The organism is Nostoc sp. DedQUE09 (assembly GCF_034530915.1).
Taxonomy (GTDB): domain Bacteria; phylum Cyanobacteriota; class Cyanobacteriia; order Cyanobacteriales; family Nostocaceae; genus Nostoc.
On sequence record NZ_JAVRCE010000007.1, the window covers coordinates 35604 to 91459 of the forward strand.

66 protein-coding genes and 5 pseudogenes (1 of these 71 only partly in view) are annotated in these 55856 nt (G+C 43.3%); 41 read left to right on the forward strand and 30 right to left on the reverse strand.

All coding sequences use genetic code 11. The features are described 5' to 3' along the window. The 3 genes from RMY27_RS06595 to RMY27_RS06605 all read right to left on the reverse strand — a co-directional run. The coding region (locus RMY27_RS06595) for a bacteriocin (RefSeq protein ID WP_322661547.1) at positions 1–320 on the reverse strand (320 nt) is incomplete at its 3' end. A 164-nt stretch (positions 321–484) separates the two neighbouring features. Further along, the gene (locus tag RMY27_RS06600; protein WP_322661549.1) at positions 485–736 is read right to left on the reverse strand and encodes a hypothetical protein; all 252 of its coding nucleotides are present in this window, start codon (positions 734–736) and stop codon (positions 485–487) included. A 111-nt stretch (positions 737–847) separates the two neighbouring features. Beyond that, complete coding sequence (locus RMY27_RS06605; protein WP_322661551.1) at positions 848–1078, reverse strand: hypothetical protein; 231 nt, start codon at positions 1076–1078, stop codon at positions 848–850. 924 nt (positions 1079–2002) lie between these two features. Here RMY27_RS06605 and RMY27_RS06610 point away from each other — a divergent pair. From RMY27_RS06610 to RMY27_RS06630, 5 genes and pseudogenes are all read left to right on the forward strand, one after another. Then, positions 2003–2185: a hypothetical protein gene (locus RMY27_RS06610; RefSeq protein WP_322661553.1), complete on the forward strand. Its 183-nt coding sequence runs from the start codon at positions 2003–2005 to the stop codon at positions 2183–2185. A 127-nt stretch (positions 2186–2312) separates the two neighbouring features. Further along, complete coding sequence (locus tag RMY27_RS06615) at positions 2313–2672, forward strand: hypothetical protein (protein ID WP_322661555.1); 360 nt, start codon at positions 2313–2315, stop codon at positions 2670–2672. Next, positions 2654–2821, forward strand: a pseudogene (locus tag RMY27_RS06620) (IS1 family transposase); the annotation flags it as partial. The gene RMY27_RS06615 and the pseudogene RMY27_RS06620, both read left to right, overlap by 19 nt. A gap of 193 nt (positions 2822–3014) precedes the next feature. Next, positions 3015–4127, forward strand: a complete 1113-nt coding sequence (locus RMY27_RS06625; RefSeq protein WP_322661775.1) for an IS630 family transposase — start codon at positions 3015–3017, stop codon at positions 4125–4127. 27 nt (positions 4128–4154) lie between these two features. Continuing rightward, positions 4155–4481 (forward strand): EAL domain-containing protein, encoded by a 327-nt coding sequence (locus RMY27_RS06630; protein WP_322661556.1) that lies wholly within the window; start codon positions 4155–4157, stop codon positions 4479–4481. Between the two features lie 716 nt (positions 4482–5197). Here the strand turns inward: RMY27_RS06630 and RMY27_RS06635 are convergent. Next, positions 5198–5341, reverse strand: a complete 144-nt coding sequence (locus RMY27_RS06635; RefSeq protein ID WP_322661558.1) for a hypothetical protein — start codon at positions 5339–5341, stop codon at positions 5198–5200. A gap of 245 nt (positions 5342–5586) precedes the next feature. On the opposite strand from RMY27_RS06635, the gene RMY27_RS06640 reads away from it, so the two are divergent. The 3 genes from RMY27_RS06640 to RMY27_RS06650 all read left to right on the forward strand — a co-directional run bounded on the left by RMY27_RS06640 (position 5587) and on the right by RMY27_RS06650 (position 10817). Continuing rightward, positions 5587–8634, forward strand: a complete 3048-nt coding sequence (locus RMY27_RS06640; protein WP_322661560.1) for an ATP-binding protein — start codon at positions 5587–5589, stop codon at positions 8632–8634. 444 nt (positions 8635–9078) lie between these two features. After that, a protein-coding gene (locus tag RMY27_RS06645; RefSeq protein ID WP_322661777.1) for an ISAzo13 family transposase occupies positions 9079–10301 on the forward strand; the annotation gives its coding sequence in 2 pieces (ribosomal slippage) (positions 9079–9559 and positions 9559–10301; 1224 coding nt in all). Between the two features lie 183 nt (positions 10302–10484). After that, a complete protein-coding gene (locus RMY27_RS06650) occupies positions 10485–10817 on the forward strand; it encodes a response regulator (protein ID WP_322661562.1) in 333 nt (110 codons plus the stop codon). A gap of 122 nt (positions 10818–10939) precedes the next feature. Here the strand turns inward: RMY27_RS06650 and RMY27_RS06655 are convergent, their stop codons facing one another. Then, positions 10940–11215, reverse strand: coding sequence for a hypothetical protein (locus RMY27_RS06655; protein ID WP_322661564.1), 276 nt, complete (start codon positions 11213–11215; stop codon positions 10940–10942). 543 nt (positions 11216–11758) lie between these two features. Between RMY27_RS06655 and RMY27_RS06660 the strand changes: the two genes are divergently transcribed. From RMY27_RS06660 to RMY27_RS06680, 5 genes and pseudogenes are all read left to right on the forward strand, one after another. Continuing rightward, positions 11759–12268, forward strand: coding sequence for a GNAT family N-acetyltransferase (locus RMY27_RS06660; protein WP_322661566.1), 510 nt, complete (start codon positions 11759–11761; stop codon positions 12266–12268). 448 nt (positions 12269–12716) lie between these two features. Next, positions 12717–12977 carry a hypothetical protein gene (locus tag RMY27_RS06665; protein WP_322661568.1) on the forward strand — a complete coding sequence of 87 codons (261 nt, stop codon included), beginning with the start codon at positions 12717–12719 and terminating at the stop codon, positions 12975–12977. 404 nt (positions 12978–13381) lie between these two features. Beyond that, positions 13382–13483, forward strand: a pseudogene (locus tag RMY27_RS06670) (hypothetical protein); the annotation flags it as partial. 204 nt (positions 13484–13687) lie between these two features. Next, entirely contained in the window at positions 13688–13951 is a 264-nt protein-coding gene (locus RMY27_RS06675) for a hypothetical protein (RefSeq protein WP_322661570.1), read from the forward strand. A gap of 332 nt (positions 13952–14283) precedes the next feature. Continuing rightward, on the forward strand, positions 14284–15033 hold the full coding sequence (locus RMY27_RS06680; protein ID WP_322661572.1) for an S-layer homology domain-containing protein: 750 nt from the start codon (positions 14284–14286) through the stop codon (positions 15031–15033). A 96-nt stretch (positions 15034–15129) separates the two neighbouring features. Here RMY27_RS06680 and RMY27_RS06685 read toward each other — a convergent pair whose 3' ends face one another. After that, the gene (locus RMY27_RS06685; RefSeq protein ID WP_322661574.1) at positions 15130–15285 is read right to left on the reverse strand and encodes a hypothetical protein; all 156 of its coding nucleotides are present in this window, start codon (positions 15283–15285) and stop codon (positions 15130–15132) included. Positions 15286–15333: 48 nt separating this feature from the next. On the opposite strand from RMY27_RS06685, the gene RMY27_RS06690 reads away from it, so the two are divergent. Next, complete coding sequence (locus RMY27_RS06690) at positions 15334–15501, forward strand: IS1 family transposase (protein ID WP_416212314.1); 168 nt, start codon at positions 15334–15336, stop codon at positions 15499–15501. Between the two features lie 166 nt (positions 15502–15667). Here RMY27_RS06690 and RMY27_RS06695 read toward each other — a convergent pair whose 3' ends face one another. From RMY27_RS06695 to RMY27_RS06765, 15 genes are all read right to left on the reverse strand, one after another. Continuing rightward, positions 15668–15931, reverse strand: a complete 264-nt coding sequence (locus tag RMY27_RS06695) for a hypothetical protein (RefSeq protein ID WP_322661428.1) — start codon at positions 15929–15931, stop codon at positions 15668–15670. 109 nt (positions 15932–16040) lie between these two features. After that, positions 16041–16385 (reverse strand): hypothetical protein, encoded by a 345-nt coding sequence (locus tag RMY27_RS06700; protein WP_322661576.1) that lies wholly within the window; start codon positions 16383–16385, stop codon positions 16041–16043. Next, positions 16363–16782, reverse strand: coding sequence for a DUF1392 family protein (locus RMY27_RS06705; RefSeq protein ID WP_322661578.1), 420 nt, complete (start codon positions 16780–16782; stop codon positions 16363–16365). Before RMY27_RS06705 ends, RMY27_RS06700 begins: the two co-directional genes overlap by 23 nt. Further along, complete coding sequence (locus RMY27_RS06710; protein ID WP_322661579.1) at positions 16779–17951, reverse strand: DNA cytosine methyltransferase; 1173 nt, start codon at positions 17949–17951, stop codon at positions 16779–16781. The genes RMY27_RS06705 and RMY27_RS06710 overlap by 4 nt, the downstream gene beginning before the upstream one ends. Beyond that, on the reverse strand, positions 17948–18340 hold the full coding sequence (locus tag RMY27_RS06715; protein ID WP_322661581.1) for an ASCH domain-containing protein: 393 nt from the start codon (positions 18338–18340) through the stop codon (positions 17948–17950). The genes RMY27_RS06710 and RMY27_RS06715 overlap by 4 nt, the downstream gene beginning before the upstream one ends. Positions 18341–18381: 41 nt before the next feature. Further along, positions 18382–19731 (reverse strand): replicative DNA helicase, encoded by a 1350-nt coding sequence (locus tag RMY27_RS06720; RefSeq protein ID WP_322661583.1) that lies wholly within the window; start codon positions 19729–19731, stop codon positions 18382–18384. Between the two features lie 2 nt (positions 19732–19733). Further along, entirely contained in the window at positions 19734–21191 is a 1458-nt protein-coding gene (locus RMY27_RS06725) for a hypothetical protein (protein ID WP_322661585.1), read from the reverse strand. Between the two features lie 109 nt (positions 21192–21300). Continuing rightward, on the reverse strand, positions 21301–22233 hold the full coding sequence (locus RMY27_RS06730; protein ID WP_322661587.1) for a phage Gp37/Gp68 family protein: 933 nt from the start codon (positions 22231–22233) through the stop codon (positions 21301–21303). 14 nt (positions 22234–22247) lie between these two features. After that, positions 22248–22949 carry a hypothetical protein gene (locus tag RMY27_RS06735; RefSeq protein WP_322661589.1) on the reverse strand — a complete coding sequence of 234 codons (702 nt, stop codon included), beginning with the start codon at positions 22947–22949 and terminating at the stop codon, positions 22248–22250. Beyond that, a complete protein-coding gene (locus RMY27_RS06740; protein WP_322661591.1) occupies positions 22946–23149 on the reverse strand; it encodes a hypothetical protein in 204 nt (67 codons plus the stop codon). Before RMY27_RS06740 ends, RMY27_RS06735 begins: the two co-directional genes overlap by 4 nt. A 284-nt stretch (positions 23150–23433) precedes the next feature. Next, a complete protein-coding gene (locus RMY27_RS06745) occupies positions 23434–24330 on the reverse strand; it encodes a hypothetical protein (protein WP_322661593.1) in 897 nt (298 codons plus the stop codon). Positions 24331–24369: 39 nt separating this feature from the next. Next, complete coding sequence (locus tag RMY27_RS06750; RefSeq protein WP_322661595.1) at positions 24370–24828, reverse strand: DUF1392 domain-containing protein; 459 nt, start codon at positions 24826–24828, stop codon at positions 24370–24372. A gap of 25 nt (positions 24829–24853) precedes the next feature. Beyond that, positions 24854–25054, reverse strand: a complete 201-nt coding sequence (locus RMY27_RS06755) for a hypothetical protein (protein WP_322661596.1) — start codon at positions 25052–25054, stop codon at positions 24854–24856. After that, positions 25047–25373 (reverse strand): hypothetical protein, encoded by a 327-nt coding sequence (locus tag RMY27_RS06760; protein WP_322661598.1) that lies wholly within the window; start codon positions 25371–25373, stop codon positions 25047–25049. The genes RMY27_RS06755 and RMY27_RS06760 overlap by 8 nt, the downstream gene beginning before the upstream one ends. 121 nt (positions 25374–25494) lie before the next feature. Continuing rightward, a complete protein-coding gene (locus RMY27_RS06765; RefSeq protein WP_322661600.1) occupies positions 25495–26442 on the reverse strand; it encodes a hypothetical protein in 948 nt (315 codons plus the stop codon). On the opposite strand from RMY27_RS06765, the gene RMY27_RS06770 reads away from it, so the two are divergent. Genes RMY27_RS06770 through RMY27_RS06780 form a run of 3 tightly spaced genes read left to right on the forward strand, consistent with a single transcriptional unit; the run spans position 26436 to position 28013 of the window. After that, positions 26436–26753, forward strand: a complete 318-nt coding sequence (locus RMY27_RS06770; RefSeq protein WP_322661602.1) for a hypothetical protein — start codon at positions 26436–26438, stop codon at positions 26751–26753. The genes RMY27_RS06765 and RMY27_RS06770 overlap by 7 nt on opposite strands. Next, positions 26716–27066 (forward strand): helix-turn-helix transcriptional regulator, encoded by a 351-nt coding sequence (locus RMY27_RS06775; protein ID WP_322661604.1) that lies wholly within the window; start codon positions 26716–26718, stop codon positions 27064–27066. The genes RMY27_RS06770 and RMY27_RS06775 overlap by 38 nt, the downstream gene beginning before the upstream one ends. 44 nt (positions 27067–27110) lie before the next feature. Then, entirely contained in the window at positions 27111–28013 is a 903-nt protein-coding gene (locus RMY27_RS06780; RefSeq protein WP_322661606.1) for a hypothetical protein, read from the forward strand. Positions 28014–28075: 62 nt separating this feature from the next. Here the strand turns inward: RMY27_RS06780 and RMY27_RS06785 are convergent, their stop codons facing one another. Continuing rightward, positions 28076–28252: a hypothetical protein gene (locus RMY27_RS06785; protein WP_322661608.1), complete on the reverse strand. Its 177-nt coding sequence runs from the start codon at positions 28250–28252 to the stop codon at positions 28076–28078. 86 nt (positions 28253–28338) lie between these two features. On the opposite strand from RMY27_RS06785, the gene RMY27_RS06790 reads away from it, so the two are divergent. The 21 genes from RMY27_RS06790 (at position 28339) to RMY27_RS06885 (ending at position 47864) form a co-directional block, all read left to right on the forward strand. Continuing rightward, complete coding sequence (locus RMY27_RS06790) at positions 28339–34629, forward strand: AAA family ATPase (RefSeq protein ID WP_322661610.1); 6291 nt, start codon at positions 28339–28341, stop codon at positions 34627–34629. Continuing rightward, positions 34626–35255: a response regulator transcription factor gene (locus RMY27_RS06795; protein ID WP_322661612.1), complete on the forward strand. Its 630-nt coding sequence runs from the start codon at positions 34626–34628 to the stop codon at positions 35253–35255. Before RMY27_RS06790 ends, RMY27_RS06795 begins: the two co-directional genes overlap by 4 nt. A gap of 178 nt (positions 35256–35433) precedes the next feature. Then, a complete protein-coding gene (locus tag RMY27_RS06800; protein ID WP_322661614.1) occupies positions 35434–36042 on the forward strand; it encodes a DsbA family protein in 609 nt (202 codons plus the stop codon). Positions 36043–36242: 200 nt separating this feature from the next. Continuing rightward, a complete protein-coding gene (locus RMY27_RS06805; RefSeq protein WP_322661616.1) occupies positions 36243–36638 on the forward strand; it encodes an AraC family transcriptional regulator in 396 nt (131 codons plus the stop codon). A gap of 9 nt (positions 36639–36647) precedes the next feature. Next, on the forward strand, positions 36648–37172 hold the full coding sequence (locus RMY27_RS06810) for a 2,4'-dihydroxyacetophenone dioxygenase family protein (protein WP_322661618.1): 525 nt from the start codon (positions 36648–36650) through the stop codon (positions 37170–37172). A 151-nt stretch (positions 37173–37323) separates the two neighbouring features. Continuing rightward, a complete protein-coding gene (locus RMY27_RS06815) occupies positions 37324–37881 on the forward strand; it encodes a DsbA family protein (RefSeq protein WP_322661620.1) in 558 nt (185 codons plus the stop codon). A 197-nt stretch (positions 37882–38078) separates the two neighbouring features. Then, positions 38079–38456, forward strand: a complete 378-nt coding sequence (locus RMY27_RS06820; RefSeq protein ID WP_322661622.1) for a hypothetical protein — start codon at positions 38079–38081, stop codon at positions 38454–38456. A 113-nt stretch (positions 38457–38569) separates the two neighbouring features. Then, the gene (locus RMY27_RS06825; RefSeq protein WP_322661624.1) at positions 38570–39736 is read left to right on the forward strand and encodes an FAD-dependent oxidoreductase; all 1167 of its coding nucleotides are present in this window, start codon (positions 38570–38572) and stop codon (positions 39734–39736) included. A 157-nt stretch (positions 39737–39893) separates the two neighbouring features. Next, entirely contained in the window at positions 39894–40028 is a 135-nt protein-coding gene (locus RMY27_RS06830; RefSeq protein WP_322661779.1) for an AraC family transcriptional regulator, read from the forward strand. Positions 40029–40128: 100 nt separating this feature from the next. Then, positions 40129–41667, forward strand: a complete 1539-nt coding sequence (locus tag RMY27_RS06835; RefSeq protein WP_322661781.1) for a GMC family oxidoreductase — start codon at positions 40129–40131, stop codon at positions 41665–41667. Positions 41668–41751: 84 nt separating this feature from the next. After that, positions 41752–41994: a BBE domain-containing protein gene (locus tag RMY27_RS06840; RefSeq protein WP_322661626.1), complete on the forward strand. Its 243-nt coding sequence runs from the start codon at positions 41752–41754 to the stop codon at positions 41992–41994. A 43-nt stretch (positions 41995–42037) separates the two neighbouring features. After that, positions 42038–42493, forward strand: coding sequence for a VOC family protein (locus RMY27_RS06845; protein WP_322661628.1), 456 nt, complete (start codon positions 42038–42040; stop codon positions 42491–42493). 89 nt (positions 42494–42582) lie between these two features. Continuing rightward, entirely contained in the window at positions 42583–43416 is an 834-nt protein-coding gene (locus tag RMY27_RS06850) for an alpha/beta hydrolase (protein WP_322661631.1), read from the forward strand. 80 nt (positions 43417–43496) lie between these two features. After that, positions 43497–44420 carry an MBL fold metallo-hydrolase gene (locus tag RMY27_RS06855; protein ID WP_322661633.1) on the forward strand — a complete coding sequence of 308 codons (924 nt, stop codon included), beginning with the start codon at positions 43497–43499 and terminating at the stop codon, positions 44418–44420. 91 nt (positions 44421–44511) lie between these two features. Continuing rightward, positions 44512–44742, forward strand: a complete 231-nt coding sequence (locus RMY27_RS06860; protein ID WP_322661635.1) for a hypothetical protein — start codon at positions 44512–44514, stop codon at positions 44740–44742. 79 nt (positions 44743–44821) lie between these two features. Further along, positions 44822–45235 (forward strand): alpha/beta fold hydrolase, encoded by a 414-nt coding sequence (locus RMY27_RS06865; RefSeq protein ID WP_322661637.1) that lies wholly within the window; start codon positions 44822–44824, stop codon positions 45233–45235. After that, entirely contained in the window at positions 45219–45554 is a 336-nt protein-coding gene (locus tag RMY27_RS06870; RefSeq protein ID WP_322661639.1) for a salicylate esterase, read from the forward strand. The genes RMY27_RS06865 and RMY27_RS06870 overlap by 17 nt, the downstream gene beginning before the upstream one ends. Before the next feature lie 47 nt (positions 45555–45601). After that, the gene (locus RMY27_RS35465; protein WP_416212315.1) at positions 45602–45742 is read left to right on the forward strand and encodes a hypothetical protein; all 141 of its coding nucleotides are present in this window, start codon (positions 45602–45604) and stop codon (positions 45740–45742) included. After that, a complete protein-coding gene (locus RMY27_RS06875) occupies positions 45694–46308 on the forward strand; it encodes an SDR family oxidoreductase (RefSeq protein ID WP_416212316.1) in 615 nt (204 codons plus the stop codon). Before RMY27_RS35465 ends, RMY27_RS06875 begins: the two co-directional genes overlap by 49 nt. 78 nt (positions 46309–46386) lie before the next feature. Continuing rightward, complete coding sequence (locus RMY27_RS06880) at positions 46387–46788, forward strand: RidA family protein (protein WP_322661642.1); 402 nt, start codon at positions 46387–46389, stop codon at positions 46786–46788. Between the two features lie 107 nt (positions 46789–46895). Beyond that, positions 46896–47864, forward strand: coding sequence for a zinc-dependent alcohol dehydrogenase family protein (locus tag RMY27_RS06885; protein ID WP_322661644.1), 969 nt, complete (start codon positions 46896–46898; stop codon positions 47862–47864). Positions 47865–47928: 64 nt separating this feature from the next. Here RMY27_RS06885 and RMY27_RS35470 read toward each other — a convergent pair whose 3' ends face one another. The 3 genes from RMY27_RS35470 to RMY27_RS06895 are packed head-to-tail and all read right to left on the reverse strand — an operon-like array spanning position 47929 to position 48575. After that, the gene (locus tag RMY27_RS35470) at positions 47929–48060 is read right to left on the reverse strand and encodes a hypothetical protein (RefSeq protein WP_416212319.1); all 132 of its coding nucleotides are present in this window, start codon (positions 48058–48060) and stop codon (positions 47929–47931) included. 27 nt (positions 48061–48087) lie between these two features. Then, positions 48088–48312, reverse strand: coding sequence for a group II intron reverse transcriptase/maturase (locus tag RMY27_RS35475; protein WP_416212317.1), 225 nt, complete (start codon positions 48310–48312; stop codon positions 48088–48090). Next, complete coding sequence (locus RMY27_RS06895) at positions 48255–48575, reverse strand: hypothetical protein (protein ID WP_322661647.1); 321 nt, start codon at positions 48573–48575, stop codon at positions 48255–48257. Before RMY27_RS06895 ends, RMY27_RS35475 begins: the two co-directional genes overlap by 58 nt. A gap of 191 nt (positions 48576–48766) precedes the next feature. Between RMY27_RS06895 and RMY27_RS06900 the strand changes: the two genes are divergently transcribed. After that, a complete protein-coding gene (locus tag RMY27_RS06900) occupies positions 48767–49858 on the forward strand; it encodes an NF041680 family putative transposase (protein ID WP_322661649.1) in 1092 nt (363 codons plus the stop codon). On the opposite strand, the pseudogene RMY27_RS06905 reads toward RMY27_RS06900, so the two are convergent. Then, positions 49815–51126: pseudogene (locus RMY27_RS06905) on the reverse strand (IS701 family transposase). The gene RMY27_RS06900 and the pseudogene RMY27_RS06905 overlap by 44 nt on opposite strands. A gap of 72 nt (positions 51127–51198) precedes the next feature. Between RMY27_RS06905 and RMY27_RS06910 the strand changes: the two are divergent. Further along, positions 51199–51468, forward strand: a complete 270-nt coding sequence (locus tag RMY27_RS06910; RefSeq protein ID WP_322661650.1) for a hypothetical protein — start codon at positions 51199–51201, stop codon at positions 51466–51468. A 246-nt stretch (positions 51469–51714) separates the two neighbouring features. Here RMY27_RS06910 and RMY27_RS06915 read toward each other — a convergent pair. From RMY27_RS06915 to RMY27_RS06925, 3 genes and pseudogenes are all read right to left on the reverse strand, one after another. Beyond that, a pseudogene (locus tag RMY27_RS06915) lies at positions 51715–53202 on the reverse strand (IS1380 family transposase). Positions 53203–53289: 87 nt separating this feature from the next. Then, positions 53290–54475: pseudogene (gene tnpC, locus RMY27_RS06920) on the reverse strand (IS66 family transposase); the annotation flags it as partial. Between the two features lie 430 nt (positions 54476–54905). Beyond that, entirely contained in the window at positions 54906–55151 is a 246-nt protein-coding gene (locus RMY27_RS06925) for a hypothetical protein (protein ID WP_322661652.1), read from the reverse strand. Between the two features lie 172 nt (positions 55152–55323). Here RMY27_RS06925 and RMY27_RS06930 point away from each other — a divergent pair, with 172 nt between their 5' ends. After that, positions 55324–55617 carry a helix-turn-helix transcriptional regulator gene (locus RMY27_RS06930; RefSeq protein ID WP_322661655.1) on the forward strand — a complete coding sequence of 98 codons (294 nt, stop codon included), beginning with the start codon at positions 55324–55326 and terminating at the stop codon, positions 55615–55617. A gap of 212 nt (positions 55618–55829) precedes the next feature. On the opposite strand, the gene RMY27_RS06935 is transcribed toward RMY27_RS06930, so the two are convergent. Then, positions 55830–55856, reverse strand: the final stretch of a protein-coding gene (locus RMY27_RS06935; RefSeq protein ID WP_322661657.1) for a hypothetical protein. Its footprint extends 195 nt past the window's final position; 27 of the gene's 222 nt are visible here — the last part of the coding sequence; its start codon lies off the right edge, out of view; it ends in the stop codon at positions 55830–55832.

Genomic DNA, 55856 nt, shown 5'->3' on the forward strand with positions numbered 1-55856 from the left:
TTACCATCACCACCAATCAAAGAATCATTACCATCATCACCAATCAAAGAATCATTACCATCATCACCAATCAAAGAATCATTACCATCACCACCAATCAAAGAATCATTACCATCACCACCAATCAAAGAATCATTACCATCATCACCAATCAAAGAATCATCAACAGAAGGAATATCTGCATCGACACTCACGAAACCATTTTGGACGCCGACGCCTATAGCTACGCCCCCGTTGACGTTGCTGGTTTCTTCGTCTGATAGTTCCTCAAAAAGTGGAGCTTGCAGATTTTGAATTTCTATCGTTTTTACTTTTTTCATATTTTTGAATCCTTTTAAACAACTTAATCAGTTAAACAAAAATTTGTCCAAGCAAATCGAGGTTGTAGGTTTGATGTGTGGGTGTGAGGTATTATGAGGATGATAAAGGATGCCGAAGAGGATATCTAATTAAAAATCATTCCCATCTCCTCCAGATATCAAATCTACAATATCTTGAAATCTGATTGACCCCCCACCAAAAAATCATTCCCATCTTGATCTCCTCCAGATATCAAATCTAAATTCACGTTTAAATCTGATTGATCCCCCACCAAATAATCATCGTCAAAACCTCCGAGGAGTGTATCTGAATCTATGATTGCTTGACCCCCTGACACTGCCGACGATTCGGAGTCTGATAGTTCCAATAGAGGAGCTTGCAGATTTTGAATTTCTATCGTTTTTACTTTTTTCATATTTTTGAATCCTTTTAAACAACTTAATCAGTTAAACAAAAATTCATCCAAGCAAATCGAGGTTGTAGGTTTGATGTGTGGATGTGAGATAATAAAGTCCGCCCCTCGCCTTTAGTCTTCTTCTACCGTGAAAAAAAGATAGGAAACTGGATTACGGCTTTCTACAAAAGTGAATTCCAACTTCGCCTCGCCCAGGTTCGCCGACACGCCCACAACATTACTTTGCAGGTTCGCCGACACGCCCCCGACTACGTTGCTGGTTTCTTCGTCTGATAGTTCCAATAGAGGAGCTTGCAGGTCTGTTACTTTGATTTTCCTTGAGAAGTATTGACTAGTCTTCATGAGCTTGCAACTGCTTTTTGACTGCATACTTAATGTATCAAGCTGGAGACAGGATAATCAAGGGTTCATACAAAATATCCTACTTATCCTACTTTTCCTACCTTTTTATAAAGCGTTACGAAACAGGAATTTATTCGCTGATGAGTGTGAATCTATGTCTGCTACGTTGTTACTGCCACCAAAAATAAAATTACAGTTTTGCAGTGTCTAGAATGCTTGCTACACAAACCTTTCAGAAAAAAGACTCTCAAAGGTGAGTGTGATTTTAGTTGTTGATCAGCTATTTAGTGTAGGTGGCACATATAAAAAAACCTCTAGAAGGCTTATTCCTAGAGGTTTTTATTTTATCCAAGTATTGCTCTGAGATTTTCAGAATTACCGATATATATCTACCTATTCTCTATCAACCGATTAATTAATTTCTGTCGAGTACCTGATAAAAGTTGCTTTCCAGTCGCAGTATGTTTTTAGAAATAAAATCGCAGTCCTATACTATTTACTGTTGCCTTCTTTTCTTTTGATCCAGTGCTTTTTGAACGGCATCTCTACAAAACTTTGCTGGATTATCCTGTTTTTGTATTTCTTCCTTCATTTCCTTTCCTTGGTAGCTCTAAAAGTAACATCAAAATCACGATGGAACAAAGAAGATTAAGCGTTCCTCACTCGTGGGAACAGCAAAGACTAATCAACCTTTATAAAGCTAAACAGAAATTAGAAGAGGTGATGTATTTGTTAGGTGAGTGAATGAGTTAAAAATTTCCTAGCGTGGCAAAACTTACTAGAGAAGAGCGAAAATCCTGTAATCTTGAGCTTGTAGCGAAATAATGGTGCAAAAACTTGGTAAGAAAAAGTTTAAAACCAGAGGCAACATCGTTTGAAGTACTCAATTGTGTTCAAAAAAAATGCCCTTTGTGTGGTGAAGCAATGTGGAATGAATACAATAATCCTCGGCATATAAGAACGCTAAATGGGGTAGTAGAACTACAGCTAAAAATTCGGCGATGTCAAAATAAGTCATGTCTGCGGTACAAAAAAGCATATCGACCAGAGCAAGAAGGGTCACTTGCCCTACCACAAAACGAATTTGGTTTGGATGTGATTTTATAAGGAGCATTACGCTATCAGGAACATAGAAGTGTTCCCCAAATACATGCTCACCTAGAATTAAAGGGTATATGTATAAGGTAAGCGTTCGGTCACGTACCTAATCGACAGATATGACGAGTTAATTTCTTTGTGGCTAAAAGACCATAAAAGGTTAAAAGCAATATTTAAAAATCAAGGACGAGTGATATTAGCCATCGATGGGATGCAGCCAGAAATTGGACATGAGGTATTATGGGTAATTCGAGATTGCTTATCAGGAGAAATAATACTAGCTAAAACCTTATTGTCATCAAGAAATGAAGATTTAGCAGCGTTATTATTAGAAGTAACTAATATTTTGGATGTACCAATTGATGGAGTTGTTAGTGATGGGCAACAATCAATTCGCAAAGCTGTTAGGTTAGCATTACCTAGAATTGCTCACGGTTTATGTCATTACCATTACCTGAAAGAAGCAATTAAACCCATATTAGTAAAACATACATGACACGAGTTGAAAATGAAAACACAAGGCTTAGACATTATCTCGTACGTCTTCACCGAAAAACTTTATGCTATTCCAAGACAGAAGAAATGATGAGATGCTCAGTTAAATTATTACTCCACTATTTAAAGTATCAAACTGTACCTACATAAATCGATTCATCCTTTCATTCAGCAACGCCAAAAAATTTTGTACTCTACTGGTCTTGCTCCCAAATGTCTTGTGCTAGAAATCACTGAAAACGTAATTATGGAAAACGGTGATCAAACTGGTGCTAACCTCTTAAGCTGTTGCGCCTACAATTTGCATATAATAGAGAGGAGTATACTTCAGGTAAAAGTTGCTATGCCTGCTAAAGGCTTTCTAAGCTTAGAACAAAAACAGCATCTACAAAAGTTCTTAAAACAAAGCGATCGCTTTGAAATGAGAGAGCGTGTTTTGATACTGTTATTGATGAATGATGGGAGAACGCAAGAAGAAATAGCAGCATTAATTGGTTGCTCCCGGAGAACAGTAGCACATTGGTGTGTGCATGGAGATCCAGATACCATAGAAAGCTTAGAAGACGGAAGGAGAAAAAGAAAATATAGAAAAGTTAATCAATTTTATATAGATAAACTATTAGAAACAGTAGAGAAAGAGCCAAGCGAATTAGGTTATGAGTTTGGCAGATGGACAGCAGAAAGATTATCAACATATTTAGAGAAAGAAACAGGACTAAAATTAAGCGGTTCTCAAGTGAGGAAAATATTAAAAAGAAAAAAGTATGCTTACCTTTGGGCAAAGTATAGTCTAGAGGACAAACAAAATACAGAGAAAAGACAAGAAATTAAAGAAAAGTTTCAAAATTATTTATCAATAGTAAGAGAAAGCCCGAAGCTTTACCAAATATGGTTTTGGGATGAAAGTGGTTTTAGTTTACGAGTTTTGAGGAGGAAAACTTGGGGTAAAAAAGGAAAAAGAAAAAAAGTCACTGGTCAACGTAGTAGAGGTCGAGTAAACATGATGGGAGGTTTAAGGCTTTTCGATAAAAAACGAGTATGTTATTTTGTTGAAAGAGGAAATGCAGAAACATTTTATGAACAGTTAAAAGAGCTACATAAATTTGTTGTGCAAGAATGGTTAGATTTAGGAAACAGTCTAGAAGACTTTCAAGAGCATGACCCGAAAGTAATCATCTTTCTAGATAATGCTAGTTACCATAAACGTAAAGATATTTGTGGCGAGATTGAAAATAATTTCCCGAATATTATTTTAGAATATCTATCCGCTTATAGTCCTGATTACAATCTAATCGAATTAGTTTGGCACTCATGTAAAGAATACATTGCACATAGACTATTTCAATCAGTGTGCGAATTAAAATCTACTTTAAATAGACTCTTGAATGATGGAGAGCTTATTATTAAGTGGGGAAGAAAGATAAAAGATAAAGGAAATGCTGTTTGTGCAAATTAAAAGCGCAACAGCTTAAAACTCAAGCGGATGGGCATTGCATTATCAATTGATGATTTTGGGAGCGGCTACTCTTCATTAAGTCGCCTTTCTAGCTTTCCGATTGATATATTGAAAATTGATCGCTCTTTTATCACCTTGATGAACGCAAGCAGCAGAAATTTAGAAGTTTGTGAAATTATCATTGCCTTGGCAAACAAACTTGGTGTTTCGCCCAGTGTTGAAGGTGTGGAGACACAACAGCAACTAGCACTTTTGAGAAAGTTGAAATGTGAATCTGCTCAAGGATATTTTTTCTCTGAACCATTGGATAGTTTAGAAGCGACAGCATTAATTGCCACCAATACTCAGTGGTAACTATTTTTTGAGCTTGATATCTTCCTAGAAGTTCGCTTTCCCCAAAATTGCGCTTGTGGAGGTCGGCAGAAGAGCTCTTGAGCAGGGGAACTCTTGAGAGGCTTATACCAAGTTCTTTTTCCTCTGCCCCTCTGCCCCACCGTCCCGCGTTATGGGTTCCTGCCATAGACCTCTGCCCCTCTGCTAACCACCAAGCATTGTTGACTTGGCAGACTACTAGTTTTGCTCAGGGCAAAAAGCATAAGATGACATCTTAAGTTGTGCTTCTTTCAATTGTAAAGGAACAAGGTACATTGAACTCTCCTCTGCACCCCTGCTCAAGAGCCTGCCTCCACCTAACATTTTTGGTTGGCAGACTACTAGGATCATCCATTCTTCGTCTGTGAGGCTGCTAGAGTATGGCATAACTTCTAAAAATTTTGCGCGCGCTCTACTTCAACATAGTAAAAGATGTCAAATGGGTTCTATAAACCTAGTAAAGTACCTAGCACTTCGTAAACTTAATGCAATCTGACTCACCTTGTTATGAGTAATACCCAGTTTGACAACTGGCTGTTCCGGCGTAAATTGACACGGATTCCAGAGGTATTTTGACTTTTGAAGAAGGCAGGAGGCAGAAGGCAGAGGGCAGAAGGAAGAACTGGATGGGGATTCAGACCCCAACCAGTTGTAAGCACCGTACAGACGGTAGGGTTTTATACCCTTGTTTCCTTCGGTCACAGGTAGAGAGAGGAGGCAGTATTCCCTTCTGCCTCCTGCCTCCTGCCCTCTGCCTTTTTCGATAAAAACAACATTAAAGCAATATCACCTGAACATGGGAGAAAAGTTTTAGCGATCGCTCTAGCGTGTGCAGGAGCCATAACCAGCAAGATGAGCAAATTCCCCTTGAGTCTACAATAAGAGAGATGCCGTCAGAATGATAATTTGATAAAATCTGAATGTAAAAATTTCTTGGCCATTGCTGCCCTACGCTTAGTTACAGTCTGCCAGTGAAAAGACATTTTCCTAACTCCTGTTCAAATGCCATGTGGATGACACCGTTTCTAACTAGAAGCACGTCACTGCGATTACGGTAACGTCCCTTTACTTTAAGAAATAGTTTCCTATGAGCGAAAACACGTCTGTTGGGAGTCTTTCTGAATCTGGTGTTTTAATAACCGATGAACTGTATCAGCGCCCTTGCAGACCGCTCAACCTGGAAGCCGAAGTTCAAATACTGAGGGCATTAGCGCAACAGCTAACCCGCCCTCCGCAAGCAATTCTTAAGTATCTGGTGTCAGCAGCAGTTGATTTGTGTCAAGCAGGAACAGCCGGGGTCAGTTTAATAGAAATCTTGCCGAATGGAGAAGAAGTATTGCGTTGGGTTGCCCTAGCAGGGGTTTATGAACCGTATGAGGGCGGCATCACCGATCGGGAATACAGTCCTTGTGGAGTCTGTTTGAGCCGAGGTTGTCCGCAACTGTATCATCACCCAGAGCGCTATTTTCCCAGCTTACAGCAAGCTGACCCTGCCATTGTCGAAGAGCTAGTGGTGCCGCTGTTGTTAGAGGGGCAAGCACTAGGCACAATTTGGATTGCATCACACTCCAGAGAGAGGCAGTTTGATAGCGAAGATATGCGGATGATGACAAGCCTTGCAGACTTTACTGCTGCGGCAATACATAGTAGTCGCCTTCGTCAAGCAGGTGTTGAGGTGCAACAGGCACTACGCCAAAGCCAAGCGCAGGTGCAGACATTGGTTACAAATATGCCAGGGATGGTGTATCGCTATAGCCCTTGTGCTGATGGTGTATCGCGCTTTATCTTTGTTAATTCAGGTTGCCTTGAATTGTTTGAAGTTGAGCCAAAAGAAGCAGTCCAGGACATAGACTCAATTTGGAGCCTGATTCATCCCGACGATCGCTTTTCGTTTCAAGCATCGGTTACGGCGGCCTCTGAAAACTTTCTCCCGTGGGACTGGCAAGGCAGAATTATTACCCCATCCGGGCAACTGAAGTGGATTCAGGGCAAGTCGAGTGCGGTACAAACAGCTGATGGAGCAGTCTGGGATGGATTGATAATTGACATTACCCAACGCAAACAGGCGGAACTGTTGCTGGTTGAGCAGAAGAAGCTGCTGGAGTTGGCTGCATCAGGACACCCACTCGATGAATGCCTTTCTTCTCTGTGTGCCTCAATGTGCAAGCTTAATCCTCGTGTTCGCGCCTGCATATTGCTGCCCAATGCTCAACGTTCGGCGTTTGAGAGCTTTATTACCCCGAACTTTGAGCTATCGTTTGGACAAGGACTCAAAGGCGCACCCATTAATGAACTGGCGATCAGCACCTGCGGCACAGCTGTGTATTGCGGTCAGCCTGTCACCTGCTCAGACATTGCCAAAGATGAGCGCTGGTCGCAAGGATGGCGAGATTTATGCGTAGCACATGGTATTCTGGCATGCCATTCTGCACCCGTGCTGGGTTTGGACGGTCAGTCTATCGGATCTCTGATGCTTTGCTTTGACGAAGCACGGATGCCGACCGATTGGGAATACCAACTAGCCGAGTTCGGTACGCATATCGCCAGTATCGTGTTCGAGCGCGATCGCTCAAACCTTGCTCTGCGAGAAAGCGAAGAACTCAAGCAACGCATTCTAGAGAGCAGCAATGACTGCATCAAAGTTTTAACATTGAACGGCGAAGTCCAATACATAAGTGAAGGTGGGCGATGCCTTTTGGAAATTGACGATCCAACGTCATTCCTAAACATGAATTGGGTGAGTTTTTGGCAAGGTGAAGACTATGAGAATGCATTAGCTGCTTTAGCGGCTGCTAAAGCCGGCAGTATGGGAGAATTTCAAGGCTACCTCCCGACTATGAAAGGCTTGCCGAAATGGTGGGATAGCATCATCTCGCCGATTCGGGATGAGTCAGGAAAAGTTGTCCAATTGGTTGCCATCTCACGAGATATCACCAAGCAAAAGCTTGCGGAAGCGGAACGCGAACGGCTGCTGCAACGAGAACAAACTGCACGAGAAGAAGCTGAAAGCGCCAACCGAATTAAAGACGAGTTCTTGGCAGTGCTATCCCATGAGTTGCGATCGCCCCTCAACCCAATTTTGGGTTGGACAAGCTTACTTCGCAATGGCAGATTGGATGCGGCAAAAACTGCTTATGCACTGGAAACCATTGAGCGCAACGCCAAACTACAAGTGCAATTAATTGAGGATTTGCTCGATATCTCTCGCATTCTAAGTGGCAAGCTGAGTTTAAATGTCATGCCCGTCGATCTAAGTGTAGTGATAAAAGCTGCCTTAGAAACCGTTCGATTAGCAGCAGAAGTTAAGTTACTGCAAATTCAGACGAAATTTTCACCACAGGTTGTGACAATTAACGCAGATGCAGGGCGGTTGCAGCAGGTATTGTGGAATCTTTTATCGAATGCAGTAAAATTTACGCCGGATGGAGGCGAGATTACAGTTGCATTAACAATAGCTGAAAATTATGCCCAAATTCAAGTAAGCGATATAGGAATTGGCATTAATCCTGACTTTCTGCCTTATATCTTTGAACATTTCCGGCAAGAAGACGGGGCAACGACCCGCAAATTTGGCGGATTGGGCTTGGGATTGGCGATCGCGCGGCAAATTGTCGAACTGCACGGAGGCACAATTCAAGTCGAGAGTTCAGGCGAAGGACAGGGAGCAACATTTATTGTCAAGTTGCCATTGCCCAGAAATAAAAATTATGGGACAACAGATGAACAGATTGCTGTGTTGCCGAGGCTTCGGGACTTACCGCTCTCAAATGTTCAGGTGCTTGTCGTTGATGATGACACAGACACTCGTGAGTTCATCCTCTTTGTTCTAGAACTGGCTGGAGCGATCGTTACCTCTGTGCCATCGGCGATTGCAGCATTAGAAGTCCTAGCCCAGTCTAAATTCGATGTACTGGTTAGTGACATTGGAATGCCAGAGATGGATGGTTATATGCTCATGCGACAAATTCGGGAAATGGAACAAGGTAAGCCAATTTCAGCAGTTGCCCTTACTGCATACGCTGGGGAAACTGATCAAGCTCAGGCTCTACTGGCTGGATTTCAAAAGCATGTTTCTAAACCAATCGAGCCAGAGATGCTTGTGCAAACGATTATAAGTTTAATCGCTTGCGGATAGCACTCCTGATAAAGCAAAACGAGAATAACTAGAGTATTTAAAAAACTCAATCTGACAAGAACCTAATTTGCTCAACTTATGGCTACAGTGACAATCGCAATGGCAGACAAACTTGACTTGACCAAAATAATTCAAAGTTTTCAACTATAAGCTGCTGATAGGAGCATACACGAAAATCTGAAAACCAACTCTATCGAAAGCGATCGCACCTATGCTTGTAGCCGCCAAAGAAGCTGTAGATAAATAGTGGCAGCGTAAAGATAGACAATGTTTAACTCCTTAACAGACTAAGGGACTTCCAAAAAATAAAACATCCCATTGAAGATAATGATAATCATTTTATCAGGGGAGAAAGCGGCAGCCGATGGCTGCCGCTTTCTCCCCCTCCTTTTTGTAGTAAATTCAGTAATAATGATTGAATTTTTAGGTGCAGCAGGGGTGTCTATAGTATTAACTTCTTCACTGAAACAACTATTGAAACAAACAGCATCTCAATTAAAAGGTGCTGCAAAACGTAAATTTATAGCGTCAACAGTCCAAGGTTTCGGTCTAGGTGGACAGAGACTGGCAGAATCGGAATTAGGATGGAATCGAGGTACTATCCGTAAAGGGATGAAAGAATTAACTAGTGGTATTACCTGCATTGACAATATGAGCGCCAAAGGGCGGTATAAAGCAGAATTACATTTACCAAATCTCTTAAAAGATATCAAAAATTTAGTAGATTCACAAAGCCAGACAGACCCAACTTTTAAAAGTCAAAGACTATATACTCGCCTCTGTGCTACTGAAGTTAGAAAGCAATTAATAGAAAAGTGTGATTATAGGGATGAAGATTTACCTACTTCAGAAACGATTCGTCTTAAACTGAACAAGTTAGGCTATAACTTGAGACGAGTAGCTAAAGTTCAACCTCAAAAAAAATTCCCCAAACCGACGCAATCTTTGAGCAACTAGATATAGTAAATCAAAATGCATCCTCTGACGAAAGTGTCTTGCGTCTGTCACTGGATGGAAAAGCTCGCGTCAAAATTGGCTCATTTGACCGAGGAGGTAAAAGCCGGGCTAAGGTCGAAGCTGATGACCATGATTATCATCCTAAAACAACCGTAACTCCTTATGGAATATTTCTTCCAGAGCTTGATGAACTTTTTTTATATTTTACCGAATCGAAAGTAACAAGCGATTTTATAGTTGATGTTTTAGAGGATTTTTGGATGAGTGAGAAACATCGTTTTTCTCACGTTAAAACATTACTTCTCAATCAAGATAATGGCCCAGATAATAGTTCTCGACGTACCCAGTTTATGAAACGTATAGTAGAGTTTGCCCACAAATACTCATTGAATATACGTTTAGCTTACTATCCTCCTTACCATAGCAAATATAATCCCATAGAAAGAACATGGGCAGTATTAGAAAATCATTGGAACGGCAGCATATTAGATGAAATAGAAACGGCTTTAAACTTTGCTGCTAGTATGACATGGAAGGGTAAACATCCAATTGTTAAGTTAGTTACTCAAACTTACGCCACCGGAGTGAAACTCACAAAAAAAGCTATGTCTGAAATTGAAAAACAAATTAAGCGTTTGACGAATTCTCAAAACGAATTTTTTCCCAATCTAGGTAATTGGTTTATTGATATTAATTTTGCCAAAACGTAAGTTATAAATAGTAATTTACAGCTTTATAGTCTTAAATAAACATAACTTCACTTTGCGAATTGCTCCCGTGAGTGTAGATTTTTCATGCTTACAAAGGGGGAAGAAAGCGGCAACCGTCGGTTGCCGCTTTCTTCCCCCTAATAATGATTATCATTATTGAGTCACTGCCCAAAGATTAATTTTTTGGGACAATTTATTCTTTGGAAGTCCCTAGAACAATCGATTCCCGATATACTTGTGAGTGATATTGGGATGGCTCAGATGGACGGCTATATGCTAATAGAGCAAATTCGTAGACGCGAAGCGGCTTGTCGTCAGACATCGCGACCACTCCAGCACGGTGGAATGATTCCAGCTATCGCGTTGACTGCCTATGCCGCAGAGATGGATCGACATCGGGCACTTCAACTCGGATTTCAAACTCATATCACAAAACCTGTGGAGCCGGAAGTGTTAGTCAGAGCGATTACAGTTTTGCTCCAACCTGGAGAGCGAAAGGTCAAAATGAGGCTTTGATTTTTTAAGCATTTGCCAGCTTCGGGTATATCTAACCACTGTTTTGAATTGCTATGCTTGGCAACAGTATTGGAATAAATGAATTTTATACTTTCGTAAACTAAGGACATCACAATAACCATCTATAACGATCGCCGCAGCCGCAGCCGCCCCCGATAGGACTCCTGCTGTAACCCCGAAAGAACCGCCAGCACCCCAAGTTCCGACCAATCCCCCAAATCCTCGCCATGCAGAGATACCCGATAGTAGCGGCAGGGCAAGCGATACCTACGGGAACACATTGCACCGTTACACACTCTGCCATAGCTATCGCCTCCGAAACTGCGCTTACCACAACCGCGCCTCCACAGCCCACGATTTTTACTTCGGGGGAGCAACACTTGCCCAGCTTTTGACAACAATTTGTTGTCAAAATATGACTGATGTTATCTAGTTAGGCTGCTTGGGACTGGCTCTGACCATCATTTTAGGATAATTTTCGCTGAATATGAGTGTATTTGTACTATTTACGGCTACGTGCTACTGCCTTAGTTGAACTAACCCTAAATAACCGGATTCTGGAGCAGGCGATCGCTGGATGAATAGCCCACTTTACCTTGAATGATCGCACAATTGTCCCTGTGTGGAGTTATTCGAGGCGATGATGGTATGCCTTGAGGGGGCAAATGTAAACCAATGATTGATGACACATCTGACTGAGTTACATCGTGGGTGCTGTTGATACTTACCCTTAACTCTTGTATGACGGCAGTTTCAATATGCTTCGTTATTTCTGCGTAAAACACAAAACAAAAGAAGAAGAATATTACATATCAAACTTCTATATAAACCAGAGGACAACACTTTAAAAGTCCTCTATTTTATTTCTTGTAATCATAAATTATGTCCTATCCCGTGTTCATATAATAAATAGTTAGACATCAATAACTTGGTGTTCGACTATGAGAGTTCTTGAAACAGAGCGTTTAGTTCTTCGTCAGTTGACACTTGAAGATAGCGGGTTCATTCTTGAGATATTGAATGACCCTCTGTGGTTGCGCTTTATTGGTGATAAAGGTGTGAGAACTCTCGATGATGCTCGTGACTATATTTTGAAGAATCCGGTCGCTATGTATGAGCGTCTCGGCTTCGGGCTGTATTTGGTTGAACTAAAGGAAAAGAGCGTGTCAATTGGAATTTGCGGTTTGATAAAAAGAGATTCCTTGGAGGATGTGGATGTTGGGTTTGCCTTTCTTCCTAAATTCCGGGGAAAAGGATACGCCTATGAATCTGCTTCTGCTGTCATCATGTATGGGAGAAGAACCTTCGGCTTAACTCGTATTGTCGCTATCACTACACCGGACAATTATGGTTCAGCAAAGCTGCTCAAAAAACTAGGACTAAGCTTTGAGCGAATGATTAAACTATCTGATGATAGTAAAAGTGTTAGTTTGTTTATTTCTGATGTCTAACAATTGCGGTGCAGTGGATTGAAGAAAGCCGCTCGTACTGAGTTCGAGTTTTTAGCAACCTCTGAGCGCAGCCGCTATGCCACGAATTTCAGTTACCGTCGTAAGCATTTCATAAGCTCATCAATGATTGCAATTGTGTGTCTGAACTATCTTCCAATTCTTGAAGAATTGGGATAGTTGATCTTTTAACGCTTCAGCAGTGTGAATAAGATTAGACTCTTAAGCTGTTTTTAGCTTCATTGCAAGGCCATCTGTCAGCCAAAAAGCTAAATGGCTAAAATTCTTCACTTTACATTTGACGATTTTGGACTAGGAGTCATACTAAAAAAAGGCTCATGATTCTAGCAATCGCTAACTATATTTCCAAGCAGCCATTTGGCTAAGGAAATAGTTGAAACTGGGTTGACATTCATTATTGATGAAAACTTATTAGTAGGGAGGTGAAGCCATGAACCAGTCTCATGAGGAAGACAAAAATAAATTCCTTGACCCTCGTGGTCGCTACTACGGACAGGTTAAACCAGAAAACTTAGTGTTTAATGCTAACTTGCAAGAATTTGCTCAAAAAGTTGGCATGATCACCAGTTTAGAAAGCAATGGTAAGCTTGAGCCAGAAGATGCTTATCAGCAAATTAAGGAACTTTGGAAACAGCTAAAGCGCAGTAAGAAGGAACTGGGGATCGGTAACGAGCCACCGACAACAACTTGAAGTTACTTTAATTCTGGGGTAATCACCTCAAACTCATTCCTCCTGAGTGAAACTATAATGTTTTCCTGATCTGAATCTACAAGAATTAAGCCAGCGTATGCTTGATCGACCATCTGAGTCTGGCTCTCGACCACAAACAACCCCAACTTTTCCAGTTACATAGAAAGGACGTAGAATCAAAACTGTGTCTCCTACTTGAGGAGGGTCTGGGGTCTGCAATAGCGCTCCTAAAGGTGTTAGCTGTGAAAAATGGACTTATACAAGTGAAAAGCTTTGTTGTATAACCTTATCTTAATCAAGGCTTAATTCCTAGCTAATGTTTTTGTTAATGCAAGTGATGGAATGCTTTAAGGCTAGAGCAGCACTCCACAAGGGGACGCACGTTAACGTTAAAAACCAAGTTCTCTGTCTATCATCAGATAACCCGCAGTAAGATAATGCCTTGCTACACCCATGAATTAGATGCCATAATCACCACAGCCACAGCACTATTTGACGGCAGTTGAGATAGAAAACCGCAGCATCAGGCTACTCAGCATTTCCTTGTCCAACCTGGATAACGCCAAACAAACCCAAGTAATTCAATTGCCACTATTTCAGAATGGAGGTGTCATTTTTTAGCGATGGCGGAGTGTGCTTGCATGTCGCGATCGAACTTTGCCCTGAAATTCAACTAAATATTATTCAACAGCCAAAACTTTTACTCTTTTATGGAACCACTATCATCTGAACTGAAGCAACCTGAATCAAGCCTAGAAACTACTATTACGTTGATTAAGCGCTTTAGTGCTGGGGCGGTAATCGGACTAGTGATTGCTGTAATGCATTGGTATTGTTACACAACCTATTTTGGGTATTCACTACCTCTAGCTAGAAGCACTGTGGGCTGTGTTTTACTATCAATTATCTGCGGATTGATGACACTCAAATGGGGCTACAAGACATTAGAAACGTTGTTAGAGAAATTGTCTTAATAAAAAGATTGCTGGCAAATTTAATGGGAGATGCCCCTTTTTTTATTACTTAAAAGCCCCTGCCTAAGACAGCGCACCTCTAGAAAATCCTCTGGTTAAGAGTAGTCTTTCACTACTCCAGGTTGCCACTGGCGGGAGACGAGATTGTAGGCTTGTACTGGAGTTGCCCCCGTCACATCTGCAACCACCTCTACATTCTTCTAGCCGAGCGGTAGATAGTCGTAACTTGAATCCCACCCACGCATCAATAGCGGAATTTCAGGTATAACTAATAACTTGAAGAAACCTGAGCAAAGAGAGAAACGTCTACAAAGGTAAGCATTCAATTTATTATGAAACCTTTGCTCAAACCAACTTTTAACTTCTTTTTGGGTTCATTAACTGCCAAAATGGGAGCAGGTGCTACTGCAATTATGTTGTTATGTGCTTTGATGATTAAATCAGTAGTTGCTCAAGTGCCAAGCTTTACCGATATTGACGATGATGTTTACGCCAGAGAGATTCAAGAGGCTGTTCAGAAAGGGCTTATTGCAGGCTTTACTTCTAATAATACCTTTCGTCCTACGTTAGAGCTAACACGGGAACAGATAATATCAATGGTAATAAACATGCTCAGTAAACTGCCCGTCAGTAGTGCGACTGTGCCACATGACCCACCACCAGCAGCAGGAAACTTATTGAAAGTGACTAGCAAGCCTTATCGGGATGTGCAGGTAACTCGTTGGAGCGCTGCAATGATTGAGTGGGCAAAATTTAACGGGATTATGCAAGGCTATTCTGATGGCACTTTTCGTCCTAGCCAAACAGTAACCCGTGCTGAGTTGATGACGGTATTGCGTAAAGCCGTTCAATATGCTGATGAGGGCGGAGGAATTTCAGCCCTTATAAACAAGCAGCAGGCAATAGCCTTCAGTGATATATCTAACCATTGGGCGAAAAAACCAATTACAGAGATGTCTGTCTACTGCGGTGTTGCAACTCCGGTCAACGAAACAGGAAATGCCTTTTCTCCTAATCTTGGGACACGGCGTAATTATGCCGCAGCAGCTACATTACGCTTGCTCAACTGTCTTAGGAAGTAAGTTCAACTCTGCATTGTTTTATGTGTCTGTCCAAAGCAGGAGTAAGCAATCCCCTTTATGCTTAGGCGAAAGCTTATCGCCCGTCACCAATGGTGATTAACAATCTCTTTCCATAGCCGTGCGATCGCTACCTTGGGGTAATGGTGCATTCATGTTTAACCAAGTTTTAATAACCATTGGTTTACAGGCATACAAATGATGGGGTTGTATTGATGCTTGGTTTATTAAGTTATAGCAGTTTGATAGCACCATTCAGTCCGCTAGTTTGGGAGCATTTCACATCTCGAACTTTCTAATTGATTGGATGGGCAAAGAGCCTATGAACGACATTTACCAGCACAGCGTCATGAGATAGTTAAACAGAAGATTCAACGAATTGAACAGAAGCACTTGAGATTAAGAACAAGAATCAAACAGCTAGCTTGGAAGACAATTTGCTTTTCTAAAACAGAGGAGATTACGGCATAGTTATAGGTTTATTCATCAACCGCTATGAGTTTGGTTTACTAGTTTAAGGACATAGCAGCCGATCTAGAACATTGCCAATTTATCTTTATGGGTGCAGTCATTAGCAATATTGCCCCTCTACAAAGAACAAATCTCTTTTATCTTACATTTTATTCTAGCCGCCTACTTAGCTGAGAACCACCCAAGCGTAGCTAATGACTCCTAAAATTGCTATACCAACAATTGCTTCTCCTTGCTCATTCAAAAGATGGTAAAAGCTATTCAAAAAGTAGTTTAATGCTGCCTGGCGACTTTTACCTAATTCAGTCATCAGCAATTTAACCCTCGCATCTACCTCTTCAATAGAGACTTCACCTTTTTGGTAAGCAACTTCTAACTCATTTAACTTGCACCAGTATTCTTTGGTATCTTCCACAAGGTTAGGAAACATAATTGAAGATATATTTAACAATGTTAACTTTCATTACGATTCTATCTTGCCAGCTAAAGCAGATGGTTCTGTCGATTTGGTGATATTTTCTCGAAGATCAAGGGTTGAGCTATATAAGTTGAGCTATATAAATAGATGCAACAAGCGTAGAGGATATTATTGTTTCCCAAGGTTTCCGTCTGCTGTAGGCTAGGGCATCGTTAGGATTAATCTTGAAGGCTTGATTATAATCAGTGATTCGTTGTAAGGATTCAGTACCAGAACTATCATAATTATCAGTTTCTACAGTAATAGCTTTGTACAAAAGTAAACTACCTACTGTCCAAGCGTAATGAATGCCCACGAAGAGGATTTTGGCACGGTAACATGAGGTACAGATTGTCGGGAGCACCTGCTCCAAGTCATAGTCAGTCACCCGTGCGATGGAATCCCTAGAGGTAAAAAACCTTGTCACCTTTTTCAGAGATGCTGGGAGACATCCATTCCACACTGTAAAACCACGTATCGTTAATCAGTTGAATTTCCTGAACAATACGAATTGGTGGGCCATCACCGTGAAACCGAAACTCAACTAACTCACCCAGGCGAAACACAGGTTTTTCTTTAATAACCGATTGCAAATTACCTGTACCAATAAGTTCACCTCCCAAAACAGTAATATTGGTATTACTAGCGTTGATTTCATATTTCCAGCCATGTTCTGACCACTCCACACCAGTGCAATAACCAAAAGCTTTGGCAGACTTTACGTACACTCGCTCTAACAAACTGACCAGTAACGGCGAGATTCGTTGACCCCAAGGTGGAGAGATGTACCAGCACTGTTCTAAGTTTTGGACAAGGTTAGTCATACAGTCACTCCGAATAATTTACTCTGTGCAGATATAAATAGTTGTGTTGCGAAACTGGGAGGGACAGAGTAGCCGATGATTGACCCCGCCGTAGCAGTCTCAGGCGGGAACTCATACCAAGACGGAAAACCTTGCAAAATGGCTGCACCTTGAATTGACAAAGACTTGACCGTACCATCAGGCAACCAAATATCAGCGAACTTACTTCGGTTGCAGCCTTTGTGATCGGTGAAGTGGGATTGCAGAATGGTATTGCAAGGTAAATGTCCAGGTTTGTATTTGGAGTGTATACGCCCCCCCACTCTTTCTATTAACAATGGTGTTGGCGCATTCCCGGCTAAAAATTTCTCTAAAGCTTGCCGTTGTTTGGGGAGTAGTTGGGAATCAGTCATCGTGGGGATGAGATGGGCGATCGTTTCGTACCAACCACAAGGTGTAGCTCCCGAAGGTAAGGCAACGTGAAAACCTCTACTTGCAATCAAAACTAACCGCCGCCGCGCCTGGGGCAACCCAAAGTCAGCCATGTTGACCACACTGTAATTGACCGAGTACCCCTGTTGTTCTAAAGCATTCAGGATGATACTGAAACTCTGACTGTTCTGATAGCGCGGCACATTCTCCAGCGTAAACACCCGTGGCTGCAACTGTCGGATGGCTTCTGCTACTGCGATCGCTGCCGTCAGATCATCAGCCGTTTCAATACCCTTACCAGCTTTGGCTGTGTGAGCTTGGCTGAAGTTGGCGCACACCGGGGAGGCGTGGAGATAGTCGGGGCGGCGGGGAAAACCTAGAAATCCTAACCGTGCTACTTCTTGAACTGTTAGCTGGATTATTCTACAGCCATACTCGCTGAAGTTGTGGTGATGGGTTTTGGCGATCGCCTGACTTAGCTCTGGTTTGCTTGGGTCGAACTCTACTGCAATGACTGGGCGAATACCAGCTTGCACCATCCCCGTTTCAATCCCGCCGCCACCAGCAAAAAGTACTACAGCGATCGGTGCATCATCTGGAAGAACTGGTTTTAATTTTGTGTTATCAAAATTTTTGCAGACATCTAAAATTTTTGGTGATGTCTTTTTGGATTTCGCTTTTTTGATAAAGGCGGTAATATCTTCCCTGGTTGCCCCAAGGTGTTGTAGTGTGCGAATTATGGGGACTGTTTTAGTCATGCAGCCACCTCCATGACCAAATCATCGGGTATTTCAAAAATTCCCAACCGCCCAATGTAAAGAATCGGCGTAATTTCTCGCGGATTCTCCAGATGCCAATGGTATTGCCCAGCCATCCCCCAGCCAGATGCAACTTGTGAGAACTTGCAATCTACTATTGTGACAATGCCAATAACTTGACCGCGACGTAGAGATATTAGTTCTGGGATTACTACTCCCATGCTTTGACAAAATTCTTTCGCCTCAAAGTATTCTTTTTTGGTACAGGTTTTTGCGGCGTGAATCAGAATGTCGCCGCGATAATGAATGGGCCAGCCTCGGTTTTCAATATCTTTAAGAGCATAAATTATTGCCCATGCCCAAGGCTGACGGACGGATAGCGCTTTCATATATCGACCTCTAAGACTTAAAAAAAGTTCATTGCATCAAATTATCTTGCCAAGTTCAAAAATTTCGAGGTCGATAAATCGCACAACATGGTCGCAGTGCCGAGCTTACCGTAAAGGCGGTTTTTCTCAACAATCAACTCGATAGTGCGGTCACTGGGGTCTTTTGTGTAGACAGCATCTCGGTAAAGCATGATTAACTGGTCACAAACCTCAAAGATTTCGCCAGAGTTGCGAAGTAAATGACGATTAGGGCGTTTATCAGCCGTTGTTTGATTGCCCCGATTGATTTGACAGCCCAAGAAAACAGGGATTTTGTGAGACTTAGCAATATCCCGAATCTGGCGGGTAATCTTGCCGACTTCAAAAGCCATGTTACCGCCGGATTCCAGAGGGATCTGCTGCAAGTAATCAATAAACACAGCCCCAATAGAACCACCAAATTCGGCAATAGCACGGCGGACCGCACTTGCAATCATTGTGGTTGTAGGGGAGGAATGCTCATAGACTTTCCAAGGCAGTTCCACCATCTGTCCTATGCCTTGTGCTATTTGCTCCCAGTAGGATTGAGTATTGGTTTGAATCATAGAAGCGTCTACGCCAGTGATTCGGGCTAGCATTCGGGCATTGAGTTGATTCTTGTCCATTTCTGGAGTTACATACAGAACTGGTTTTCCAAGTTTGGTCATGATTTCGTAAGCGTAAGAAACCATGAAGTGAGTTTTGCCCATGTGGGACTCAGCTGCTACTACAACCAAGCTGCTTGGATAAATTCCCCCGGTGATATTTTCGACGTCATACCAGCCAACTTTATCGCCTGCCATACTTCCCATCTCCAACTTTTGAAAAAGTTCAATGCCCATATCTTGTGCTGAGAAAACTTTGCAGCGTTCATCGCTTTGATTTTGAGTAACACCAAAAACTTTCGCCTCAGCAAGCGATAGTACAAGTGGTAGTTCAGTTTGCGTCTCGTAACCGAGATGGACAATTTCATTGCCCACTTTGATTAACTGTCGCCGTCGATATTTCTCCATCACCAAATCAGCCAAAGCATCGATGTTGACGGCGGATACAGTGCGGTCTACCAGAGTCGCTAACTTGTTTCTGCCACCAATGCGATTGAGCAAATTGTGGTCAGACAACCATGCGGTGACGCTTAGGAAATCTGTGGGTTGATATGTAGCATGAAGCTGGGCTGCGGCTTGATAGATATCTTTGTGGGCGCTGATGTAGAAGGCTTCAATGCTCAAACGATCGCTGACTCTAGTCATTGCTTCTGGGTCAAGCATAATTCCGCCCAAAATCGCTTCTTCAGCCTCAATGTTTTGAGGTGGCAAGTTGACTTGATTTCGGTCAGGGGCAAAAGAAACTACGTTGTCTTGATTAGAATGCATAATTAGGCTCTTAGTGCTAATTTTAACTGCGCTTCAACTTCTCGTAAATTTATGGAAGATGGTCTGGTGTTGCTCGGAACTTTTGGCTCATTTGCTTTGGCTTGAAGTTTCGCTTTTAGCTCCAGCATCTGTGGGCTGTGTTGATATTCATTGGATGGAACCCGAATGGATTGCTCAAGAGTACGGCGCTTTTGATCTTGTGCCAAAGCATCTTCGAGCGTGATGCTAGTGATATTGTTTGCTCTGTGAGCCAAAGCAGTGTGCTGTTGAGGTAGGGGCTGTTTTTCTGTTTGCAATAGTGTTTGCTGATAACGCTGCATCAGGTTCGTCCATCCCCCTTTGGTTTTCTCCCAGGTGTTCATTACTGCGATCGCATGAGTAATTTCGAGTTGTGCCGAGCATTTCGACTTAGTGGCTAATTCTTGTGCCAGGAAGTCCACGACTATCGGGTTGAAGTTCTGGTAGAGGTTATTCAGCTTTCGCTCTCCACTGTGCCAAGGTAAAACCCAGCGATTCCACTTGATTTTTTCTCTGACAACCAGTGGTACAAAATCATCAGCAAAAGCAGTCGGATCTGTGATCCACGCATCAATCAGTTCTTTCACGTTCTGTGCTGTCTTGTAGGGACAGGTTAGTTGCAGCTTATTCGATTGTTCGCGTTTCTCGAACGACCCCGCCGCAATAGTTGATCCTCTTGAGGGGTTATCGGTTTGTTGCGAAGACTCGGAATTTTTTGACAACGTTCGCGCAGCGTCTCGTAGAGAAGTGGGTTGTTGTGGGGTTGGTTCTTCTGGGGTTGGTTTTTCTAAGCTTGGTTCTTCAAGTTCAATTTCTTTCGTTGTTAAATCAAGTTCTTCTTTTTCACACATACTCTCTTGGGTGGGGGGCGCGGGTGGCGAAGCTAGGGGCGCGTCCTTGAGTGGATAGACTTCAATTGGATAATCTTTAATTGGATAATCTTTGGGTGTCCCCCCAACACTACCGGGGTGTTCCCCCAACACTACCGGGGGTGTTCCCCCAGCACTACCGGGGTGTCCCCCCAGCACTACCCCTAGTGTCCCCCCAACACCACCTAAATCTTTCTTTCCTCTAATTAAGGAAGACGGTTTTAATGGATTAGGAAACCAATCTTCCATGTCCGTAAGACTGTAATGATTTGATGTTTGTAGCCCATTATTCTCTCTGCTGGTTTTTGTGATCAAATTCCAACAGATAAGTTCATTTACTGCTGCGATCGCTTTTCGGCGTAAAGTGTCAGTTGGTGAATTTGGAAAAGACCCCCGAAAGCAGAACTCACCAATGGATTTGTAGGAAGGGAAAGCATTGTTATCACAACCGGCTCGACGGCACAAATGACAGTAAACACGATATGCCTCCATTGTTAATGGCAAATCGTCAAGCTTACTATCCATATAAATATGGCGTTTTTTTCTGTTATCGCTAAAGCTGTCGGTAGTCATCTTTTAAACCCTCCAGGAATGTTTATTTTTTTTGTTAAACTCATCGTTAGAACCCTACAAAAAACTTTTTCTTCCCCCGCCCGTGAAAAACAGTGTGGGGGATTTGCTTTTACTCTCGTACCGGAACAGGAAATTCTCTAACTTGGAGATGAAGAGGAAACTCTTCAATCTCCCCCCCTTTCTTGCCACGGGTTTTTAATCGCTGCCCGTTTAAGTAAGCATTCGCCCCCAACTGCTTTACAAACACAGGCGTTTGGGATTGTTGGCACTGTTGGACAATAGACTCAATCCATTCAATGTGGCATGGTCTAGAATTCGGGACAGACTTACCCCCTGCAACAATCCATTGGATATCTTCATTTACTAATTCCCATTCGTAGGAATCACTAATTAATTTTTGAATTGCACCTCCTTGCCTAAAATCGATTTCTTCAAGCAGTGGCTCACAAGATAAAAACCGAACTGCGGCAGGAATTTGCAAGAGAATTGGAATGCGTTTGTTCGCCATTTGTTGATTCTCAGTGGAGGTTCCTAACCACACATTTGGTAAGGGAAATGGTTGATCAATAAAATATTGTTGGAGATTAATTGATCCTCCAAATTTCTCACTAATAGCGTCCCAAAGAACATCTTTGGCTGCTTCATACCATTTGACCCGTAGTGATTGTTGACTAAAATAGTCCTTCATTCTTTCTGGTCGCTTAGTCAAAATTTGAAAAGTATGCTGAGGTGAAAGAGCAACAACAGCCATTACTTGATGAATCCATTCATCAGAGACATTGGCGTGAAACAAATCAGCCATTGAGCATACAAAAATTCTTTTCGGCTTTTTCCAACATAATGGTTTAATAAGTTGAGATTTGACAAATTCAACTGTGCCATCCCAATTACTAACAGTTTGATACTGGGGGAATTGTTGAAGTCGCGGGGATTTGGCAGCTTTCGCTGCATAACATCGCGCACAGCCAGGACTTCCAGGAACCCGTGAACAGCCAACAATTACATTCCAGGTTTCGTCACACCATTGTATATTTGTAGACATAATTACCTCTTCAATTAATAGTTTGTACTAACTTCACCACACGCTATCGCCCGAACAATATCGAATACTTGTTCTTGAGTTATGGCCTGCTCAGGATTTTTGTAAAACCCAGCGATCGCCGACTTGGGACGAATAATAATTTGCTGCCCTGTTGCGCGTTTGTCCCACACAAAGCACGAGATGGTAACGTTATCGGTAGCCCAACGAGTACCCCGTTTGTCTTTCCGAAAACAGAAGCGTGGCAGAATCAGTACAAGTGACGGCGGGTGCTGCTGTAAGAAATCAGCCCGATCATCACAGGGTTCGAGAAAGCTGGTAAGTAAAAAAGCGGCAACACCTACACGAGCTTTCTGGTAGGCATTCTTGATGATGGGTGCAGCAAATTCCGCGTATGGTGGATTAGTGCAGATCCAATCGCAATCGGGAAACTTAGCCCATGAATCGGATAGTGTTGCATCCAGATGATAATCAGCTGCTTTATGTGGATCAATATCGTTCGTCCACATTTGCTTGGTGTAAGGCCACACTCTAAGTAAAGAAGCGATCGCTCCATGCCCCGCACACGGCTCACCAATCACATTAGATAAGGGAACATGGCGCAGTAGTTCAGTTGTGAACCATGAAGGTGACTCGTAGAAGTTGAGAGGATGTCTACCAAAAGTTTCTATAGATGCACTTATAGGTGGTTGTGGTGTCAGTAGTTGTGCAACAGTCATAAACTCTCTCCCATTTGTTTTACAATCTTGGCGCTCATAGATTCAAAATCTACTTGGTAAATATTCAAATCTGCTTGCATTTCTCCACTGTTATAGCGGTCTGTTATATGCTGTTTAATTGCTGCTTTTGATAACCCATTGGGAATATCAATGTGAGCTTCTGATGTGATTTTTTCAACTAATGTAACGATGACTTTCATATCCGTTATCCTGAAAGTAAGGAGTATCTTTGTGTGGCGATTGTTACTTATTGAGTGGCAATCGCTTTTTATTTTGATTGTTAGAAATCTTGAAGTTACGACACTTTTTTGAGATGTGTATTATTTGCTAGAGTAGTCATCTTTGTAACGGATCATGTCAGAAGTTTGGTAGTTGCTTGACTACGTGAAAGAGAAGCTTTTAATGTTGTTGGTGATATTTGATGCTTTAGCAAAAAATTCCATCTTTAGATTAGCGAACGTTTCTGTGGTGGGGGCGTTCGCTTTCACTTGGTCAGCACTGGTTCCTTCTTACTAGCGAAAGCCCCCGCCTGCCTTAGCGCTGCATTAGGACTGGGATGGGCAAAGAACTCTTCTACAGCTTTGGTTAAGCCTGCCGCAACAGCCGGATCATGGCAAGCGTAAACATAGATGGGCTGCTGCACACCATTGACCAGCCGTGTCTCTTGGCGTGAGCCTAACTGAGGGTAGAATGTTCTCACCCATGTGCCCAAGTGTCCGCGATAGTGAGCGCCGCTCATGGGGACTTTTTTACCGAGTTCGCTTTCTGCAAAATTCACCACGCCCAGCCAGCGTTCTTCTGAAGGGGTGAGCAATTTTCTGTTGTGTTCTGCCAAAAGGTTCCCGGCATAGTCTTTAAATTGCTGTTCGATGTACGGGTTGAGTCTGCCACCAGTTAACTCAGCTAAAGTCTTCATTGCCAAGACAAGAGTATGCAATCGCTGTTCAACTGGGGGGAGGGCTGGTGTAGTGGGTTGTTCTTGTGGTTGAGTAGCGGGTTTTGTCCAGCCCATAATGTCTTGCATCCAGGCGCGAACACCGATACTTTCAAATGCTTCACAGGCTAATCTTGCTTGTTCACTGCATCTTTTCCCCGCTTCGTAGCCGTAATAGTGAAGTATGGCGGCAACTGCTATGTCAGGGATACCGGACTGCGACCACCCTAAAATCTCTACGGCTTCAAACCCTTTACGGATAAGCTTTTCAACCAGTTTAGACCGAGAATTGTCTACAGCAGTTTTGAGACTTCTGACTAATCCAGTAGCATCGATATTGGCGAGTCTTGCTGTAGCTCGAATACTAGCTTTACCTTGTCCATTAGAGTCAACAGTGATTTCTTGCTTTATCTGTTCAATAATTTGAGCGACTTCGATTTGTGACATAACTTTAGTTGGGTGATAATTTGTTGTTGATTAGGAGAATTAGGCATTCACGCGTACCAAACTTTTTTCACCAACCAATGAGAAACGATTCGATATAGTCCGTGATTGAGTTAAGGTTGGCGACACCAATTCAACAAGGTAAAACCAAGAATTATTCACCAGCGCAATCCCCAAAATCAGCCGTTGTTTTGTTCCCTTATCGTGAGAACAGAGCATCACTCTTTCGCCCAGAACGAAAGCAGGTTTTTGCACAGTGAGAGTTTCTAATTCTCCCGTCCCGATGATTTGGTTTTGTGTAGCGTGGAGTATTTCATTACGGCAATCAATTGAATAAATCCAGGATTCATGCTTCCATTGCATACCGCAGCAATAGCCAAATGTTCTTGTGGTTCTTAGGTAAACTCTCTCCAGTAAATTCACCTCAACGGATGCAATTGTTTGTCCCCAAGGTGGGGAAAGATACCAACTTGTTTTCAAGGCGTTAATATGGTCAATCATGCTTTTCTTTCCTGGGATTAATAACCTAAAAATCTTCGGCAATTTCCAACAAGAAGCCGCGTCCGGTATTCTGCACTTGCACCAATTCTTTATCTAACAGAGTTTGAATAACTGAATCAGAGAATTGGAACTGAAGCCGATGCAGAGGTACACAACCACCACAAAGCTGAATCGAACGCAGCAAATGATTTGCTCTACGGTCAAAGTTGTTTGTAGAATTAGCCATTGTTTGCACCCTTAGTTAATACGGTTAACTGTCGGTTGAGAATGTTTATCTGTTGTTGATAAAAGTCAATCTCTGCGGTAATTTGTGTGAACAATGCCTGTGGAGAGAGCGGTTGAATTTGATTCTCTTGCAAGTACGATATATCGTCAGAATTCTTGTTAGGCATCAGTACATAACGCCAGCCCTCATCAAATTGTTCAGCCAACTCTGTGCCAGAAGGATAGTAGTAAAGTCCTAGAATCGTGCCTTGTTCTGTACGTTGATCCAAAGCAAAGCGTGGGTATGCCCAATGTTGGGGGATTGAGATTGTCGGTTTCATAGATGAATAGGTGAATGAAGGGATTATTGAGGGAAAGGGGGAAAGGGCAAAGGGGAAGGGAATGAAGAAATTTCACCTTTCCCCTTTCCCCTTTAACCTTTTCCCAGGCGAAGCCCAAGACTTAAGCTGTGACTAACTCCGCTTTCTCCAGCAGCCGTTGCAATTTATCGCCAGTTAGCTGTTCTAACGGCTGATCTAAAAAATATTCCTCAAAAATCGATTTACCATCAGTAGACACGTCCACCATCGACAATGAGCGCACGGCATCAAGCACCGAGTTAGAATACTGCTGCTGGACTGAATAACGCCTCTTCACCCACCAGTTACTAAGCAATTCGCAATTCGCAGTTCGCAATTCGCAATTGTGAACGTAATTAGTAATTGAATTATTACAGGTGTAAGGCTTTTCACTTTTAGTTATGGCATTTAATTGCGAATTGCGACTTGCGAATTGCGAATTGTTGTAGTTCTGGCACTCGTTGAAGATATGCGCCATGATTTGGTTTTCAGTAGAAGAGGAAGGCATGGGGGCAGAGGTGCAGAGGGGCAGAGGAGAAAGCTGTTGTAAGTTTTTCCCCTCTGCACCCCTGCTCCCTTGCACAAAAGCTTTTACTGGCAGTGTGCCGTCTTTATAGTGAGTGCAGATGAAGCGATCGCAACGCATTAGAGTGTTGGCACGGAATACTTCTTTATCATTTACCATGACTACCCAGGGTTGGGTTAAATGGTTGTCGTCATTGCTGATGCTGGCTATCAGTTGATTACCAGCATAATATTCGTGATGGTCAAACGAGATTTCGACTATTCTGAGTGGTTCGGGAGCTACAACTTGGGCTTGGTCAGCGATGTAGCTGTCGAGTTCAGCTTGGGCGAGGGCTTGGTTGTCGGGGGCAGCAAGGGTGACTTTCTGAATCTTGCTTGCCTGATAATTAACAATGGCGGAAATCCAGGCATCCTTGCAGCGTTTATCGCTTACTTCGACTGTGCAGGCGATTTCGCTGTAGATTTGCTTGAGCCGCGCAATCGATTTCAGTTGCAGCTGTTGTTGGCTGTAGATTTGGTATGTCATTATATTGGTTATGCCATCTGTATGGTGGATGTTTTGCAAAAGCGATCGCTTCCAATTTGCGAGAGAGGTGCGGTCGCTTTTTGCTATCTATAAATGTAGCGACCTCGCTATATATTTGTCAAGCTTGCATATTAATTATGATGGCTGCTATATTTGAAGGAATCGCTTTAAGTAAGCGATCTAGCTATAAAAGCATTAGTGGAGGAAACTATGAGAGTAAGGAAAACAAAAAAAGACTCTCAAAAGATGATTCGTTGGCGGCTAAGAATATTAATGGCAGAGAAGAAAATCAGCAACAAAGAACTTGCTGAACTTTCGGGTATCCACCCAACGTCCATTTCAAAACTGAAAAACGCTGATGAAATTGAACAGATCAGTGGGAGAGTTTTAAACAGTTTATGTAATGGTTTAACAAAGGCGTATCAAGCCGCAGGTGATAACCGAATAATTACACCTGGAGATTTGTTTGACTACACTTTTGATCATGATGGCGACCCTACAACTGGGGATATTCAATCAAAAGGTTTACAAAAAGCCGAAAATGAGCAATTATCTAATTCTGGTAAACCAGCTAAATCTAATACTCAGGTATTATGGTTAACACCTAATAAGGAGGCATCATAAGGATTTTTGTTCCTAAGCATACTTAAGCCAGAAGAGGTGGAAGCATGAACACCCCACCCCGTAAGCGTAAACAAGCCACCTCTGCCGCATTAAGCAATCCAGAACTGCCCATCAACTCAGACATTACCCCTTCAGAAAACCCAGCTTCAACAATCATCGATATTGCTGCTGTTGAAGTACCTGAATTGACCGAGCAGGAGCAGAGTGATCGCTTGCATTTGGAGCGTAGGGTAGAACGAGCCTTCTTTGAAGCAGGGAAGGCATTGACTGAGTTACGCGATCGCAGATTATATCGTTCCACGCACAAAACTTTTGAAGATTATTGCCGCGAACGCTTTGGTTTTAGCCGCAGACAGCCCTACCATTTAATAGAAGCTGCGGTTATTTTTGATAATTTGGTGGAAAAATGTGAACGTTCCGTTCACATTTTGCCGACTAATGAGTGGCAAATCAGGCCACTGTCCAAGCTTGACCCGGACATTCAGCCCGAAGCATGGGAGCAAGCTGTAGAGTCTGCCAACGGGAAAGTACCCTCACACCGGATCGTCAAAGATGCGGTGCAGCGAATAATGGAACGTACTCAAGTACCTAACACCTATCAATTAGGCGAGGTATGCCAAATCTTAGCCAAAGATAATCCAGAACTTAGGGGCAAGGGTGGCTGCTGGGGTATCGTAAGCCAAGTGAATGACTTTAGTTGCACCCTGAGAGTTTGGGATGGCGAGTACACAATTGGGTTGCAGCACCTAAAGTCCTTCAACTACCTGCCTGCCGAATGTCAGCAGGTTAAGGAGATTAGTGATCGCATTACACGAATATATTCCGATTCGCTGGAGGAGACAGTCAAAAGTCTGTTGCAGTTATTGGGCAAGCTGAATCGACCTTATCTTACTGCTGTGGAAGAGAAATTGTTGAATCTTCTGGAGTCTGAATACGAGATAAGATAACCCCTGAACAATTTTGGCAATTTGGCATCCAATGTCTTTGGGTTGCAGTTTGAATGGATATATCACCATAACGGGACAGTGAAGAAGTTGTACGAGGGATAGGGCAAAACTTTCCGCAACTGGTGTCCCGTGCTATGCCAGTTGTAAGCGTGAGTGCTGTAGAAACGCTCTACATATTGATACAGCGCTCGTAAGTGAACGCCATCACTCTGCAACTGGCTAGAAATGAACAAAACCAAATAGGATTTCAGAAGATGAAAAATCTAGATAGCTGGATTACTGTATAGTTTGGATTATGCCAGATTATCCTCTCAAGAGTTGCTCTATGATTGTTCTACCTGGTATTGCTATCCAAAACAAAATATACGAAAGTGACAATTCTCTGGTGTATCGAGGCATCAGAGACGATGGAGTAGGGATCATCGTCAAAATGCTAAAGCTTGATTATCCCTCTCCCCAAGAACTAACTCGCTACAGACAGGAATATAAAATTACCCGCTCCCTAAATCTGGAAGGAGTTGTCAAGGCATACAGCCAGCAGGACTATCAACGCACTCTGGCAATTATCTTAGAGGATTTTGGGGGAGAGTCCCTAGAGCAATGGATGCACAAGCGCCCAGATATCTTCTGCCCCATGCCTTTATCCACTTTTCTAGATGTGGCGATCACTGTTTGCTACATTCTGGGCAGAATCCATGCAGCCAATATCATTCATAAAGATATCAACCCTGGAAACATCGTCCTCAACCTGGATACTGGCGTTGTCAAAATTATTGATTTTGGGATTGCGACCCAATTTAACCGCACGAATCCAACCTTCAAAAGTCCCCATGTGTTAGAAGGCACGCTTGCCTATCTGTCGCCAGAGCAAACCGGGCGGATGAACCGGATGCTCGACTATCGCACCGATTTCTACTCGCTGGGCGTAACCTTCTACGAACTGTTAACTGGACAGCTACCGTTCCCCACTCAAGACATCCTGGAGCTAGTTCATTGTCATATTGCCAAACCGCCGATTCCTGTGCATGAATTGAACGCCACGATTCCCAAAGCCATTTCAGGGATAATTTTGAAGTTGATGGCGAAAAATGCGGAGGATCGCTATCAAAGTGCCTGGGGCATCAAAGCGGATCTAGAACACTGCGCCGGGCAACTGGCAGAAATGGGTCAGATCAACGCCATGTCGTTGGGACTACAAGATGTTTCAGAACAGTTTTGCATTCCTCAGAAACTGTATGGACGAGAAGAGGAGACTAAAGCATTATTGGCGGCGTTTGACAGAGTAGCTAGAAAAGAGACGTTTGGCAAAATTTGTCAACTAGAGTCAGGCAGAGAAAATGCTCAATTTAATGTCGAACTCATGCTCGTTGCTGGTTACGCTGGCGTTGGCAAAACAGCATTGGTGCAAGAACTCTATAAACCCATCACAGCAAAGCACGGCTATTTCATATCGGGTAAATTTGACCAATTCAGGCGCAATATTCCTTACAGCGCCATTGTGGATGCCCTGCAAAAGTTGGTGCAGCAACTTCTGGGGGAACCGGATGAGCAAGTGCAACAGTGGCAAGAACGTCTGCTCTCAGCTTTAGGAAGCAATGGGCAAATCATCATTGATGTCATTCCGGAAGTTGAATTAATTATTGGCAAACAGCCACCCTTACCCGAAGTTGGAGCAACGGAAGCTCAAAATCGCTTCAATCGAATCTTTCAAAATTTTGTGCGGGTGTTTTGTTCAAAAGAACATCCCCTGGTCATCTTCTTAGACGATTTACAATGGATCGATTCCGCAACGCTAAAGTTAATCGAGTTAATATTACTCGACGAGCAAACCCAAGATCTATTTTTGATTGGAGCCTACCGAGATAATGAAGTGCATCCAACGCATCCACTAGTATTAACGCTCTTAGAACTACGAAACAAAGGGGCAGTACTTCAGGAGATTACCTTAGCACCCTTAACGCTCGAACCCTTGAGTCAACTGATTGCCGAGACGCTAGGTCGCAATATTGACACCGTTCGTTCTTTAGCCCAATTAGTGTTACGCAAAACCGAAGGCAACCCTTTCTTTGTCGGTGAATTTTTGCGAATGCTGTACAGCGAAAATCTGTTAATCTTTAATGCGAAACAGTTAAGCTGGCAGTGGGATATTGCTCAAATTCAAGCCCAAAATATTACTGATAATGTAGTGGAGTTGCTACTGATCCAGTTGAAGAAACTGCCAGAAGAAACACGGCAAATTCTCCGCTTAGCCGCTTGTGTTGGAGCTGAATTTGATTTAGAGACGTTAGCGATCGCTTGTGAAAAATCGCCGAAAGTAATTTCTCTAGATTTACTAGCTGCAATAAATGCTGGATTAATTCAACCTCTATCTGAATTAGACGAAAACTTGTTAGTTCAAGACTACAAGTTTTTGCATGATCGCGTTCAGCAAGCTGCCTATGCCTTAATTGATGAGTCGCACAAACAAGTTGTTCATTTGCAGATTGGTCGCAATTTACTGGAAAAGACTTTACCAGAGCAACTATCAGCCCGACTGTTTGAAATTGTGGATCATCTGAATTGTGGAACCGAGTTAATCAGTGAGCAATCCCAACGGAATGAGATTGCCAAACTGAATTTGCAAGCAGGTCAGAAAGCGCTGGCAGCGACGGCTTATGAAGCCGCTTTCAAGTATTTCAATATAGGACTTAAACTCCTTGATGCGGAAAGTTGGCAGCGTGAGTATGACCTAACTTTGGTGTTGCATTCAGAGGCAGCAGAGGCAGCCTACCTCAGTGGTCACTTTGACGAAATGGAGCGGCTTGCAGAAGCAGTGCTCAACCGTGCGAAGACAGTGCTAGACACCGTGAAAGTTTACGATAGCAGGATTCAAGCATGGATGTCGTGGGGCGCACCTAAGGAGGCCCTGAAAACTGGCTTGGAAGTGCTGCAACGCTTAGGAATTAGTTTAGTGGAAGCTCCAAGTCAGTTAGATGTTCAAGCAGGATTAGAGGAAACCGCTTCACGATTGGCTGGGCGGGAAATCGAAGATTTGATTGATTTGCCAGAGATGACTGAACCTGTGCCACTGGCAGCAATCTACATTTTAGTAGGCATATATAGTTCGGCTTTTATTTCGGCACCCGCTCTGATGGTGCTGATTATATGCAAGATAGTGAATTTATCGATCGCCTATGGAAACGCTATCTGGTCGCCGCTTGGTTATGTTGGCTATGGCATGATCCTATGTGGCGTTGAACAAGACTTTGAACTGGGCTATCGATTTGGCAAATTATCTTTAAATTTAGCGAAACGATCAAATAACAAGAGAGGTAATTGCAAAGCATTGATGATGGTGAGTATCCATATCATTCCCTGGAAAGACCACCTTAAAGAAACCTTCCCTGGTTTAGCTGAGGGTTATCAAAGCGGTATAGAAAGTGGAGAGTTTGAATCTGCGGGTTATTGTACATTAAACGTATGTTATAACTCCTTTTTTGCAGGACACGAACTGACCCAACTGGAACAACAAACAGCGATTTATCGTAAAGCCACCCATCAAATTAGACGAGAGATTCCTGCCACCTACCTGGCAATGTTGCAACAAACAATCATTAACCTGCGAGGTCAATCTGAAAACCCAAGCCGCTTAGTAGGTGGTCTCTATGACGAAGAGCAAGCACTATCATGGACGATCGCGGCCAAGGATGGAACTGGCCTTCACTTCTTTTACTCAAATAAGCTGATTTTATGTTACTTGTTCGGGGAGTATGAGCAAGCTGCAAAAACGGCTACTTTGGCAGAACCGTATTTAAGCGCAGCCACATCATTATTCTCTGTAGCTCTATTTCATTTCTATGACTCCCTAATCGTTTTGAGCTTGTGGACAAATGCTTCAAGCTCTGAAAAAGCACCCTGGTTGAATCGCGTTAATGCCAACCAAGAAAAGATGCAAAAATGGGCAGAACACGCCCCAATGAATTTTTTGCACAAATACCATTTAGTCAAGGCAGAGAAAGCGCGAGTCTTAGGGCAATTTCTTGAGGCTGAAGAGTTTTATGAACAAGCGATCGCAGGTGCTGCTGAACATGAGTTTATTCAGGAAGAAGCATTAGCTTATGAATTAACAGCTAAACATTATCTGGCGCGAGGTCGAGAAAAGATTGCTCAAACCTACATGAAAGAGGCGCACTATTGCTACGATCGCTGGGGCGCAACCGCTAAAGTTAAAGACTTAGAAAAACGCTATCCACAGTTCTTTTCTCAGTCATCTAGAGCCGCTTCCACATCAATTCCTATTACTGCTGAAACCATCACTAATCCCTTCAACACTGCTTTCGATTTAGCAGCAGTGATGAAAGCTTCACAGGCGATTTCTCGTGAAATTGAACTGAAGCAATTGCTGCGATCACTGATGCAAACTTTAATTGAGAATGCTGGCGCACAAACCGGATATCTGATTTTAGAACACTCAGGAGAATGGTCGATTGAAGCGGCTTGTGAACTTAATACCGATGACAATGGTTGTGCGACTCAGGTGTTACAGTCTATTCCAATTGCCGATCAATTGCCAGAATCAATCATTCAATATGTGATTCGGACTCTAAAGCCTGTCACCTTAAATGATGCGACTCGTGAAGGTGCTTTTATTAATGAGCCATACATTCAACAGAACCAGCCTCAATCTATTTTCTGTTTGCCGCTGCTGAATCAAGCCAAGCTGGTCGGTGTATTGTATTTAGAAAATCGGTTAGCAGCTGGAGTATTTACACCAGAGCGATCGCAGGTCTTGCAGCTATTATCGACTCAAGCAGCAATCTCCATCGAAAATGCCAACCTTTACTCAGAACTGCGGGCTAAGGAAAGCAAGATCACCCAGTTCCTCGAAGCGATTCCGGTGGGAATTGCGATCGTGGATGCGGCGGGTCGCCCTTACTATACCAACCAATACGGCAATCAACTCACGGGCAAAGAAACTGATACTTCCATAGCACCGGAGCAGATCTCAGAGGCTTATCAGCTTTATGTAGCGGGAACGGATCAAATCTATCCAGTGGAGAGCTTGCCTGCTGTACAGGCATTAAGGGGCGAACGCATTAGGACTGAAGATATAGAAATTCGTCGAGATCATGTCTCAATTCTAATTGAGGCACGGGGAACACCAGTTTTTGATCAACAGGGCAATATCACTTATGCGATCGCTACCTTTCAAGACATTACAGAGCGCAAACAAGCCGAGAAACTCCTAGCCGACTACAACTGCACTTTAGAGCAACAGGTCGCAGAACGAACTGCTGCGTTACAACGCAGTGAAGCCAAGTTCCGAGCTATCTTTGAAAACTCGCAGGTTGGCATCTTCCGAAACCGCATCTCGGATGGATTAATTCTCGATGCCAATCAACGCCTTGCCAACCTGTTGGGCTTTGATTCACCCCAAGAGATCATTGGGCTAGAACACAGCATCGACTATTTTGTAAATCCCAGTGATCGCCAACAAGCCCATGAGTTGATGAAGCGGGATGGGGAACTGCGAAGCTATGAAGCACAACTGCGAAAACGAGATGGGACAGTGTTTTGGGGGCTTCTTTCTTCTTGTCTGAATGCAGCCGATGGATACGTCGAAGGGGTGGTTGCGGATATTAGCGATCTCAAACAAGCAGAAGCCGCGTTGCAAGACTCTGAAGCAGAACTGCGGGCGCTCGTTTCAGCCATTCCCGATCCGCTGTGTATCTTCAATGCTGAAGGGCAATTGATCTACACAATCAAAGGAAATTCATCCTATGGAGAGGAGTGTACTGGCAAAACGCTGCATCAACTTTTTGCCAAAGAACAAGCCGATGAATTCCTGAATCACATTCAGCAGGTGCTGAGAACCCAACAAGTACTCACAGTTGAATACAGTCGGTGGATGGCTGGACGAGAAACCTGGTTTTCGGCACGCATTGCACCAATTCGGCACGAGCAGGTAATTTGGCTGGCGCGAGATATTACGCTGCAAAAGCAAGCAGAAGGAGCCTCGATTTTAGAAGAGCGCAACCGCATGGCGCGTGAAATACACGATACACTAGCCCAGGCGTTTACAGGTGTTCTGGTTCATATGGGAGCTATTTCTCGATTAGTAAAAACCAACCCAGAAGCAATACAATCACATATTAAAACCGTGCGCGATCTAGCTCGCAGCGGGCTGACAGAGGCTCGACGATCCGTTGCGGCACTGCGTCCCCAGTTACTAGAGGAGGGCAACCTGTGGACTGCGCTGGAGAGATTTGTATCTAGTATGCAATTTTCAACCGAAACCCGCTTGATTTGTGAGATTGTTGGCACGCCCTATGCGTTACCCCCTGACACTGAGAATAACCTGCTGAGAATTGGACAGGAAGCATTTACAAACGCGGTTAAGTATGCTCATGCGAACGAGATCCGGATTGAGTTAGTCTATGAATCTACACAATGCTTTTTACGAATTAGGGACGATGGACAAGGATTTGAAGTCAACAGCACAACCCTCAGTCAGGGGTTTGGCTTGTTGGGTATGAGCGAACGAGCAGAGCACATTGGAGCACATCTCTCAATTGACAGCCAGCTAAAGCAGGGAACGGAAGTGATCGTATCTGTGCATCGGGAGGCAGCAGTATGAGTCAGTCTGTAGCAATCCGCGTTTTGATTGTTGACGATCACTCCATTGTCCGACAAGGACTAGCCGCAATGATTGAAAATGAGCCGGACATGACGGTGGTGGGGCAGGCGGGGAATGGGCAGGAAGCGATCAATCAATATCGACAATTACAGCCCGATGTCACCTTAATGGACTTACGGATGCCGCAGATGAGCGGTGTTGATGCGACCGTGGCAATCTGTGCTGAATTTGTCCATGCTCGCATTATTATGCTAACCACGTATGATGGTGACGAAGATATTTATCGTGGATTACACGCCGGAGCCAAAGGTTATCTGCTCAAGGATGCTGAACCGGATGCACTCCTCGATGCCATTCATATCGTTCACAGCGGGCAACAATATATTCCTCCTGAAGTTGCTGCTAAACTGGTGCAACGCATGAAAAATCCAGAGCTGACACATCGAGAGCAAGAGATAGTTCATCTAATGGCAGACGGCTTAAGCAATCATGACATTGGTGCGGCTTTGAATATTGCTGAAAGTACTGTTAAATTCCACATCAACCGAATTTTGAGTAAATTGGGCGTGAGTGATCGCACTCAAGCAGTCGTCACAGCCCTGAAGCGGGGACTCACCAAATTGTGACTGAACTTAAGTTCGGTTGATGATTAGTTGTAGAGACAGGTAGCAATTGTCGTTTCATCCCTGCAAACACTCAACTCTGGGTTGGCGACAACGCTGCATTAATTTCATAGGATGAAGTCATACAAATGACAGGGTGAGGTTCAATCATTTCAGTTAAGAAAAATCACAGATATGAGTCATGGCAATCACTTTATGCCATGAGAAATCCTTTTTGCTAAAAAGTCCGATGAATCAAGATAGTAATCCTAATCAACTCTTTGTTCCGCCTTCACAACGCGATCACTACCAGGGGATACTCAGCGCCCCAATCGTACTCGTGGAATATGGGAATTATCAATCTCCTCAGTGTGGGGAAGTGCATCGGTTGATTCAGGCAATTCAGCAACATTTCGATTCCATGTTTCCTGAGGAGAATCGGGTATGTGTAGTATTTCGTCACTTTATTCAAAATTCAATCTATCCTCAAGCACACAAGGCAGCGGAAGTAGCGGAAGCAGCAGCAGCGCAAGGTCAATTTTGGCAGATGCATGAGATGCTATTCACCCATCAACACGCGTTGGATAACGGCTATCTGGTGGAGTATGCCAATCGTTTAGAACTCGATATCTCCCAATTTCTGCAAGATCTATCCAAGCGAATGTACGTCGATCGCATTAACGAAGATATCGAAAGTGGACACCACAGCGGAGTAATAACTGCACCAGCACTGTTTATTAACGGAATTCGCTATAGCGGTCGTTGGAGCCTTGAGCAATTAATAGCAACTATTGTTAGTGCAAGTCATTAAGTTCCCGATTTCTGCTCCCAATTCATATCTGATACCAATTCCCTAAAAAAATGAGACAGATATAAACCCTGAAAGCATTACTAATTCTAACTTTCTTAATTTTGAATTGGTATGACTTGTTTTTTAGTGCTAGTAAGCTATCTAATTTCGATGGCTAGCTTTTGCCTGTTTTGTTGAACAAAATTGCCATCTTTGAAACTATGATAACAATTACAATGCCGACAATTCAATTCAAGAACAGAGGCTTAACACGCACCCAATTGCAACAAGTACTCGACTATATCAATACTCACCTTGCTCGAGATTTGTTACTGGCTGAGATTGCAGAGGTCATCAACATTAGTCCAACCTACTTTGCCAGTTTGTTCAAACAGGCTACAAAAATCCCGCCCCACCAGTATGTGATTCAACAGCGAGTCGAACGGGCGAAATTGATGCTGTCGAAAACGGATTTAGCAATTGCAGACATTGCTTTACAAGTCGGCTTCTCCAGTCAAAGTCATTTGACGCAACAGTTTAAGCACCTGACTGGTCGTAGTACTACACATCGTTCAATGAAATTTGCCTTGAACGATTGGCACGCAGCTAGTTTTTAGGAGGGACAAATGCCAATCACCGCTTTCAATAGTTTCACCGACGGCCTCGATCCTAATCGAAGGAGCCGCGAACACTTCATTACCAACACCAACTTGAAAGATGACCGCCTCTGGGTTCCTTATGCAGATGGTGTCTGGTTCCAGCCCTGCTGCTTCAACGTCACGTCTGGCGGATTCAGCGTAGTTCTGAAAGGTCTCCCCGGAGCCATGCTGGGCACTCATTACCACGTGGGTAATGTTCATGGCTATACGATGCGTGGTCATTGGCGATACCTAGAGCATGACTGGGTGGCAAAGCCCGGAACGTTTACTTACGAACCTGCCGGTGAGGCTCACACGCTGGTTATCACCGAGGACTCACCAGAGCCGACGATAATTCTTTTCATAGTTGAGGGTGGCCTGATCTATCTAAACAAGTCGGTCGACGGCGGCTTTGCTGCCTACGAGGATGGTTTCACCGCACTTGAGCTGACTCGGAAGTACTATCGTGAGGCCGGTCTAGATGTACGCCAACTGGACTTGCTCGTGCGCTAATTGACGACTCTGGCCTTGTGGCACACAGTCTAACAACGGCATGCACCCGACCGCGAATAGCGCGGCTTTCATTCGCAAGATTGGATGCTTGTTTAGTTGTGTGCGCGGCGGGTGATGCCGAGCGTTCCATGTTTGATGCAGATGTAAAAAAATGAACGACGATCATAGCCACAGTTCCTTACTTGTACCGCCTTCAACCCAAGATTGGATGCAAGGTGTGCTGAGTGCCAAGGTCGTGCTGGTGATGTATAGAGACTATCAATGCTCTAGAAGTGCGGACGTTTACAAGCTGATTAAAGCGATAGGACGAGAGCTTAGTGCTTCTTTTGGAGAGGATTATTTATGCTTTATCTTCCGTCATTTTCCGCAAATACAGATTCATCCTCATGCTCAACGGGCAGCCCAAGCCGCTGAATCCGCCGCTGTTCAAGGACAGTTTTGGTCAATGCACGACACTTTATTTATCCATCAACAAAAGTTGGAGAATGGTTATCTTGTCGAGTACGCTAATGATTTAGGGCTTGATATTCCTCAGTTTCTCAAAGACTTGCACAAACAAGTGCATGTCGATCGCATCAATGAAGATATCGAAAGTGGATGCAAGAGTGGAATAACGGCTGCTCCAGTCCTATTTATCAATAACATTCGATATACCGGACGCTGGAGAATAACAGAGTTGATAGCAGCCATTGTTGCTGCAAGTCACTAAGCTCTATTCATAACTGGTCAACAGTTAGTAATTGATAGCGGATACACAGTGAATTAATCAAGCCTCGTGAATGAGCAACCTGTGAATGTTCGGTTTTGATCTCAGGAATAAGTACCTCCGATCAAGCTAGCTGATTTTAGCAAGCACGCTGCTAAAGCAATTCGATCTGAACTATTTCAATCAATGAGTTCTACACAATGAAAACACTCCTCAAAAGAGCCGTATTATTCTTCACTCTGCCTATCTGTATCTCAGGTTATTTCTCCTCGCCTGCCGCTGCTGATTCTACAGCCGACCTCATCTTGAGTACTCAATGCCAGGGTAGTTACAACATTGACATTTGGCGAAACTATCGGTCTGGTGAACTGCTTTATCGTGCCATCAGTCCTAACGGTAATTTAAGTTTGGGTGGAGGAACCAGCCAAGCGACAGAAGGCGTTCGAGTGTACAAATTTGGGAGTGGCAACTATGAATATTGGGTCTGGGATGGGACGTTGGATGATCCGCAGGCTGGGACATTAGAGGTCTATCAAAACAACCGTCTTTTAATGCGACAAGCTTGTACGAGACGCTGAACTTCATTCACTGGTTACTTGACGAAAACTCCAAGCTCTTTGTCCAGTGAGTTTTATTTTAGAAGATTAATTGAAAGCAAAATTCAACAATAAATACTGATAGAAATAGCTTTATGAACATTGCAATTATTGGAGGTGGAATTGGCGGTTTGGCAACCGCGAATGCACTACTCACGAAGGGATTTAAAGTACAAGTCTACGAGCGAGCCAAAGTTTTGCGACCGATTGGTGCGGGTCTAAGCTTAACCCCAAACGGTTTGAATAGCCTCAATGCGGTTCAACCAGGGATAGCCCAGACATTAATAAAAGCAGGCAGTCCAATCCATACTCTAATCTTGAAACGCAGCACTGGAGAGACGATCGCATCAAAGTCAATGGAAATAATGCAGAGATATGGACAGCCCATGTTAATGATTCAGTGGTCAAAACTGCAAGCCATTCTGGCATCGGTACTACCGCCCGAAATCATTCATCTTCAGCATCGCTGTGTAGGCTTTGAGGAGCAAGACGACAGTGTTAAGGTCTATTTTCCAGATGGAAAAACAGTCCAAGCAGACTTGCTGATTGGCGCAGATGGCATTAATTCTGTTGTCAGGCAGGGAATAATAGGAGATGGGTTTCCTAACTATGCAGGGCGAATGTCTTGGCGGGCGCTCGTTCGATATTCTCACGAGCAATTGTCTCCCAACGCAACAACTGTAATAACGTCATCCAATGGTCAAAATTCCATGCTGATGGATGTGGGGGATGGTTATACCTTTTGGGGTACAAGTGCATTATCGGCAGACGATTATGTTAATCGACGGGCAACCGATGCTAAGACTCACGTTTTGAAAATATTTGCAGGGTGGGCAGAGCCTGTAAGGGCGATAATCGCAGCCACACCCGCAGCAGATATTGTAGAGCGCCCTATTTGCGATCGCCCGCCCTTAGATCGTTGGAGTAAGGGTAGAGTGACGCTCTTGGGAGATGCGGCTCATCCTGTCGTCCCCTCTCTAGGACAAGGTGCAAATACGGCGTTTGAGGACGCTTACGAACTAGCAGAGTGTCTTGCCGTCGCTCCGAATATAGAGGCGGCACTTAATGCTTATGAAAACAGTCGCATTCCTCGTACAGCAATTATTTACGATCGCAGTGCTACTCAGGGTTATAAAGCTTATCAACCCGATAGTGAAAACACATTCACTGAAATGATGAAACCATCTTTTAGGAGTCAGGATGACTTTGAAGCATGGCTTTATCGCTATAATCCAATCGCTCAAAAGCGAAAAGTTTATTAAGCATCTTTAATATTAGATTAAGGAGAACTAACAATGATCGATCGCATTTCTGCCAAGATCGGCGACGAGATTTCGGGGGCTACCTGGAATTTTGCCTACTGATACGACAATTTAGCAAAACTATTGTGGTCAGTATATCTACATTGCGATCGCAGACATTGCACTACAAGTAGGTTTTTCTAGCCAAAGTCATTTAACACAACAGTTAAAACGATTTACAGGAATGACACCAAAGCAGGTTCGCTCTTTATCAACAAAATACCATAAGAATTTGAAAGCAGTTGAGCATTAAAACTCAGTACACCTTGAAATGTCAGTTTAAAGGCTCTGGAGTAAGTATGAGTAATATAACGAATCAGCTACCAGTTGAAGTATCAAGTCTTAATACACCAATGCAAGCCATTTTTGATTATATTGTGATTGGCGCCGGTTCAGCAGGCTGCGTTGTTGCCAACCGTCTTACAGAAGACCCTAATACTAAAGTATTGCTGCTCGAAGCGGGTGGTCCTGATACCAAGCCAGAACTTCAAGTTCCCTCATTGTGGCCTACTACACTCTTAGGCTCGGAAGTGGACTGGGCATACTTAACTGAAGGGGAACCTTACTTAAATAACCGCAAAATTTTATCTTCACGCGGTAAAGTCTTGGGCGGTAGCAGTTCGATTAATGGCATGATTTATATACGAGGCAATGAACGTGACTACAATAGCTGGCAAGCATTAGGTAATATTGGTTGGAGTTATCAGGATGTCCTGCCTTACTTCAAGAAATCGGAAAACCAGCAGCGAGGAGCATCGTTATTTCACGGGGTTGATGGACCACTTAGCATCACAGATCCACTCTCTCCTGCAAAAGTGTCGCAACGCTTTGTGGAAGCCGCGATCGCACAGGGCTATGAGCAAAATCCCGACTTTAATGGCGTACAGCAGTCAGGTGCAGGACTTTACCAAGTGACCGTGAAAGATGGCAAGCGCCAAAGTACAGCAGTGGCATTTCTGCGTCCGATTAAAGATCGCCCCAACTTGACCATTCAAACAGGAGCATTGGTGACTCGTTTACTCTTTGAGGGAAAGCGCGCGGTAGGGGTAGTGTATGTTCAAAACGGAACGGAGTATCAAGTTAGGGTCAACTCCGAAGTGATTTTGAGTGCTGGCGCCTTCGATTCTCCTAAACTGCTAATGCTTTCTGGAATTGGACCTGCTGAACATCTGCGGGCTTCCGGCATTCCTGTGGTTGTTGATTTGCCGGGTGTCGGCCAGAATCTTCAAGATCACCCACTTGCCGTTATTGCCTACCAGTCTACTCAGGACGTGCCCCTTGCGCCAAGTAGTAATGGGGGAGAGGCTGGGTTATTTCTGCATACCAACAATGATTTAGATGCAGTGCCTAATTTGCAACTTACAATTGTTCCGATTTTATATGTCGATCCTGCCTATGCACGTGAAGGTCCGGCATTCACCCTTCCCTTTTACATCACCCGTCCCGAAAGTCGTGGTAGTGTAAGACTACGTTCCTCCTCCCCCTTCGACCCACCGTTGATTCGGGTCAACTATCTTCAGAAAGAATCTGACATGCAACTGATGGTTGAAGGACTTAAAATTTTGCGTCAAATTGTGTACTCCGATGCGTTTAATGAGTTCCGAGGCGAGGAAATTGCTCCAGGGAGTTCCGTACATAGCGACAAAGCAATCGAAGATTATATTCGGCAAACGTGCGGTACGGCATGGCATCCTGTTGGGACGTGCAAAATGGGTATTGATCAAATGGCGGTTGTTGATCCTCAACTCAAGGTACGGGGGATTGAAGGATTACGAGTTGTTGATGCATCGATTATGCCAACTATGATCACAGGAAACACAAATGCACCAGCAATTATGATTGGAGAAAAGGCTGCCGATTTGATAAAAGTTAGAACAAAATTACCTCAATGATGGTGAAAGCCTCAGAGATAGGCTTCCGCCGCACTATCAAGCGTTATTTGACTCCTCGCTAGAGAATCGAACGATCAGACGCTGGTGATACCGTTTGAGCTTTGGCGAGAAGTGCTTCTCAAAGATGCTGACCTCGAATTGGCACTAGCACCCTACGCTTTCAAAGGGGGATACGTCAATCTCCTAGATGAGCAAGAACAGGAGCGCGTTCGGCTTGCCTTCGGGTCGAACTATGAGCGATTGCTCGATCTTAAGCAGAAATACGATCCAGATGATGTGTTTCGATTAACGATCGGACATCTCGCACCCAATTCGCTCACAAGGTAAGACTCTGAGGTATCTAGAACATTCACAATTACAGGAGATTCAAATGACAATTTTAACTCAAACATCTTCTCTAGGCTCAAATCCTCTGAGTTCGATGCAAATCGATCATGTTTGCTTGAATGTACCGAACTATGAGGAAACGCTTCAGTGGTATCAAGAAAAGCTAGATGCGACGATCGAACATGAATGGACAGTAGGCGTTTTCCCAGATCTGAAATTGGCTTATCTCAGTGTATATGGCTTTCGCATCGAAATTATTGGCTCTACTCAGTCACAATCAGGAATGCCGATCGCGACTAATCTTGGCGAGGGATTAAGGACAACAGGCATCGGACATTTTTGTTTTCGAGTTCGAGATGTCGATGCAGTTCTTGCTGAATTAAATCGACGTGGTGTGAAAACATTTCTCGAACTCGGAAGCTATCCTGATCCGGGTATTCGGATCTGTATGATTCAAGACAATAACGGCAATCTGATCGAGTTTGTCACCCCATTATGAATTCATTAATGAAATAGATCCCAACAGTTGCCGCTGCATAACACCACAGCCAGCTAACCATTCAAATTCAACATTTATAGGAGATTGCAATGCCTTACGTTACTGTTGGTCAAGAAAATTCTGCAACCATTGATCTCTACTACGAAGATCTGGGGACAGGTCAACCAATTGTTCTCATTCATGGATTTCCCCTCAACGGTCATTCCTGGGAAAAGCAGGTCTTAGTGCTGCTAAATGCCGGATATCGAGTCATTACATACGATCGCCGAGGATTTGGTGCTTCTAGCCAACCCTCGTTTGGCTATGACTACGATACCTTTGCAGCAGATTTGAATGTGTTGATGACTAAACTTGACTTGCATGACGCTGTGTTAGTCGGTTTCTCAATGGGAACAGGCGAAGTCACGCGCTATCTTGGCAACTATGGCTCAGAGCGTGTGCAGAAAGCCGTGCTGATGGCTCCAGTACCGCCCTTCCTACTGAAGACCGATGACAATCCTGAAGGTGTCGATCAAAGCGTTTTCGATGGCATTATGAAAGCGATTGTTGAAGATCGTCCAGCTTACTTTTCTGCATTTTTCAAAGAATTCTTCAATGTGGATGTGTTGCTGGGTAAGCGGATTAGCAATGAAGCAATTCAGGCAAGTTGGAATGTGGCAGCAGGGGCTTCTGCAAAAGCGACTTTAGATTGTGTACCGTCCTGGCTGACTGATTTTCGTGATGATCTGCCCCGCATTGATGTACCAACCCTGATCGTTCATGGAGATAGCGATCGCATTTTGCCACTTGAGTCCACCGCAGCAAGACTCTCAAAGCTGATTAAAAACAGTCAACTAGTTGTCATTCCTGGCGGACCGCACGCCATTAACTGGACTCACGCTGATCGGGTCAATCCCGTGTTATTGGACTTTCTTCAGGGGTGATTATCTATCGAGTCCTTTATCGCTAAAAGGGTTCTAATATGTTTTCTAGACTGATGATAGCGGTTGCAACCACAGTGCTAATGATTGTGACCTCTTGTATTTTTACAGCGGTATCACTGAGCAAAAGTGCGATCGCTCAAGTGCCAGGTGTCTATCCATTCAAGTTAGGTAATTTCACAATTACAGTCCTGAGCGACGGCACACTCCCCCAGGATCTACATACGCTGCTGTCAAATGCGAACCCAACAGAAACCGATCGCCTGCTTCAGAAAAACTTTCTGACTAATCCTGTCGAGGCATCAATTAATGCTTTCTTGATCGACACTGGAGATCGACAAGTACTCGTGGACACAGGAGCTGGAACCTTTTTTGGTCCAAAACTGGGCGGCAAGCTTCAAACATCGTTAAAAGCAGCAGGCTACACGCCTAACGAGATTGATGCAATCCTCCTGACTCATATTCATACAGATCATAGTGGGGGGCTGGTCGAAGCTGGTCAACGGGTGTTTCCTGCCGCCACGCTTTATGTCGGCAAGCCAGATGTCCATTTCTGGCTCGATCGAGCGAATGCCACGCGATTCAACGTTCCTGAAAAGTACTTTGACGAAGCCGCGAAAACTGTCAAACCTTATTTAGATGCAGGCAAGGTGAAATCGTTTTCTGGCAAGACAGCCCTTCTACCGGGAATCACCGCACATCCCACACCCGGACACACTCCTGGTCATAGCTGCTATGTGGCGGCAAGCAAGGGCGAGAGCATCGAGTTTTGGGGCGATATTGTTCACTTTGCTTCGGTGCAATTTCCCAAGCCAGAAATTACAGTTGCTTATGATGTCGATGCCAATGCTGCTGCGGCACAACGTAAAAAACAGTTTGCGAGAGCGGAAGCATCCCGAATTTTGGTAGCAGGCGCACATTTGCCCTTTCCCGGCGTTGGACACCTTCGGGCAGCAGAACAAGGTTATGCCTGGGTGCCAGTGGATTACCGCTGGCGTGAACCCTAAAGGATTCATAGCAATCATTTTAGCAACTTGATGATAGTTGCGATCCCACCATAACCATTCGAGCAAACTTCAAGCTATTGAGCAAAACCTCATGAATGACTACTCTACTACTCTAGAAACACAATTGAATACGATGAGAACACAAATCTCTAGCAGCCTTGAAAAAGCACGAGACCAGAGAAATACACTCAAACGTACAAACTCTCGCTACATCACAAGCAATAGCATTCTCAGTGCCCTAGCCACACTCCTAGCAGGCATGGAGGGAATGATCGGCAATGCTCAAAAGCGGATATACAGCGAGTTAATTTTCGATCGTTAATAGTGGACTCACAGCGAACCGATCCATTTCAAGAGAGAACAAATGGGCTTGATTTTCAGATCGCAACTAAAGGAATTCTATGTCAATTTTTGTCTTAGTTCATGGCTCCTGGCATGATGGTTCTGCTTGGCAAGCAGTCGTTGACCATCTAGAAGCGAAAGGGCATCAAGCGTTTGCTCCCACGATCGCAGGTCATGGCAAAGGCGTGAATAAGAACGTTAACCATGCTCAATGCACACAATCTATCGTCGATTACATTGTAGACAAAGACTTAAGCGATATCGTCCTACTCGGACATAGTTTCGGTGGCACGATTATTGCGAAAGTTGCCGAAGCGATTCCCGATCGCATTCGACGGCTCATCTTCTTCGATGCCTTTGTCCTCAACGATGGAGATAGCCTTAGAGATAACGTTCCACCGCATCTTCAAACATTACTCGACGAGCTAGTTAGAGAATCAAACGATCAGATGATGGATGGTTATACCTTTTGAGATGTGGAGAGAAGTGCTTCTCAATGATGCTGACCTCGAACTGGCTCGATCCAGTTACGCACGATTATCACCCCAAGCGTATCAACCGTGGATTGACAAGTTGGACTTGAAGCAGTTTTACTCGCTGCCCATTCCTAAAAGTTACCTCTACTGTACAGAAGATAATGTCCTCCCTCAAGGCGAACAGTGGGGTTGGCATCCGAGAATGTCTAACCGCTTGGGGCTATTTCGGCTTGTACAAATGCCCGGTAGTCACGAGGTCATGTTTTCTAACCCGGTTGGTTTAGCAGAAAAGATTATTGTGGCAGGGCGCGACTAGCAGCAGAATTTGCAATTGTGTTTATTGATTGAAACAGGAGAAACAGGATGATACTGCAAGATAAAGTGGCGTTAGTTACTGTACATCGGGAATTGGTCAAGCCACCGCGATTGCGTTCGGTGCTGCGGGTGCAAAAGTTGTGTTCTCCGGCAGACGCGATGCAGAACGCGAAACAACTTCTGCGATGATTCGTGAGACAGGAGCGGAGTGTTTGTTTGTGAGATCGGATGTATCGAGTGAACCAGAGGTTAAGGCGCTGATAGAGAAAACAGTCGCAACTTACGGAAGGCTAGATTTTGCCTTCAATAACGCTGGATTTGGTACAGTCCCAAAGCCACTACACGAGCAGTCTGTTGAAGACTTTATTAGAGAAAGAATGAAACGATTTACCTTGTTTACTTTCCTGTATCTCGCGCTGGGAGTTTGTCTAACGGCGATCGCACTTGGATACCCGAACCTGCCTTCGAGTCTTCAAACAAGCTTGTTCGTTAGTGCAGGAGCCTCCTACATTGTTTGTCTCCTCAGCACCTTCCCATTTTGGCGCGAGACGACGATCCGCTTCTATCGCAGACGTAATTCAGCGGTAATTATACCCTGGTTGGTAATTGGATTCAATATTGTTTGGATGATCTGGGAGGTTCAGAGTCAGAACTGGACAATGGAAGCCATTTTACAAGCGTTTTTGCGGGTGATAGTTGTCTTACTATTTGCAGAAATTATTGTAATCACATGGCAAGTGAATTCTAAACATTAGCGTCTAAATCGGATGATGCCGAAACAAACTCGTTTCAGCAACGCGAGATAGAGTCAAACGTACTACACAAGGAACACCATGAATAAGCCCAAGTTTTTTGTCACCCCTGGTTATGGGGAACGCCTGCTGAATGAATTGCATTACTCGCAAGCAGTAAAAATTGGCGATCGCGTGGAGACATCTGGACAAGGTGGTTGGGATGACAACCTGCAAATTCCCGAATCGCTCGCGGACGAGATTGCCCAGGCGTTTCGGAACGTAGAACGAACCTTGGCGACTGCTGGTGCGGGTTGGGAGCATGTTGTCCACGTCAATTCTTACCATGTTGGCGGGTTTCCCCCTGAAGTTAACGATGTGCTGGTCAAGCTATTTCGTCATTACATACCCAACCATGCCCCAATTTGGACACAGGTAGGAGTCGCGGCTCTTGGACTGCCAACGATGCGGATTGAAATCCGCGTTACTGCAATTGTTCCGTGAGTTTCGCACAAGCGGCAACGGGCTATTGCGAAGTTAGGGAGTTACCTCCGCTGAGCGGTATCGAAATCCCGTCACTGTTTATTCTAAATCAAGGGGAGTTGGCACAGATGGAATCTATGAAAGCAGCCGTATTAACTGCGTTTGGTGATGCTGAGAAGTTTGAAATTCAAACTGTTCCCATACCAACACTGAAAGCGAATCAGGTGTTAGTCAGAGTTTGTGCAACCTCGATTAACCCCGTTGATTACCAAACTCGCCGTGGTGATTATAAGGATTTGGTTCGTCTACCAGCAATCATCGGAGTTGACGTTTCAGGGGTGATTGAGGCAATTGGCGAAGCCGTGACTGATTTCAAGGTGGGAGACAACGTGTATTACTCGCCGCAAATTTTTGGAGAATTCGGTAGCTACGCTCAGTATCATGTGGCTGATGCAGCGATTGTTGCATTGAAGCCTGCAAATCTATCGCACATTGAAGCAGCTTCCTTTCCGCTTGCAGGCGGAACTGCTTGGGATTGTCTAGTGACTAGGGGGAATCTACAAGTTGGTGAAACAGTTCTCATCCATGCGGGTGCGGGTGGAGTGGGTTCGATCGCAGTTCAACTCGCCAAAGCAATAGGGGCATACGTTTTTACAACGTGTAGTTCTAGAAACCGAGATTTCGTAACAGAACTGGGCGCAGATCGGGTGATTGATTACAAGAATGAAGATTACGTAGAAGTCATTCGTCAAGAAACAAATGGATTGGGTGTGGATTTAGTTCTAGATACGATCGGCAAAGAAACAATTCAGCGTAGTCTAGAAATAATTCGTCCCTTTGGTAGGCTTACAAGCATTGTAGACATTGCAATACCGCAATCGCTTCTTGAAGCATGGGGTAAGAATCTGACGATTCATTTTGTTTTTTCACCCCAGTACCGAGCAAAATTAGAGGCTTTGACAAAACTCATCGAGCGTCATCAACTTCGCCCAGTGATTGATTCAGTATTTTCTTGGGATCAGGTCGTTCTGGCACATCAGCGTCTAGAGCAGGGAGGAACACGGGGCAAAATTGTGCTGAAGTTTACAGAAAATTAAACCAGCTTTACCGGGAAAGGCAGAGAGCAGGAAGCAGAAGGAATGTCTCCTGCCACGCCACTTGCTACAACGCAGGAAATGCTAATTTACGAATATGGTGGACTTCAATATTGTCCGTTGCTCCGCAAATTTCACATTCTTGGGCTAAGAGACGTTGAACGACTTCGCTACGTCCGTTCCAGATATGACTAGTCAGGTTATCGTCTAGTTTGACCCACTTATTTCATCGCAAGCAGACACCACCAAAATGAGTTATCAAAGGCTTATTGTTGTCGCGCTCCATTGTAATTTGTAGTACTTTGTAAGTACCATCTTTAGTATCAATGATTGTGCGATACCGTTTGTAAATTTTCTGGCATGTAGTTTTGAACTTATGAGCCAGAGTTTTTACTAAGGAAAGCTCCATAACTCGTTTAAGTGAGGAGAGAGTGTGGAGGTTGTAAGCCATGCGATAATACTGACTAATCCTCGATATTCCGCTTGATACTGGCTAACTATACTGTATGCATTATCGTTGACTCTTTGCATCAGGTGTATAGGCTTACCAGAGCGCATATATTTAACACAATGGTCTTTAATTACACTTTTTGGCACCAAAAGACCCACACTACCGTTGATACATCTTTGTCCACGATGGTCATGTTTATCATCAGCGTGTAGTATGTGGATTTCATAACCCAACGAAAATTTTACAAGTCGGCAGTTACCCACTGTTCTGGTCTTCAAAATCGTGCATGTAGCATTAACACTCACACGACTTCTTTTTATTGAAAGTTGTTTGTTATCAACTGGAGTTTAGACTAAATGGTCAAACTTAAAGGACAAAAATAGGGGGTCTGATTGAACACAGACCCCCTTTTGACAGAAGCTGAGAGAAGTACCACCTACTCTCACCTGCCAATATGAAATTTGACAAACTTCAAGAATTTCGTCAAGCAGCTTACAACCATCTGGGCAAAGCCCACGATGCGACTTTTGAATTGACTGATGCCATCTTGACGACTCGTAATGCTTACAGTTTGGCAGATTTATCCCTATCTCCATTTTTTAGACGCAAGTGGTCAAGCATCTATGAAGCTCTACAAGACAGCAGACCAAAGCGACAAAAATTGATGCAGTTGTACATAAAACAAATACCAACACAAGGTCGTCCCTTGTTGGCAGGCGACCACACTGCTTGGCCTCGTCCCGATGCAGTAACTCTTCAAGAAAGAACAATTGAACACACGAGTGTAACAGTGCCTGGAAATAAACCGATTACCATTGGTGAGGGATACAGCACTATTGCTTGGGTGCCAGATGATTCTGGTAGTTGGGCATTACCCTTGAGGCATGAACGAATTACTAGTTGGGAAAACCCCATAGACAAGGCAACCTGGCAGCTAAAACAAGTGTGCGAGCATTTGCCTACCAGACCGATTTCAGTTTGGGATAGCGAGTATGGTTGCGCCCCTTTTGTCTTGAAAACTGCTGAGATTTCAGCAGATATTCTTGTACGTTTACGTTCAAACCTTTGTTTATGGGGCGCACCTCCAACATATTCTGGCAAGGGTCGTCCCAGGAAGCATGGTATCAAATTTAAACTCAATGAACCCGATTTATGGGACGAAGCAACTCAAACCTTAGAGATGAACCATCCAAAACTGGGGCAGTTAATAGTTAGGTTATGGGAAAATTTACACTTCCGTAAAACTGCGGCACGTCCGATGTCATTGATACGAGTTGAGCGTCTTGATGACAAAGGTAACTTAAGAGTCTCAAAACCTTTATGGTTGGCTTGGATAGGAGAAGAAATGCCTCCATTATCCGAAGTTTGGCGGCTTTATTTGCGTCGCTTTACTGTTGACCACTGGTATCGTTTTTTAAAGCAACGCTTGCACTGGACTCTTCCTAAACTAAGTACTCCCAAACAGTGTGAGAGATGGAGCGACTTAACCCTCTTGTGTCACTTTAGGCGGAGGAAAAATAGAAATCAGGGTGAGTTAGGAATATAAAAATTGGTGAAGTTAGCCTATAAACGATAGCTTGAAGCTTAGAAAAACCTAAAGACAGTTGAGGAATAGGAAAAACTGTTAACCAGGGATATATGAGGTTAAATAAAATAAAAGGTTGGATAACTAAACGCAGATTGTTGAGAATATTCTTCCAACCTTTACCATTATCCCACCAGGGGTGAGAAGCAAATGTTGATTGAGGATCTGGGAGAGAAGGACGTAGAGATTCTGAATGAAGACTAACCATAAGGTAGGCACTACATATAATCTCCCACCATCGTTCAATATCTTCATAGCGAGTAAAACGATAATCTGCCCAACCTAATTCATTTTTACTTTGTTTTAAGCCATATTCTACCCATGTTCTTAAGCCATAAAAATTACCAACTTCTCTTGCTGTGATGTCTGGATATTTACTCATGACATACCAGGTAGAGTTTCCAGGTAAGTTAAGAGTGTCTGTGGTAATTTGCCAATATCTATGTTGTCCACGTTTGCCGTGGATTATTTCTCTAATAAATCGGTTTTCACTGCTTAAGTTAGAGAATACTCGTTTAAATCTCTGCCACTTTAAGTATTGAGTGTACTGTCCTTTGAGTAAGTCTACAGAATGGTTTGAGCGAATCGCTACTAGATAATTTAAACCTAACTCATCTAATACAGATACAAAATTTGTACCACTCTCACCATATAAGCTATCAGCTAGTACCAAGTTGAAATTGAACCCCATTAACTGTAGCTTTTTTATTAGCATTGCCCCGATTTGAGGTTTGGTAAGATATTTATCGCCTGGTTTTAATTTTTCACGAGGCTTGTATACCTCAAACAGCAGTGGAAAAGTCATTCCGCAGAACACGCCATAGGCTGTGACTGCCACAACTCCATTCTCTACTTTTCCTAAATTGCCTATATACTGTCGTTTCACATAATCTGTAGTCGTACCTTTCTTTTTATCTCCTGTTTCATCAATAATTAAAATGATTGGTCTTCCTTTTAGTACCTCTAAAATTAGTCGTAATCGCAAAGCTCGTAACTGTTCTACTGACCATGATGATGTAGTTAAGTGCAGGATGTAGTCCTTGATAGTTATCTAGCCCGACAATTTTCGCTATTTCAGGTAGGCTTTTCCGTTTTAAATCAGAAATACATCCTATATGTAGATATTTGAAAGCTTCAAAATTCCTAACATCTGAAAACAGGTTTTTATACCACAAGCAATATTCATCCACAAACTTGACGGTTTTTATGGGTGAACGAGGCTCTACCATGCTCTGTGTCTTCGTTCTAGGTTTTGTACATTATTATACTACCGCGATAGTGACACAAGAGGGTTAATGCCAATGATTACTTGGGAATTGTGGTTGGCTCGTGATATCGTTGCTGACAACCCTTTACCTTGGCAAAAGTCAATCGATCAGTTGACCCCTGGAAGGGTTGCTCAGGCTATGGGGATCATTTTAGAAGGTATTGGTACTCCTGCCCGTTCGCCCAAACCGCGTGGAAAGTCTCAGGGTTGGGAACCAGGAAAACCACGACAACGTAGAATTCGCTATCCCATAGTTAAAAAAACTACGCCAAAACCACGTAAAGAGCAAGCGAAATCTGCTTGAATTCAAAGATTTTGATACTTGAAGCTTGTGTTTTATCAACTCAGCGCAGCTGAGTCGTTTTGTGTTGCTTAGTCTAAACTCCAGTTATCAAACGACTTTAGTTTTTGACCACAACTGTGTTGCATACGCATTGAATTTTGGTTGCAATTAGCCAAAATTATGCCAAAAAATCAAACACAGCCAAATACTTCCGCCACCCAAGAAATATTATTAATTGTAAGAAATTCAATGCAGTTTTAATTAACATTAAGCAGTATTTGGGAGCATTTTTAAGTATCTGTAAGCATCAGCCCAAATATGTTTGAAAGGACTTGAGCTACTAATTGCAATTAAAATTCGCCTTGCGCTTACAGTAATCACTGCACCTAATTTCAGTAATTTAGTCCGAATAGTTCCAACTTGAGCGTTTTGTAATTCGGTTTTAGCTAAACATTGTTGACGAAAGGCATTCATCAAAACGTAAGCTATAGAAGAAAACCATAAACGTAGCTGATTTCCTGCAAATGTATGCGTACTGGTTCTATCACTAAAAAGTTCAAGTTGTTGCTCCTTAAAGCGATTTTCCATTTCCCCACGCTTACAGTATTTTTGTGTGTATAGTTGAGCAGGAGGTACTTTTTTGGTAGTCAGTGAAGTCACCACAAAACGAATATTAGTCCCCTTTGCTCCATACTCAACTTTAGAAACAACACGACGACTACAACTTCAAGATTCACGAGTTTGGTAATCTAAAGATTTATACCAAACTGAGCTATTAATCAAGTTAGAGGCAACTTGAGGAAGTTTTTCTTCTGGCTTAAATACAGTTTCTAAAAATGAAACTACTGTTGATAGTTTCTGCTCATACTCAAACTTTGCTCTCTTTTTAGTATTGGTAGTCATCTGAATTAAACGACTGTTTTGCGCCAATCCAAAAACGTAATCAACTCCGGTTTGTGATTCACACCATGTCATGATATCGTCTCTGGAATAGGCACTATCTCCTCGTACTAAAATCTCGACATTCTGCCATTCTTGACGTATTTGTTTAATGACTCTCTGCAACTCTTCTAACGCCTCAAATGCTGGGTCTACATTAGAAGGGCGGAGTTTGCCGGCTAATAAGTGTTTTCCACAAAATATATAAAGTGGAGCATAGCAGTATCCTGCGTAATAAGTATTGAAGAAAACTTGCTCCTGATTTCCATGTACTAAATCATCCGTTACATCCAAGTCTAAAATAATTTTTCGTGGTTCTTTGGCGTAAGATTCTAAAAATATATTTACAAATAGGCTTTCAATTCCTGATGGAGAATGCCCTATTTTATGATAACGACTGTCTGCTCCTTGCTCTACATCTTCTGGACAATGTTCCAGCCTATTTAATGTACTCTTTCCAGCTAATACAGTCAGTTCATTTTCTAGTCCAATTCTTTTTTGTAATGCTAACGCAAACATTGGATCATGGCGTAATTCTTCATGGTCATTCAAATCTTCATATCCCATGACTAAGCCATATATCCGTTGTGCAATTAAGTTTTCTATCGAATGGTCAATTCTATTTGACGAACGGTAATCTTGGAAACATCTTGCTAACCGTGATGTTATTTGCAGTTTTCGGTCTAGTTCCGCAATTAAGCTTAAACCAGCATCGGATGTTACCTGTCCTCCGTTGAAATTAACTACGACTGGGGGTGACTTTGGCTGTTCAAACCTAAACTGTTTTGGGAGCGATCGCCTTGTGGGTCGAATCATCGTTTATAAATGCTGAAATACTTGCCATATATACATTTTAGCAGTTTTTGTTCCCGCTTTTTTCAGAGTTTGTGAGAAATCCGGGAAAAGGCTGCCGGCCGTAGCTCCTGCAAGATCAAGCCACTGATGGAGTGAGGAATACAATTTAGATTTGAATTGATTGACCCAATCGTTGTAACTGGTGGAGTCAAGAGTCTCAAACCCGAAGAGCATAATTCCTAAAGGCTTCATCAATCAAATCAACAAAAGCTTTGCCAATAGCTTGGTTGTGAAGACCGGGAAGTTGAATTAATTTTTTGAAGTGACGGCGTAGATGAGCTAAACATTTTTGTTGGGCAGTAGCTTGATAGCCGTTGTAAACACTAAAATCGTCGCTGATAATTACGCCTTGATATTGGGTTCCTAAAATTGCTGATAATTCGGCTCGTGAGCGAGTATCAGCCGCAGTAAACAGGCAAAACTCAGAATTAGCAACTACCCACAACCATTCTTTGGTTCCTTTGACAGACCAAGGTGTTTCATCCACATGAATGTTCGGCTGCGTCTGTTTTAGCCAACTACTTAACTCAGTGATGCTCGGTTCAATTGCTCCAGTTATTCGTTCATTGGTTGCAACTAACGTCCCCAGCCCAATATCGATTTGCCCCAGTTCCCACAACATTTCCTGCTGTTTTTCATAGGGCATATGTGCATAGTTATTTGCCCATCCTAAAAACGCCTGTAATTTCACCCCTAAGTCTTGTCCTGGAATGATATCTTCTGGCCAAGAGGCAGCTTGTACATTGCCACAACTCTCACACACGCAGGTTTGGCGTTGATATTCCACTATTTCTATGGGACGTTCTACTAGTTGCGCTACCGCGTGTTTTTCTACTTTTACTGCTAGGGGTGCAAATGTTTTTTGACCACAGTAAGCACAATCCGTAGGACTGATAATTTCATAGCGATCTACTCTGCCAAAGCCCTTACGGGTTTTGCCTTGATGTCCTGGTTGCCCACCTTGTTTCTTTTTTGGCTGGTTTGATTCCTCTTGGGCTGGTAACTTTTTGTTTTCGCTCTTTTTCAAAATGTCACCAGACGGTGGTTTTGACGAATTAGAGCTATCCAAATCTCTACTAACTTTTAAACGCTCTATTTCTTGCTGTAATTCTAAGATGATTTTCTGTAACTCACGTATTACCTTGTTCTGCTCAATGATTATCTCTACCAGTTCTTCCTTCGATAACTGGTTCAAGCTTTCTCGGTCTAAATCTTGAGGCAGGTTTTGGTTCATATCTGTGATATTCCTCCTCAACTGTCCTCTTTGTCAATACTCTGCTACCTGAATCCTTACATTATTCATCCTCCAATTAAGCCAAGTAAATCGCAGATTGCCTCCGAAGCATTGATGCAAGAAGTTTTTCAAATTAGTAATGCATATTTGCTAAATAGCTTACTGAAATTATTTGATTTTCCTTATATATAAAAATCAAACATAAATTACCCCACGCACGCAACCCACTCGCACCCAACAGGGTTACACCTGTCCCCAAAATCAACCTACACCTGCCACTGACCCGAATACCCATTCCAAAAAGGCTCTCCATCAGCAACCCCAACGGCCTCCCCAATTTTAGAAATGAGGTTTTGGTAGAACTGACCAGCACCTTCTACCCCCTGTCGCAATCTCAGCTTTAATCCATGCCAGTCCCCAACAGCCTCATCTAATCTTTGGGGAGTTTTAGGTGGTTAGTGATTGGTGTTGTTAAATCTATATTACTTGTACCGGACACAGCATCAGATTGAGAAGCATCCCGGCTCAACCATTTCTCGAAGATACAATTCCGCTCATCATCAGGTTTAATAAACTGGTAAACTCGTTTCCGTTTACCTCTCGGCCCCAGCCGACTAACATAAGACAAGCTTAAATCGATTTTTTTGAGTAACTTCTGTGCGATCGCAATTGGCACAAACTGAAATCATCGCATTGCATATCGGCAAGTGATCGCTTTTACTTTTGCCGTGCTTCAAACTAAGTTAGTGAAAGGTATTACTATTTATCACTAACTAAGTTATTGTATTATGGCTGAGAAGTCAAGTGGCGATAATAGAAAAGATTACATAGAAGAAGAACTATTAATTATGTCAAAAACTCTTATCGCTAGCGTCTGGTGGACTAAAGAGATGGGAGAGCGATTAAAAATACTTAGAGGTGAAGAGTCAATGGCTTCGCTGGCTAAACGGGCTGGGTGTTCTTACCAGTCAATACAGCACTTGGAGCGCGGAGAATATACAGTTGATGAACGTAAAGGACTCAAACCTACTGTTTCTTGGGAAAAGCTAGAAGCAATATGCAAGGCTCTTGATATATCTGTAGAAGATTTTTTACAAGTTCAGTTAGTGAAAAATCCTAAAAAGGTGATTCAAACTGGTTGACAATCACTAACGCCGTCAGTGATAATAAAAGTATGAAACGGGCGCTCCTCCTAAAAATACAAAAAGCGCTTCTACTGAACCTTGAAAAAAACAGAACAGAACAATATCCCCAGGTAACAGATGCAGTGGATAGTCAAAGCTGCTGAAGGTAGATAAGGATTGCAGGAGTTCTTAATAAAAATTACCAACAGGATGAAGACTAGCGAATGATGTTATTGAAACTCACCTGTCGCCTGACG

Coding starts and splice junctions, on each gene's coding strand:
- RMY27_RS06600 (WP_322661549.1), bottom strand. CDS start 736: ATGAAAAAAGTAAAAACGATAGAAATTCAAAATCTGCAAGCTCCTCTA.
- RMY27_RS06605 (WP_322661551.1), bottom strand. CDS start 1,078: ATGAAGACTAGTCAATACTTCTCAAGGAAAATCAAAGTAACAGACCTG.
- RMY27_RS06610 (WP_322661553.1), top strand. CDS start 2,003: ATGTGGAATGAATACAATAATCCTCGGCATATAAGAACGCTAAATGGG.
- RMY27_RS06625 (WP_322661775.1), top strand. CDS start 3,015: ATGCCTGCTAAAGGCTTTCTAAGCTTAGAACAAAAACAGCATCTACAA.
- RMY27_RS06630 (WP_322661556.1), top strand. CDS start 4,155: ATGGGCATTGCATTATCAATTGATGATTTTGGGAGCGGCTACTCTTCA.
- RMY27_RS06635 (WP_322661558.1), bottom strand. CDS start 5,341: ATGGCTCCTGCACACGCTAGAGCGATCGCTAAAACTTTTCTCCCATGT.
- RMY27_RS06640 (WP_322661560.1), top strand. CDS start 5,587: ATGAGCGAAAACACGTCTGTTGGGAGTCTTTCTGAATCTGGTGTTTTA.
- RMY27_RS06660 (WP_322661566.1), top strand. CDS start 11,759: ATGAGAGTTCTTGAAACAGAGCGTTTAGTTCTTCGTCAGTTGACACTT.
- RMY27_RS06665 (WP_322661568.1), top strand. CDS start 12,717: ATGAACCAGTCTCATGAGGAAGACAAAAATAAATTCCTTGACCCTCGT.
- RMY27_RS06675 (WP_322661570.1), top strand. CDS start 13,688: ATGGAACCACTATCATCTGAACTGAAGCAACCTGAATCAAGCCTAGAA.
- RMY27_RS06680 (WP_322661572.1), top strand. CDS start 14,284: ATGAAACCTTTGCTCAAACCAACTTTTAACTTCTTTTTGGGTTCATTA.
- RMY27_RS06685 (WP_322661574.1), bottom strand. CDS start 15,285: ATGGTGCTATCAAACTGCTATAACTTAATAAACCAAGCATCAATACAA.
- RMY27_RS06695 (WP_322661428.1), bottom strand. CDS start 15,931: ATGTTTCCTAACCTTGTGGAAGATACCAAAGAATACTGGTGCAAGTTA.
- RMY27_RS06705 (WP_322661578.1), bottom strand. CDS start 16,782: ATGACTAACCTTGTCCAAAACTTAGAACAGTGCTGGTACATCTCTCCA.
- RMY27_RS06710 (WP_322661579.1), bottom strand. CDS start 17,951: ATGACTAAAACAGTCCCCATAATTCGCACACTACAACACCTTGGGGCA.
- RMY27_RS06715 (WP_322661581.1), bottom strand. CDS start 18,340: ATGAAAGCGCTATCCGTCCGTCAGCCTTGGGCATGGGCAATAATTTAT.
- RMY27_RS06720 (WP_322661583.1), bottom strand. CDS start 19,731: ATGCATTCTAATCAAGACAACGTAGTTTCTTTTGCCCCTGACCGAAAT.
- RMY27_RS06725 (WP_322661585.1), bottom strand. CDS start 21,191: ATGACTACCGACAGCTTTAGCGATAACAGAAAAAAACGCCATATTTAT.
- RMY27_RS06730 (WP_322661587.1), bottom strand. CDS start 22,233: ATGTCTACAAATATACAATGGTGTGACGAAACCTGGAATGTAATTGTT.
- RMY27_RS06735 (WP_322661589.1), bottom strand. CDS start 22,949: ATGACTGTTGCACAACTACTGACACCACAACCACCTATAAGTGCATCT.
- RMY27_RS06740 (WP_322661591.1), bottom strand. CDS start 23,149: ATGAAAGTCATCGTTACATTAGTTGAAAAAATCACATCAGAAGCTCAC.
- RMY27_RS06745 (WP_322661593.1), bottom strand. CDS start 24,330: ATGTCACAAATCGAAGTCGCTCAAATTATTGAACAGATAAAGCAAGAA.
- RMY27_RS06750 (WP_322661595.1), bottom strand. CDS start 24,828: ATGATTGACCATATTAACGCCTTGAAAACAAGTTGGTATCTTTCCCCA.
- RMY27_RS06755 (WP_322661596.1), bottom strand. CDS start 25,054: ATGGCTAATTCTACAAACAACTTTGACCGTAGAGCAAATCATTTGCTG.
- RMY27_RS06760 (WP_322661598.1), bottom strand. CDS start 25,373: ATGAAACCGACAATCTCAATCCCCCAACATTGGGCATACCCACGCTTT.
- RMY27_RS06770 (WP_322661602.1), top strand. CDS start 26,436: ATGTCATTATATTGGTTATGCCATCTGTATGGTGGATGTTTTGCAAAA.
- RMY27_RS06765 (WP_322661600.1), bottom strand. CDS start 26,442: ATGACATACCAAATCTACAGCCAACAACAGCTGCAACTGAAATCGATT.
- RMY27_RS06775 (WP_322661604.1), top strand. CDS start 26,716: ATGGCAGAGAAGAAAATCAGCAACAAAGAACTTGCTGAACTTTCGGGT.
- RMY27_RS06780 (WP_322661606.1), top strand. CDS start 27,111: ATGAACACCCCACCCCGTAAGCGTAAACAAGCCACCTCTGCCGCATTA.
- RMY27_RS06790 (WP_322661610.1), top strand. CDS start 28,339: ATGATTGTTCTACCTGGTATTGCTATCCAAAACAAAATATACGAAAGT.
- RMY27_RS06795 (WP_322661612.1), top strand. CDS start 34,626: ATGAGTCAGTCTGTAGCAATCCGCGTTTTGATTGTTGACGATCACTCC.
- RMY27_RS06800 (WP_322661614.1), top strand. CDS start 35,434: ATGGCAATCACTTTATGCCATGAGAAATCCTTTTTGCTAAAAAGTCCG.
- RMY27_RS06805 (WP_322661616.1), top strand. CDS start 36,243: ATGATAACAATTACAATGCCGACAATTCAATTCAAGAACAGAGGCTTA.
- RMY27_RS06810 (WP_322661618.1), top strand. CDS start 36,648: ATGCCAATCACCGCTTTCAATAGTTTCACCGACGGCCTCGATCCTAAT.
- RMY27_RS06815 (WP_322661620.1), top strand. CDS start 37,324: ATGAACGACGATCATAGCCACAGTTCCTTACTTGTACCGCCTTCAACC.
- RMY27_RS06820 (WP_322661622.1), top strand. CDS start 38,079: ATGAAAACACTCCTCAAAAGAGCCGTATTATTCTTCACTCTGCCTATC.
- RMY27_RS06825 (WP_322661624.1), top strand. CDS start 38,570: ATGAACATTGCAATTATTGGAGGTGGAATTGGCGGTTTGGCAACCGCG.
- RMY27_RS06835 (WP_322661781.1), top strand. CDS start 40,129: ATGCAAGCCATTTTTGATTATATTGTGATTGGCGCCGGTTCAGCAGGC.
- RMY27_RS06845 (WP_322661628.1), top strand. CDS start 42,038: ATGACAATTTTAACTCAAACATCTTCTCTAGGCTCAAATCCTCTGAGT.
- RMY27_RS06850 (WP_322661631.1), top strand. CDS start 42,583: ATGCCTTACGTTACTGTTGGTCAAGAAAATTCTGCAACCATTGATCTC.
- RMY27_RS06855 (WP_322661633.1), top strand. CDS start 43,497: ATGATTGTGACCTCTTGTATTTTTACAGCGGTATCACTGAGCAAAAGT.
- RMY27_RS06860 (WP_322661635.1), top strand. CDS start 44,512: ATGAATGACTACTCTACTACTCTAGAAACACAATTGAATACGATGAGA.
- RMY27_RS06865 (WP_322661637.1), top strand. CDS start 44,822: ATGTCAATTTTTGTCTTAGTTCATGGCTCCTGGCATGATGGTTCTGCT.
- RMY27_RS06870 (WP_322661639.1), top strand. CDS start 45,219: ATGGTTATACCTTTTGAGATGTGGAGAGAAGTGCTTCTCAATGATGCT.
- RMY27_RS35465 (WP_416212315.1), top strand. CDS start 45,602: ATGATACTGCAAGATAAAGTGGCGTTAGTTACTGTACATCGGGAATTG.
- RMY27_RS06880 (WP_322661642.1), top strand. CDS start 46,387: ATGAATAAGCCCAAGTTTTTTGTCACCCCTGGTTATGGGGAACGCCTG.
- RMY27_RS06885 (WP_322661644.1), top strand. CDS start 46,896: ATGGAATCTATGAAAGCAGCCGTATTAACTGCGTTTGGTGATGCTGAG.
- RMY27_RS35475 (WP_416212317.1), bottom strand. CDS start 48,312: ATGGCTTACAACCTCCACACTCTCTCCTCACTTAAACGAGTTATGGAG.
- RMY27_RS06900 (WP_322661649.1), top strand. CDS start 48,767: ATGAAATTTGACAAACTTCAAGAATTTCGTCAAGCAGCTTACAACCAT.
- RMY27_RS06910 (WP_322661650.1), top strand. CDS start 51,199: ATGATTACTTGGGAATTGTGGTTGGCTCGTGATATCGTTGCTGACAAC.
- RMY27_RS06930 (WP_322661655.1), top strand. CDS start 55,324: ATGTCAAAAACTCTTATCGCTAGCGTCTGGTGGACTAAAGAGATGGGA.